Annotated in this window: 47 protein-coding genes, 4 pseudogenes and 1 other annotated feature; of the genes and pseudogenes, 8 read left to right on the top strand and 43 right to left on the bottom strand. The window is 38.6% G+C overall.

All coding sequences use genetic code 11. The features are described 5' to 3' along the window. Window positions 1–44 precede the first annotated feature (44 nt). The 4 genes from RT412_RS11005 to RT412_RS17175 form a co-directional block, all read right to left on the bottom strand. A complete protein-coding gene (locus RT412_RS11005; protein ID WP_313344686.1) occupies window positions 45–1328 on the bottom strand; it encodes a 4Fe-4S dicluster domain-containing protein in 1284 nt (427 codons plus the stop codon). Between the two features lie 154 nt (window positions 1329–1482). Then, window positions 1483–3861: a valine--tRNA ligase gene (locus RT412_RS11000; RefSeq protein WP_313344683.1), complete on the bottom strand. Its 2379-nt coding sequence runs from the start codon at window positions 3859–3861 to the stop codon at window positions 1483–1485. A gap of 58 nt (window positions 3862–3919) precedes the next feature. Then, window positions 3920–4176 (bottom strand) — a binding site (T-box leader). A gap of 232 nt (window positions 4177–4408) precedes the next feature. After that, on the bottom strand, window positions 4409–6376 hold the full coding sequence (locus RT412_RS10995) for a TetM/TetW/TetO/TetS family tetracycline resistance ribosomal protection protein (RefSeq protein WP_313344680.1): 1968 nt from the start codon (window positions 6374–6376) through the stop codon (window positions 4409–4411). Between the two features lie 59 nt (window positions 6377–6435). Continuing rightward, complete coding sequence (locus RT412_RS17175) at window positions 6436–6510, bottom strand: hypothetical protein (protein ID WP_398439352.1); 75 nt, start codon at window positions 6508–6510, stop codon at window positions 6436–6438. 118 nt (window positions 6511–6628) lie between these two features. Between RT412_RS17175 and RT412_RS10990 the strand changes: the two genes are divergently transcribed. Then, the gene (locus RT412_RS10990) at window positions 6629–7141 is read left to right on the top strand and encodes a ferritin-like domain-containing protein (protein ID WP_313344677.1); all 513 of its coding nucleotides are present in this window, start codon (window positions 6629–6631) and stop codon (window positions 7139–7141) included. Window positions 7142–7571: 430 nt separating this feature from the next. Here RT412_RS10990 and RT412_RS10985 read toward each other — a convergent pair whose 3' ends face one another. The 3 genes and pseudogenes from RT412_RS10985 to RT412_RS10975 all read right to left on the bottom strand — a co-directional run bounded on the left by RT412_RS10985 (window position 7572) and on the right by RT412_RS10975 (window position 9788). Further along, a complete protein-coding gene (locus RT412_RS10985; RefSeq protein ID WP_313344674.1) occupies window positions 7572–8654 on the bottom strand; it encodes a GGDEF domain-containing protein in 1083 nt (360 codons plus the stop codon). 118 nt (window positions 8655–8772) lie between these two features. Continuing rightward, window positions 8773–9174 (bottom strand): annotated as a pseudogene (locus RT412_RS17170) (hypothetical protein). A 47-nt stretch (window positions 9175–9221) separates the two neighbouring features. Beyond that, window positions 9222–9788, bottom strand: coding sequence for an XRE family transcriptional regulator (locus RT412_RS10975; RefSeq protein ID WP_313344671.1), 567 nt, complete (start codon window positions 9786–9788; stop codon window positions 9222–9224). Between the two features lie 335 nt (window positions 9789–10123). On the opposite strand from RT412_RS10975, the gene RT412_RS10970 reads away from it, so the two are divergent. After that, window positions 10124–10492: a LysE family transporter gene (locus RT412_RS10970; RefSeq protein ID WP_313344668.1), complete on the top strand. Its 369-nt coding sequence runs from the start codon at window positions 10124–10126 to the stop codon at window positions 10490–10492. 722 nt (window positions 10493–11214) lie between these two features. Here the strand turns inward: RT412_RS10970 and RT412_RS10965 are convergent. From RT412_RS10965 to RT412_RS10875, 19 genes are all read right to left on the bottom strand, one after another. After that, window positions 11215–13539: an ABC transporter permease gene (locus tag RT412_RS10965; protein ID WP_313344665.1), complete on the bottom strand. Its 2325-nt coding sequence runs from the start codon at window positions 13537–13539 to the stop codon at window positions 11215–11217. Continuing rightward, the gene (locus RT412_RS10960; RefSeq protein WP_313344662.1) at window positions 13536–14219 is read right to left on the bottom strand and encodes an ABC transporter ATP-binding protein; all 684 of its coding nucleotides are present in this window, start codon (window positions 14217–14219) and stop codon (window positions 13536–13538) included. The genes RT412_RS10965 and RT412_RS10960 overlap by 4 nt, the downstream gene beginning before the upstream one ends. A gap of 64 nt (window positions 14220–14283) precedes the next feature. Beyond that, entirely contained in the window at window positions 14284–15321 is a 1038-nt protein-coding gene (locus RT412_RS10955) for a HAMP domain-containing sensor histidine kinase (protein ID WP_313344659.1), read from the bottom strand. A gap of 9 nt (window positions 15322–15330) precedes the next feature. Then, entirely contained in the window at window positions 15331–16017 is a 687-nt protein-coding gene (locus tag RT412_RS10950) for a response regulator transcription factor (protein ID WP_313344656.1), read from the bottom strand. A gap of 95 nt (window positions 16018–16112) precedes the next feature. After that, on the bottom strand, window positions 16113–16802 hold the full coding sequence (locus RT412_RS10945; RefSeq protein WP_313344653.1) for an S-layer homology domain-containing protein: 690 nt from the start codon (window positions 16800–16802) through the stop codon (window positions 16113–16115). 336 nt (window positions 16803–17138) lie between these two features. Beyond that, window positions 17139–18014, bottom strand: coding sequence for a methionyl aminopeptidase (locus tag RT412_RS10940; protein ID WP_313344650.1), 876 nt, complete (start codon window positions 18012–18014; stop codon window positions 17139–17141). Between the two features lie 32 nt (window positions 18015–18046). After that, window positions 18047–18406: an AraC family transcriptional regulator gene (locus RT412_RS10935; RefSeq protein WP_313344648.1), complete on the bottom strand. Its 360-nt coding sequence runs from the start codon at window positions 18404–18406 to the stop codon at window positions 18047–18049. A gap of 236 nt (window positions 18407–18642) precedes the next feature. Next, window positions 18643–19428, bottom strand: a complete 786-nt coding sequence (gene erm, locus RT412_RS10930) for a 23S ribosomal RNA methyltransferase Erm (RefSeq protein ID WP_313344645.1) — start codon at window positions 19426–19428, stop codon at window positions 18643–18645. Window positions 19429–19823: 395 nt separating this feature from the next. Beyond that, entirely contained in the window at window positions 19824–20117 is a 294-nt protein-coding gene (locus RT412_RS10925; RefSeq protein WP_313344642.1) for a hypothetical protein, read from the bottom strand. A 5-nt stretch (window positions 20118–20122) separates the two neighbouring features. Next, window positions 20123–20350, bottom strand: a complete 228-nt coding sequence (locus RT412_RS10920) for a hypothetical protein (RefSeq protein ID WP_313344639.1) — start codon at window positions 20348–20350, stop codon at window positions 20123–20125. 86 nt (window positions 20351–20436) lie between these two features. Further along, the gene (locus tag RT412_RS10915; RefSeq protein WP_313344636.1) at window positions 20437–21024 is read right to left on the bottom strand and encodes a TetR/AcrR family transcriptional regulator; all 588 of its coding nucleotides are present in this window, start codon (window positions 21022–21024) and stop codon (window positions 20437–20439) included. Window positions 21025–21057: 33 nt separating this feature from the next. Continuing rightward, on the bottom strand, window positions 21058–21825 hold the full coding sequence (locus tag RT412_RS10910; RefSeq protein WP_313344633.1) for a flavodoxin family protein: 768 nt from the start codon (window positions 21823–21825) through the stop codon (window positions 21058–21060). Window positions 21826–22138: 313 nt separating this feature from the next. After that, entirely contained in the window at window positions 22139–26233 is a 4095-nt protein-coding gene (locus tag RT412_RS10905; protein WP_313344630.1) for a hypothetical protein, read from the bottom strand. Window positions 26234–26376: 143 nt separating this feature from the next. Then, complete coding sequence (locus RT412_RS10900; protein ID WP_313344627.1) at window positions 26377–29961, bottom strand: hypothetical protein; 3585 nt, start codon at window positions 29959–29961, stop codon at window positions 26377–26379. 974 nt (window positions 29962–30935) lie between these two features. Further along, the gene (locus tag RT412_RS10895; protein ID WP_313344624.1) at window positions 30936–32615 is read right to left on the bottom strand and encodes an FAD-dependent oxidoreductase; all 1680 of its coding nucleotides are present in this window, start codon (window positions 32613–32615) and stop codon (window positions 30936–30938) included. A 22-nt stretch (window positions 32616–32637) separates the two neighbouring features. Beyond that, window positions 32638–33828, bottom strand: a complete 1191-nt coding sequence (locus RT412_RS10890; protein ID WP_398439316.1) for a M24 family metallopeptidase — start codon at window positions 33826–33828, stop codon at window positions 32638–32640. A gap of 157 nt (window positions 33829–33985) precedes the next feature. Then, window positions 33986–35554, bottom strand: a complete 1569-nt coding sequence (locus tag RT412_RS10885; RefSeq protein WP_313344618.1) for an AbgT family transporter — start codon at window positions 35552–35554, stop codon at window positions 33986–33988. Between the two features lie 91 nt (window positions 35555–35645). Then, complete coding sequence (locus RT412_RS10880) at window positions 35646–36821, bottom strand: MalY/PatB family protein (RefSeq protein ID WP_313344615.1); 1176 nt, start codon at window positions 36819–36821, stop codon at window positions 35646–35648. A 191-nt stretch (window positions 36822–37012) separates the two neighbouring features. Continuing rightward, window positions 37013–39082 carry a sigma 54-interacting transcriptional regulator gene (locus tag RT412_RS10875; RefSeq protein ID WP_313344612.1) on the bottom strand — a complete coding sequence of 690 codons (2070 nt, stop codon included), beginning with the start codon at window positions 39080–39082 and terminating at the stop codon, window positions 37013–37015. Between the two features lie 267 nt (window positions 39083–39349). Between RT412_RS10875 and RT412_RS10870 the strand changes: the two genes are divergently transcribed. Continuing rightward, complete coding sequence (locus RT412_RS10870; protein WP_313413270.1) at window positions 39350–40525, top strand: M20 family metallopeptidase; 1176 nt, start codon at window positions 39350–39352, stop codon at window positions 40523–40525. Window positions 40526–40672: 147 nt separating this feature from the next. Here the strand turns inward: RT412_RS10870 and RT412_RS10865 are convergent, their stop codons facing one another. The 8 genes from RT412_RS10865 to RT412_RS10830 form a co-directional block, all read right to left on the bottom strand. Next, window positions 40673–40972 carry a hypothetical protein gene (locus tag RT412_RS10865; RefSeq protein ID WP_313344606.1) on the bottom strand — a complete coding sequence of 100 codons (300 nt, stop codon included), beginning with the start codon at window positions 40970–40972 and terminating at the stop codon, window positions 40673–40675. A gap of 333 nt (window positions 40973–41305) precedes the next feature. After that, window positions 41306–42319, bottom strand: a complete 1014-nt coding sequence (locus RT412_RS10860) for a PDDEXK nuclease domain-containing protein (RefSeq protein WP_313344603.1) — start codon at window positions 42317–42319, stop codon at window positions 41306–41308. Window positions 42320–42864: 545 nt separating this feature from the next. Next, window positions 42865–43683, bottom strand: coding sequence for a MerR family transcriptional regulator (locus RT412_RS10855; RefSeq protein ID WP_313344600.1), 819 nt, complete (start codon window positions 43681–43683; stop codon window positions 42865–42867). 423 nt (window positions 43684–44106) lie between these two features. After that, the gene (locus RT412_RS10850) at window positions 44107–44928 is read right to left on the bottom strand and encodes an alpha/beta hydrolase (RefSeq protein ID WP_313344597.1); all 822 of its coding nucleotides are present in this window, start codon (window positions 44926–44928) and stop codon (window positions 44107–44109) included. A gap of 20 nt (window positions 44929–44948) precedes the next feature. Next, window positions 44949–45569, bottom strand: a complete 621-nt coding sequence (locus RT412_RS10845; RefSeq protein ID WP_313344594.1) for a TetR/AcrR family transcriptional regulator — start codon at window positions 45567–45569, stop codon at window positions 44949–44951. A gap of 136 nt (window positions 45570–45705) precedes the next feature. Next, entirely contained in the window at window positions 45706–46116 is a 411-nt protein-coding gene (locus tag RT412_RS10840) for a hypothetical protein (protein ID WP_313344591.1), read from the bottom strand. 9 nt (window positions 46117–46125) lie between these two features. Continuing rightward, window positions 46126–47178, bottom strand: a complete 1053-nt coding sequence (locus RT412_RS10835) for a DUF6064 family protein (RefSeq protein WP_313344588.1) — start codon at window positions 47176–47178, stop codon at window positions 46126–46128. Window positions 47179–47231: 53 nt separating this feature from the next. Continuing rightward, window positions 47232–47678 carry a MarR family transcriptional regulator gene (locus RT412_RS10830; protein ID WP_313344585.1) on the bottom strand — a complete coding sequence of 149 codons (447 nt, stop codon included), beginning with the start codon at window positions 47676–47678 and terminating at the stop codon, window positions 47232–47234. Between the two features lie 217 nt (window positions 47679–47895). On the opposite strand from RT412_RS10830, the pseudogene RT412_RS10825 reads away from it, so the two are divergent. The 5 genes and pseudogenes from RT412_RS10825 to RT412_RS10805 form a co-directional block, all read left to right on the top strand. Next, window positions 47896–48317 (top strand): annotated as a pseudogene (locus RT412_RS10825) (VirB4-like conjugal transfer ATPase); the annotation flags it as partial. 179 nt (window positions 48318–48496) lie between these two features. Further along, window positions 48497–48856, top strand: coding sequence for a PadR family transcriptional regulator (locus RT412_RS10820; protein ID WP_313344582.1), 360 nt, complete (start codon window positions 48497–48499; stop codon window positions 48854–48856). Between the two features lie 2 nt (window positions 48857–48858). Beyond that, the gene (locus RT412_RS10815) at window positions 48859–49317 is read left to right on the top strand and encodes an HAAS signaling domain-containing protein (RefSeq protein ID WP_313344579.1); all 459 of its coding nucleotides are present in this window, start codon (window positions 48859–48861) and stop codon (window positions 49315–49317) included. A gap of 17 nt (window positions 49318–49334) precedes the next feature. Beyond that, window positions 49335–49784: a hypothetical protein gene (locus RT412_RS10810; RefSeq protein WP_313344576.1), complete on the top strand. Its 450-nt coding sequence runs from the start codon at window positions 49335–49337 to the stop codon at window positions 49782–49784. 795 nt (window positions 49785–50579) lie between these two features. Continuing rightward, on the top strand, window positions 50580–50747 hold the full coding sequence (locus RT412_RS10805) for a hypothetical protein (protein WP_313413269.1): 168 nt from the start codon (window positions 50580–50582) through the stop codon (window positions 50745–50747). Here RT412_RS10805 and RT412_RS10800 read toward each other — a convergent pair. From RT412_RS10800 to RT412_RS10760, 9 genes and pseudogenes are all read right to left on the bottom strand, one after another. Next, window positions 50701–50958: a DeoR family transcriptional regulator gene (locus tag RT412_RS10800; protein WP_313344570.1), complete on the bottom strand. Its 258-nt coding sequence runs from the start codon at window positions 50956–50958 to the stop codon at window positions 50701–50703. The genes RT412_RS10805 and RT412_RS10800 overlap by 47 nt on opposite strands. A 113-nt stretch (window positions 50959–51071) precedes the next feature. Beyond that, complete coding sequence (locus RT412_RS10795; protein WP_313344567.1) at window positions 51072–51821, bottom strand: GNAT family N-acetyltransferase; 750 nt, start codon at window positions 51819–51821, stop codon at window positions 51072–51074. Between the two features lie 153 nt (window positions 51822–51974). Then, window positions 51975–52418: an alpha/beta hydrolase gene (locus RT412_RS10790; RefSeq protein WP_313344564.1), complete on the bottom strand. Its 444-nt coding sequence runs from the start codon at window positions 52416–52418 to the stop codon at window positions 51975–51977. A gap of 34 nt (window positions 52419–52452) precedes the next feature. Beyond that, window positions 52453–53075: pseudogene (locus RT412_RS10785) on the bottom strand (sialate O-acetylesterase); the annotation flags it as partial. 232 nt (window positions 53076–53307) lie between these two features. Then, window positions 53308–53859, bottom strand: a complete 552-nt coding sequence (locus tag RT412_RS10780) for a cysteine hydrolase family protein (protein WP_313344561.1) — start codon at window positions 53857–53859, stop codon at window positions 53308–53310. 213 nt (window positions 53860–54072) lie between these two features. Beyond that, window positions 54073–54402 carry a helix-turn-helix domain-containing protein gene (locus RT412_RS10775; RefSeq protein WP_313344558.1) on the bottom strand — a complete coding sequence of 110 codons (330 nt, stop codon included), beginning with the start codon at window positions 54400–54402 and terminating at the stop codon, window positions 54073–54075. Window positions 54403–54552: 150 nt separating this feature from the next. Then, a pseudogene (locus tag RT412_RS10770) lies at window positions 54553–54673 on the bottom strand (cell filamentation protein Fic); the annotation flags it as partial. Window positions 54674–55242: 569 nt separating this feature from the next. Then, the gene (locus RT412_RS10765) at window positions 55243–56031 is read right to left on the bottom strand and encodes a GNAT family N-acetyltransferase (RefSeq protein WP_313344555.1); all 789 of its coding nucleotides are present in this window, start codon (window positions 56029–56031) and stop codon (window positions 55243–55245) included. A gap of 437 nt (window positions 56032–56468) precedes the next feature. Continuing rightward, the gene (locus RT412_RS10760) at window positions 56469–56771 is read right to left on the bottom strand and encodes a hypothetical protein (RefSeq protein WP_313344552.1); all 303 of its coding nucleotides are present in this window, start codon (window positions 56769–56771) and stop codon (window positions 56469–56471) included. Window positions 56772–57671 lie beyond the last annotated feature (900 nt).

Below are 57671 nucleotides of genomic sequence, written 5' to 3'. Positions count from 1 at the left end.
TCAAAGCTTTTTCATAGTCCACATAATCATATCTACAGACATTTTTACGAACTTTTATCACTTTTATTTGATAACAATTTATCCAAATATATGGATTTAAACTGTTTACTAGCCATCATCTGCTTTAAAGGTGGTAATTTAAGAATAACTCCAAGTACTGCCGCCATCGCACGATGATTGGCAAATGCCTGATTATCAAATATGAGATTTTGGAGGGTTCCTTTTTCGATTGCTTGTAGTACAAATCTATGGGTACTGTTCACCGGAGTAATGACTTGAACCTCTCTTCGCACTAATTCAATGGTATTTTTAGGACAACTCCGCACACATATGCCACAACCAAGGCATACCTCATTATCTACTTGAGCTACCGCCTTACCCTCTTTGTTGTTTTGCGTAGAAATTGCTAATACCGGACATACCTTTTCACATTTACCACATCCTACGCATTCTTTCGAAATCTTAGGTAAATAATTTGTAGTAGCCACCGGCTGCATCGGGCTAAATTTTCTTGCTGCTTGCAAGGCTTCACAACAACAACCGCAGCAATTGCAAATAAATGCCGGGTCTTCACGAACATTTTCACCAATCTGCACCAGATTTGCTGCATAGGAACGTTCTAATACATCCATTGCCTCTTTCTTATCAATCAGCCTCGCATGCTGTCCATTTTCTGCAAGAGAACGGGCAACATTTCCAAATGTGAGGCAAACATCCAACGGGGCATTTATTTCACATGGGTGTCCTGCATGTAACATCTTATGTCTGCAATAACAAGTTCCCAGACCTATATGAGTTGCTTCTTCAATAATATGACTTGCTCTTTCATAATCCAAAATATGAATCGTGTTATCATTAGTCAAAACCGGCTCCTGCACATAAACTCGTCCAAGATACGTCTCTGTTGCGAAAAATAAATCCTTAACAAAATCTTCTTCTACATTCATATATTGATAATACAATTCACTTAAATATTTCTGATCAATATCACCTCTTGTGCGCATCAATGCAAATTCAATAAATCCTGCCATTGGCGGCGGCATTACAAATTGGCGTACCCCTTTATAAAATGAATCCACAAGTAACGCCTTCTCACAAAGGTGCTCTAAAAAAGCTTCCGCTTTCACCTCACTGATATTCCAGATCTTTGCTGCTTTTTTTGCAGTAAATGGGCGAACCGGCAACAGCGCGACCAATTCAGCTTCTTTTTCTGTATATAGAACCTGCAAAATTTTATACAAACTGTCTGTTGGCGGAGCCCCTTGCGTAAACCAATTGATTCTTTCTTCTAAATTCTTATAGGCATCTTTGCTTGTAATATGTCCCATGGATACACCTTCCTAATGTAGTTTAGATAAACTTATAACTGTTTTATTATACCATATTTATCCACATAAGTCATCAGAAGCATTAAATTAAATCTGAGACAGCAGTATTTTTACTGCGGTCTCAGATTTAGAATACTAAAAGTTAACAGTAAAATCAATTATCTGCTGGAGTCCGGAATATTATTTTCTTTGCCCGGCAGCATGCTTTAATATCATTTATAGTTTGCTTAAACAATCCCGTAAATTTCTCATCTGTATTAATTACAATCTCTTCAATTTCCGCTTTCATCGACAGGGAATTCTCAGACTTATACTTTCTTGCTTCAGCAATAATGTCCTTAAGTCCTTCTCCAAAAAGTATACTATCATCATCAACCGCCATATCAGTTTCCCAATACAACTTGTGTATAGAAATACTGTTCTCTTTCTGTCTGAAAAATTCCTGATAAATATATTCAGTGATATGAGGAACATAAACAGCGTATAGCTTTAATATATTGAGCATGCAGTAATATAGAGCGTATTGTGCCGATTGCCGCTCTTTATATCCATGTACCTCAGGCTGATATAAACGCTCCTTAACAATTTCAAAATAATAGTCACATAAATCCTTCCAGAAAAAATCATCAATTTCATGTCTGGCCGGCCCTATTTCATACCGGTCAAGCAGCTTTCCTGCATTAATGGCGGTTTGCCTGCATCGCTCAATTATCCACTTGTCTGCAGGCATCAAATCTACATGGGCATTTACGCTGAAGTCATGTAAATGAGATATTGAAAACTTAGATGCATTCCATAGCTTTGTAATAAACCTTTTAGCTATACTTAATTCATCAGCTGAAAAAAACGTATCTGTTCCAAGTTTGGAATTCGCAGCCCAATATCTTATAGCATCTGCAGAATGGTTTTCAATAAGCAATTTGGGTGATAATTCAGAGTTGCTCTTTGATTTGCTGATTTTTTCTCCCTTTTTAGCGAGAACAAAACCGCAAACCATTATATCCCTCCAAGGAATCTCTCCCGTATGGTAAAGACTTTTAACTATTGTATAAAATGCCCATGTGCGTATAATCTCATGAGCCTGTGTTCTCAAGCTCATAGGTAAAATTCTGTCTGAAATGTCATTTTGCTCACCCCATTTTGCATTTATCTGAGGGGTAACTGATGAAGTTGCCCATGTATCAAAGACAGAGCTCTCCGGAATAAACTCGTCACACCCGCAGGAACAGGACTTGTCAGGCCTTGTTTCAAGCGGATTTACAGGCAGCATCTCCTCACCGGCAATTGCAACCTTGCCGCAATTTTTGCAATACCATATGGGAAATGGAACACCAAAGTAACGCTGACGGGATATGCACCAGTCCCACTTAAGATTTTTAACCCATAATAAATACCTGTTTTTCATATGTTCAGGATACCAATTGATTTTATCTGCTGCTTTTAAAAACACTTCCTTATCGGTAAGAATATCGATATACCACTGTTTTGACGGCAAAATCTCGATTTCCTTTCCGCAGCGTTCGTGTACCGCTACAGTATGTTTGATACTTTTTGACTCCAAAAGTAACCCTCTTCCTGAAAGAAGGTCCATAATATGTCTTCTGGCTGCCAGAACCTTCATCCCTCCAATCAAAGGAACACCTTCATCTATTGTACCGTCAGGCAAAATAACTTTCCTGTAAGGCAGTTTATAAAATTCATACCACTCTGCGTCCGTACTGTCGCCAAAGGTTGCGCACATAACAACACCTGTTCCTTTGCTGATATCAGCCTTGTCATCTGCCAATACAGGAATTTCATAGCCATATAAAGGAACTGCGGCATTTTTCCCGATATACCTTTTATATCTGTCATCCTCAGGATTTACAAACAGGCAAACACAGCCATACAACAGCTCCGGTCTTGTTGTGGCAACTGTTAATTCTTCTTCACCTACCTTGAATTTAATATAGTTGAAGTCAGTGTCCTTTTCGATAGTTTCTAATTCTGCCTGAGCTATTGAAGTTTGACATTCGGTACACCATAAAACCGGCGACTCCTTCATATACGCCTTTCCGTCTTTTAAAAGCCTGATGAAGGATTTTTGCGATATTCGCTGAACTATAGGGTTAATGGTTTCATATTGAAGTGACCAGTCAACCGAGAATCCAAGAGATTGCCATAAATCTTTAAATTCCTTTTCATATTTCGCAGAGGTTGTAACACACCTTTTAATAAATTCACTTCTTGGCAAATTTCTTGCAACAATCCCCTCATCCTTTTCAACAAGCCTTTCTGTTGGCAGACCATTGTCATCAAAGCCGAAAGGATAAAAAACATTATAACCCTGCATACGTTTGAAACGCGCTATCATTTCTGCCTGCGTATAAGAGAAAATGTGTCCTATGTGCAGGCTGCCGCTAACGGTAGGCGGTGGTGTATCAATAGAATAGATTTCTTTTTGGCTTTTAAAATCAAAGTCGTAGATAGAATTTTCTTCCCAGAAATTTTGCATTTCTTTTTCTGCTTGTTTAAAATCATAGTTTTTCTGCATGGTAATACCTCCTGAATTTTTCGAACACAAACAAAATCCGCCCTAAGCTTTTACATTTGCTTAGGGCGGATTATATGCGTCCGTGGTACCACCTAAATTCAGATATGAATCTGCGCTCTGCCAGTACGGGATAAAATACATTATCTGATACTGCTTTCCTTTTAACGGTGGAAATTTCCGTTGAAGCCTACTAAGGATATCTTTTCGGTTCACAACTCAAAGGCTACTTCCATACTTCCTTCACGAAGATTTTCACCAACCATCTTCTCTCTCTGCTTCGGGTGAGTACGTACTCCTCCTCATCAACGCCATTTTGTTCGTGTTCGTTTACATTATAATATTTTATTATATTCAATAAGTCAATACTTATATTCTTTTTTTCACCCTTTAATTACTTTTTAGGTTTAACTTTAATTTTCAACAAGCTCATACAACCTTATAGGCATCTTTGCTTGTAATATGTCCCATGGATACACCTTCCTATTAGCAATGAGAAAATTGGTACTTTTATAAACTCTATTTTAAAAACTCTGAATATGCTTTGATCTTAATTGATTGTATGCATGTACTTCTCCGCTTCATACCATGGTACAGTAAAAGAAGTTCCCTTTGCACAAAAAACAGATGTTGATGTATTCTCTGCATCTCTGTCTTTGTCATATCCTATTTTATTTATTACTTCACTTGAATTCTCACATAAGCCATATCCGGCATACATTAAGCTTATGCTTCCTGTGACCTTAGTAAATGATATTAGATCTATACTATAATCCATAAAAGACTCCACGGGTCCTCTTCCTCTTATATAAACATTTCCACAATTAAGAACAGGTGGTTCACAAGTGCCTCTTAATTTTTGTATATCAGACATAATTTTTCCCATGTAAGTTTCTTCAGCATAAATCTCAAAGCTATAAAATGGCTCTAATAAAATAGATTCTGCCTTTTCCAAGCCCTGCCTTATTGCTCTATAGGTAGCTTCTCTAAAGTCACCGCCTTCAGTATGTTTAATATGAGAACGACCATCCGTTAAAATTATTTTTATGTCCATTATTGGAGCACCGATTAACACTCCTTTATGAACTCTTTCAAATACATGATTCTCTATTGTATTTTGATAATTTATAATTAAATTGTCAACATGGCACTGGCTCTCATAAGTGATTCCACTGCCACGTACAGTTGGTTTTAGTCTTAGTTGTACCTCTGCATAATGACGAAGTGGCTCAAAATGCCCATACCCCGTTACCTCTGATAATATAGTTTCTCTATACTCAACCTGTGGTTTTTCAAAACCAACTGATATTCCAAATCTGGATTTCATAACACACTCTAATATCTCGAGCTGAATCCTTCCCATTACGCTGATTAATATATCTTCCGTTTCCTCTCTATAGGTAACTGATAACGCCGGATCTTCAGATTCTAATATTCGCAGTTTTTCCATTAATATTGTTACATCTGTTTTATCTAATATGTTTACCCTGGATTTAAGCGCTGCAGTTAAGTGAAAATCACTGACTTTCTCTATTGTTGTTTCACCTGATATTATCATCGTACCACATACAGGAGATTTAAAACCTACAACGGCAAATACATCTCCGGCTGATACTTCATTTTTATTTTCATACTTTTTACCTTTATAAACCCTTATTTCGTTTACCTTTTCCGAAGATGTGAAGTCGTCTTTTTTGAATGTAAATTCATCTTTAATGCGTAGCTTTCCAGATAAGGCTTTTATAAATGTCAGTCTTATTCCTTTATCTTCATGGCGTATCTTATAAACCTTTCCTACAAAATGATTATCTTCTTTTTCTTGATATTCTGTTTTAGACAGCTTTGAAAATACTTCTAAAAAATTGTCTATTCCAATCCCCTTTAATGCAGATCCTATCATTAAAGGAAAGCAAAGTCTCTTTTTTATAAGATTTATAACAACCTCTGATAAATCTTTTGCACTGTAATCTTCCTGTAAATAAGATACTAAAAAGGTATCGTCTCTGTCCGCTGCAAATTCAGCTGTGTATTGATTAATTATATCATCTGCAGAATTCAGATATAGTATATCACCGGTAAGCTTATTTTTAATGTCATCTATTATTACTTGCAGATTAAAACTATCTATGTCCGTTTTATTAATAAAAATAAAAGCAGGAATATTGTATGAATTCAATAAGTTAAATAATGTTGTAGTGTGAGCTTGAACACCCGAGCTCCCGCTTATTATTAAAATTGCATAATCAAGGGCAGCCATGGATCGTTCAGTCTCTGCCGAAAAATCCATATGTCCGGGTGTATCAATGATATAATAGGTATCATTATTAAATTGAAAAATGCCTTGATCAGAAAAAATTGTAATTCCCCTATTCTGTTCTATTTCATTAGTATCCATGCTTGAAGTTTTATGATCAACTCTTCCGAGATTTCGTATGCTGCCTGTATTATAAAGAAGTTGTTCTGTGAAAGTAGTCTTCCCTGCATCCACATGAGCAAAAATTCCTATTGTTTTTTTCATAATAACCCCTTTTTTCTCTGATAAATATAATTTTACATTATGTTTATAAACAATTCAATTTAATTCTGAAAATATAGTCCCCCTGCATGGTCTTCATGAGTATGTGTCATAAATACTGTTTTAATATCATCAATCTTATAACATCTTTTCTATGTTTCATGTAGTTCTTCTATTGAGCATGAACATAATTAATCATGTATGAATAGTATATTATGTACATCAACGCAAGAAGCCAAATATAGGAGGTTCTATATGAGTTACACTCATCCATATGGTCAGCCACAAGGAATCGCATATCTTAATACTAATAAATTAAGAGAGATATTAATAGCTGAAATTGATGCGATAAACGGCTATGAAGACCACATTGCAAATTCAAACATGGAAGACATCAATGCAGCTTGGGAAAGCATCATGGGAGATGAAAAAAATCACTATGGTATGATTCTTACTTTGCTTCGCAAATATGACCCTGCACAATATCAAGCATATAAAGATCATATAGGCAATAAATTAGGTCCTAAATCACCTATGCAAATATATGCACCAAATTACGAAAAGCAGATTATCTTGAATAACGTAAGAGAAGATATTAAAGGCGAATTTGAAGCTGTTCTCCTATATGAACAGCATTTAGCTACAATACCCTATTCTGATGTCAGATATGTATTGTATACAATAATTAACGATGAAAAGGGGCATGCTGAGCATTTAACACAATTGTTACTAAAATACGATACACAAAAATATAATGAGCTTGAATAAGAAAATATCAATCAGCTGTAATGATATGACGTATTGTTTCTAATGTACGCACAACAGGGAGCCTCTTTCTGCTCCCTGTTGACTTGTTACATAACTTCCGCTTCACTTTTATTTTATAGCCTATATCATATTTGCACAGTACTATAATGGCAGGTGTTATCATAGATGAAGTCCTTCAAAAACTAATCCTCGGAAATTCCGAATAGGAACCCTTCAGTACAGCCTGAATAAACACAACCCTGTCTGCATCTAAATTTGCTTATAATTATTTTACATCAAAAAATCGCTCCCATGTCTTTATGTCTTATCTATTAATTGCAGTTTGTAAGTCAAACTGTATCAGATAATCTTAATCCATTGTATACTCAGGATGATAATGTGAATTTTATACGACAAACCATGACGCATCTAACGGATCAACAGAATAACTTCATTGACCGGTCGTTTTGTCTGCTTTCCGCTGTTGCTTAAAAGCATACATCTGCTTATCAGCTTCATCTTTTACAGTATTTATACTATCACCCTTGTGGAATGGAGCATACCCAACAGAAACAAAAGGAAGTTCCTTTACTTTCTCTCGCTTTACTTCAATCCTGCTGCAGAACTCACTATTCATCATCCCTATATTGTGGGCATCCCAAAGGAGAACGCAAAATTCGTCACCACCTATACGATAGCAAAATCCATGTTTTCCATATACTTCCCATATGCACTCCGCTACACAAATCAGGCATTTATCTCCAATTAAATGGCCATAGGTGTCATTGACATGCTTGAAGTCATCAACATCAAACATAACCAATGTCATGTCTGTATTTAATACGGATGTCTTGCTGATATAGCTCTGATGGCTCAAAAGTCCGGTAAGTCCATCAACCTGGTGCCACAATTCATTGCAATAGGCATAATAGATAACAGACAGCATTGTGACACACAGCCATGTCACATGTACCGATGGATTGATAATCTGTACTGTGGTTCCAATTACCAGAAAAATCAGTAGCGCGTACAATAGCATGTGATTCCTGTTCTGATATTTCGTAGCCATTCTGAATGTTACCAGAAACAAGTATACTATGCCAATCAAGTATATGATAAGGTAGATGTTAAACAGCGGTCCCCTGGAATACACATTATTCGCATCAACGTAAAAAACCAGACCGAATGGTATAGAAACTGCCAAAAACAAATCATATGTTAAAATAGTAAAGAGCGATAGTTTGACTCTTTGTTTGAAGTTGCCAATAGATGCGCCAAACATCAGCGGAACAAGCGGGGTCAAAGCAAATCCCAGATAATTAAAAAGAATGTTCACCCATCGAAATTGTAATGCCGCTCCGTCAGCTACTACTGTGACAACCTCCGCAATGGAGATTAACCCAATAAGCATAAAGGAAATAATGAATCCGTACTTTTGCTTACCTTCCATCAATTCGTTTCGGAGTGCCATAATGCACATCAATGTCAGAATCAGTAAATCTATAATTGTTATATATAAAAAATAGTTATCCATTAGTGTTATTCCTTTGTTTTATCTTTGGCAGTCATATCCGGAATAGACAAAGACAATTGCAAACAGAATGAGCAACTCTTATCATTCACGGAGCTGCCGAGTCTGCTCATAATCTCCGTTAAAGGTTTTTGATGTCAGTCAAGGCTTTTTGAATATCCTTCATCACAAGTGATTGCATACTTTCCTTGTATCTTGTCGGGATGGTACACTGTAATGCGTTATCTATATCCTGTTTCAAATCAGGCTTGTATTTTGCAATTAAGGGCAGCACCTTGATGCACTGCCGAGCTGTAGGTTTATCGTCCACAATATACTTTAGGTATATATCAATTATTTCATCAATTGGCTCTTTTCCAAATATTAGCTTAGTGCAAAATCCTCGGGTAATCTGATTTCTTACTTCTTTTTCAGCGGCATTATAGTCAAAGGAATAAAGCACCGCCTGTCTGTTTCGCTATTTCTGATACTAAATTTTCGCACTTTGGAAAAGAGAATATTAAACAATCAGGGTATTTTTCATATATGCTATTTCCTTTCATAAAATCCGGTTTTATCGGTTGTTAGTTGTTACATGTGATATTGCTGCGGATAGTAAATAACCATACTTAATGTACATATTCCATCGCCGGTATTCTTATAACCATGCGGAATATCAGCTTTAAATCGTATTGAATTACCTGAAGTTACAATAATATTTCTGCTATTTATACTAATACTGACTTCACCTGAAAATACTGTTATAAACTCCTGAGTACCTTGTGGGTGTGCTTCCGCATTTAGATAGCCTTCTTCATCAATCTCAAGCGAATACATTTCAAACCTTCTTGTGCTGTCAAAAGGAAATATGGGATAGTTTCTAAATTTCCCGTCGTCACCCAAAAGAGGCTGTATCCCAGTTTTATCAACAAATTCAATATCAGCTTCCGGTCTGTTCATAAGTTGAGTAAAGGATATCTTAAGTCCATTTGAAATTTTCCATACTGTTGACACGGTAGGATTTACCTCTCCCCTTTCAATCTGTCCGAGCATACTTTTACTGACACCTGAAAGCTTTGCGACATTATCAAGACTTAGTTTTCTTTCTTCGCGAAGTCTTTTTAAATTTTTTCCAATAATAATATTCAATTTATTCAAATTTTTGTCCTCCGATCTATTGACGATATATCGCACGAATGATGCCATTATATTACACATATATAATATATTGGTTTATAAGTATATTATATCGCATAGATTTCAGGAGGTAAATATCTAATGCCAAATTTTTCAGCTTTTTTATCTTATGTCATTATAACAACTTTTACACCGGGCCCAAATAATATTATGTCCATGTCTAATGCAAGCCGATACGGATTTAGAAAAAGTTTACCATTCAACGTCGGTGTTTTTTCGGATTCTTTATAATAATTGCTCTGTGCAGCTTCTTCAGCATAACACTTTTTAATTTTATCCCTTCTATAAAGTCCATAATGACTTATATTGGTATTGCATATATTTTATGGCTGGCATGGAAGACTTATAAAAGCAAGCCTCATAGCATCGACAGAAATGAAAAGTATACAAACACATTTTTTACAGGATTCATTTTGCAGTTTGTTAATCTAAAGGTTATTCTTTACGGGATTACAACAATTTCAACTTTTATTATTCCTTACTATAAATCTGTGTTTATACTCACTATTTTTTCTATAATTCTTGCTTTTATAGGTTTTGTATCTACCTGCTGCTGGTCGCTCTTTGGTTCTATACTGCAAAAATTCTTTGAGAATCACAGTAAGGTTGTCAATACCGTAATGGCACTGCTGCTTGTATATTGCGCTGTTTCCTTGCTTTTTTGATTAATAGTCTTCTGTTAATTGATATAATGAAATCCACATTCATCTTATCGTGATAGATTTGATTTATTTTATATAACTCTATTCTTATTTCAGAGAAGCTTTAACAGGATGCCGTGTGCATAACAATCTTCTTTTGTGAAATGCGTCAATTTTATCCGACAAATCATTTATTAGGGAAATGCTGTGGCAAAGACATAATTGTTGCATAATATAGATTAAAGACAAGCCGTTGATAGCATATATTTTTTCAACGGAAGGGTTCAGGGTATGGAATAACTGATAATGGCATCGGAATTACAGATTAATCATGTACATATTTATCCAACCGACAAACAATCAAAGTTACACGAAAGGTAACTTTTCGCACGTGTGGAACCATGAGTGAACCTTTTTAGACAAGAAAACAAGGTTTTTAGTTGAAAATTACGGATTCTTTATTTTAATCCAATTTAGTATGTTTCGCACTATATTTGTATGAATATAAGTAATTTTCAATCACGCATTTTAAGATTTCTGTTTGTTCCTCTAAAGCTTCATATATCCCAAAACGCATAATAGACTATAGCTTTATAAAGGAGTTTTCTATGCTAAAAGAACTAAAACAAGAAGTTTTGCAAGGCAATACAACTGCCTGCCTCTTGCCCAACCATGGAGTTCTTGCCAGAGGAAAGAACTCCATGGTTGGGCTCACAAAGCCGCCGTATGTTATTTCAAAATTGCTGCTACCCTGCGTTCACAACATTAACGATACTCATTTTTTCAATTTTCTTTGTTGGTGAAATCACGGCAATAAAGGTCGTCAGTATTGCAGCCGAAATTACAACAATCAGAACCGCAAGCGGCGGCTGCCAAGGCTCTCCCCAATTCGATGTAATCAACATTCCAAAAAAGAAGCGGTGTAGAAGCAGCCCTAAAATGCCACCCGTTAGGCTGCCGGAAATGGCGTAAGCAGCAGCCTCGGCTGTTACCATTTTTTTAAGCTGTTTACCTGACATGCCTACCGCACGCATCATTCCATAATTACCTATTCTGCTTGAAACACTTGCATTTACCGTGTTGATAATGTTTATCAGAGCAACAAGTGCAATGACCATTAAAAATCCGTAGACAAATACCGCCATTGCGAAATAACCTGTGCGTACCTCGCTGTTTTGCTGCTGTAAATCCAGAAGTTTCATTTCCGGCGTAATCAGGCTTCTAACTTGCCCGGAAATGTCCTGGCTAACCTGTATATCAATAACCTTGTAGCTATCCACTCCGGTTAAGGCTGTGAAAGTGTTTTCAGAGCAAATGATAATCCATTCCCCATTAGACGAATCAATCGGTACATCGGAAACAATACCCGCAACCTGTACTTCATGCGGTTTCCCGTCGATGTTTAGTGTAATCATATCTCCAATCTGCCAGTTAAATTCCTGTGAATATCCGTAATCAACCAATACACCGCTGCCATTTTGCACATTGTCAATGCTGCCGGAAATAAGTGAATCTTTTGCCCATGCAAATTGAGGTTCATCATAGGAAACCAGTGTAGCCATATTGGTATCCTGCTTGTCATTTGCAGGAATGTCCGTGTAAAACATACGGCCATATATATTCTCAATATGCGGGAGTGCATTTATATCTTGTTTGAGCGAATGGTCGAGCAGAACGGTATCCTTATCCTGTGTTCCCTCAATGGATAAATCCGGCGCATAAGGCTTCAAGGGATTTAACGCATGGTTCATAAAGGTAATTAAGATTGTAAAACACAAAAACAAGACTATGCTGATTGCAAAAGAACCCGCAATCAATACCATGCTTTTTTTATTGGAGAAAGCGTGGCGAACACCCATTGCCGTATCCACATGGAACAGCTTTGTATTGGACGCTTTATTCACGGACTGATTATTCGTTTGATTGATATTTCCCGTTATAGCGGCCTGTGGGGATACCTTTGCGGCGCGCTTCGCGGGGGAATTGGAAGCTATCATTACTACCAAGACCCCTAATATCGTTCCGGCTGCAATCCCAAGCCAGCTTATTTGAAATGTCGGCATTGCAGGAAGATACTGCGAGTTGAGTTTGTTTAAGACGAGCATTGCCGCCCATAATACCACGCACCCGGACAACAGTCCAACGGGGATTGCTTTCGCACAATACCGCAAGCCCTCCAGCCGGATATACCGCTTTACCTGCTTTTTCGTAGCGCCAAGACAACGCAAAAGTCCAAAAAATTGTATTCTCTCCAATATGCTCATGTTGAAGCTGCTTGCAATCATAAAAATACCGGCCATAGCGACAAGAACAAACAGTATTCCGGCCGTAAGATATATTTCCTGCATAGTCGTGTCGTTTGATTGCCCCATTAACCCAAGAAGCATGACGTTTGTGGAAACCTGTTCGTCACCCACGCTATATTTTGACTTAATATCTGCAATCGCTCCATTGATGTTCACACTATCGCCGAATTGAACATAATAATATTCTTTGTATAAATCGGCGGGCAGCGCGCGCATACCCTCTGTTGATAACTGCAAACCGTGAGCGTCCGACCCTTTCAGGGTGGAATAGTCCCCAAAAGTCCCGGTAATCGTATACTGCCGCACTTGACCATCAGGAAAGGTAATTCCTATCGTATCTCCAATGGAAAGGCCGAATTGTTCAAGTCCCTGCCTGTCAAGCAAGGCCTCCTGCGCTGTAACAGGATAATTGCCCTCGGTAACGACCATGTTCATTTGCTCGGCAAGTTCTTTGCTGCTGCTCTGCACAACCAATTCTTTCCCCTGATAGGTTGTTTCATCGGCCAAGCCCAGCCAGCTTGATACGTTCACATCATCACGGCCGCTTATTTCTTCCGCTGTGCTGTCTGATATATCCGTAAATATAGCATGCCAGTTACCATATCGGCGGATAGTTTCCTCTGTTTGGGATTTCAGGCTCATATCAGCCATGCCGAAAATCGCGGTTATCAGCATGACAGACAAGGCGATACAAACCACCGTCAGCCTATTTTTCTTTTTGTGTGCTTTCACATATTCTGGAACAAGACCAAGATAACTATTCATTCAGCGTATCCTCCCAAATCGGTTAATACGCCGTCCGATACTTGCAGTACACGGTCAGCCGTGGAAGCAATACTACGATTATGCGTAATCATGATGATTGTCTGTTGGTAGCGTTTGGACGCTGTTTTCAGAAGCGAAATTACCTCGCCCGAGTTTTGACTGTCTAAATTGCCGGTTGGCTCGTCCGCAAGTATCAACATGGGGCGGGTAATCAGAGCGCGGCCAATCGCCACACGCTGTTGCTGCCCGCCAGATAACTGCCGGGGTAGGTGTCCGCGCCTGTCCTGCAAGGAAAGGACTGTCAATATTTCCTCCACATACCCCTTATCCGGCTTTTTATAGTCGAGCAGTACGGGAAAAGTAATATTCTGCTCAACATTGAGTTCGGGAATAAGGTTATATGCCTGAAAGATAAAGCCTATATTACGACGACGAAAAATAGTAAGTTTTTCATCGTTCATGCGGAATATATCCTTGCCGTCTATCAGAACATTCCCGGACGTAGGCGTATCTAACGCGCCTATCATATTTAAAAGTGTGCTTTTTCCGGAACCCGACTCACCGACAACAGCCACAAATTCCCCTTTGGGAACTGAAAAACTGACATTCTTTAATGCGTTGACTGCAGCTTCCCCTGTACCATAGGTTTTGTTAATAGCATTTACTTCTAATAAATTCATTGTATATCCTCCTCATTTGAAAGGTAGGGTAATACTCTTATCTTACTCTCACATGAATTTCCGCTTACATTTTAGTAAGGTTAAGAAAACTTAAAACAAATATGCTTCCTTTACCCAAAGCACTGTCCACTGTGATATTACCATCATGTGCTTCTACGATTGTTTTTGCAAGCGGCAGTCCAAGGCCGATACCTTGCGTATCTTTTGAAAAGCGGCTGCGGTAAAATCGTTTAAAAATATGGTGTAAATCTTCCGGGTGTATGCCGCTTCCATTGTCCTTTATGGTTATATGCGTGACGGCCAGGAGTTTCTTCCACTCAACCGTAATCTGACTTCCTGCATTCGTATGATCCAGAGCATTTTTTACAATGTTACTGATGGCTTCTGTTATCCAATCTTTGTCACAAAAAAGCTCAATATTATCTGGTCCTGACAAGGTGATGATTTTCTGTTCCTCATTGGCGCGAAATTCAAAATGCTGATAAATATTATTTATCATATTCGCTATGTTTTCAGGTGCCTTTTTTATAACAATAGCCCCTGCGTCTAACTTCGTAATTTTCAAGAGGTTTTGAACGAGTATTTCAATTCTTTCAATCTCTTTTTCTGACTTTACTGCAAATTCTTTCATAGCGGCAATATCTTCTGTTTCGTCCTGTAAAAGTCCGTTGTAGATAGTGAGGGCGGCGAGCGGTGTTTTTAGCTGATGAGAAATATCGGAAATAGTACCTTTCAAAAACTCTTTTACTTTCTGTTCTTTTACTGCATGAGCATTGAGCGCCGTAGCCAATGTGTTTACTGCATGGAAAAGCTTGTACAGGCTGCCTTCCTTGTCGCAATCAATTCGGATATCTGTATTTCCCGAAAGGTATAAATTAATTTGAGATATAGCTTCTTCCATAATCTGATTTTGCTTACGAAAATAGAGAAAGCAAACTCCTAAAATGCACAATGCAGCAAGCAAAGACAGGATTAGCATAGCAAGGTTCACTGTGCCGTAAAACAACCATACAAATAACTGTAACAAAAGGATAAAACCACCCAATATGTACGATATTGTAACAAAGAAATTTTTAATATCCTTATTGGTAAAAATCTTCACCTGCCCACCTCAATTCAATACATTCCATTTATACCCCATGCCTCTGACGGTCAGCAGCATTTGCGGGTCACCCGGATTGTTTTCTATCTTCATTCTCAGCCTGCGAATATATACCGCCAATGTATTATCGTCCACATAGTTACCCTCACCGTCCCAAAGCTTATCCAGAATTTTTTCTTTAGATAGTATGATGTTGGGATTTTGCATGAGCAGACAAAGCAATCGGTACTCGGCTGTTGTCAAATCCAAAAGTTGCCCATCTTTATAGACTTGTCCTTGCAGCAATAAAACTTTTATTCCATTGGATATTATCTCCGTATCCACCTTTCCAAAGTTCTTTACCCTCCGAAGCAAAGCGTTAATTCTCGATATGAGAACACCCAATTTAAAAGGTTTAGTGATATAATCGTCGCCGCCAATATCAAGCCCTGTAACAATATTCATTTCTTCATCTGACGCAGTCAAAAAAATAATCGGCACTTTGGATACCTGACGTACTTTTTGACAAACTTCAAAACCAGAACCATCCGGCAAAGATACGTCCAGAATCAATAAATCGTATTTACCATCTGTCCAAATGGTATTGGCTTCTTTTACAGTTCGGGCGATATTTAATTCAAAACCTTGTCTTTTTAATAAATAGGAAAGCCCATCAATTAGGCTTAAATCATCTTCGAGAAGTAATATTCTATTCATTTATTTTCTCCTTTCTCCGTCCGTCAATGCTTACTCAAGTTATAAGTCTACATTTTTTCGCTTTTTAGATTAAGAAGTTTAGCAGGTTCTTCTTATTATTGTTCAGCACCCGGTGCTCCTTCTATTTTAGGAGCTGGATGCGTCTTAATATACTCAAGTGCATTATAGATTTCTTCTGACGCATCTGCACGTGTAATTTTGCCTTTGGGGTTAAATTTGCCTTCGTCATCCAGCTTAACTACACCATATACAAGCGCACGCTGTATGGCACCGCTGTAGGTAATTGTTAGTTGATCCTCATCTGCAATCTCTGCTGGTATAAGATTGATCATTGGAAGATTAAAATGTCCTTCCATTGCTTTAATTAAGTGGTATGTAAATTCTTCGCGCGTCCATTCCTGATTTGGATCCAGATCCCTTGAAAAATCGAGTCCATTCACTGCAGCAATTATTAGTGCATTTGCATACCAGGCATTGTCGTCTGCCTTTGAAAAATAATCAGTCGCTTTTGGCTCTTTTGCGAATTTTACCAGATCAAGATTCAGTTCAAAGGCATTAACAAAAAGTTGTATGCCTTGCGGCGCTGTGATCTCAGCATTAGGAGCAAACAGGCTGTTACTGACTCCTTTTACATATCCTTTTTCCTGCAGCATAATTATTTTCTCTTTTGCAGCAGTATTCTCCAAGTCTGTAAATGGATTTACTGCCGCATAAGCTTGTGCCGCAAAAGTAAATGTTATTGCGGTAGCAACAGTAAAAGATACAATTTTGGATTTAATATTCATATTCAACACCTCGTATAAATTAATTTGTATGGAATTACACTGCCTTCTAATATGGACGTAAATTATAGCAATTAGTTCCGCGATATTTTACGTATATACAACAAAAGTTGAATGCAAAAGTAAATTCCGATTAATATTTGCTGCCTGTTTGAAGTTATTCTAATAATTCAGGCTTCGGACATATATCATCAGGTTAGATATATGTGAAACCAAGTTTTTCTAAAGCATTCATATTAAATGACTGCATGACCAGCTTCATGGATGTCAGGCCGTGAAGTTTTGGTCTTCTGTTGTGCTTTATTTTGTGTTCTTGAATATATCGCTGATTTGGTAGCGCTAATAAGCTAATATCTCATAGCCGTCATTAGTGACTAAAACCATAACTTCCCATTGGGCTGATGGCATTCCATCTGCCGTATAAATTGTCCAGCCATCATTATCATCTGCAAAAATTTCATCAGCTCCCATGTTAACCATTGGTTCAATCGTAAATACCATGCCCGGGACTAAAAGCATTTCTGTTCCTTTTTTTGAAACATAGCTTACCCACGGTTCCTCATGAAATTGCAAACCAATACCATGTCCGCCTATTTCCTGTACAACCGTATATCCATTACTCATAGCATGTTCATGTACAGCTTGCCCCATATCGCCTAAAAATCCCCACGGCTTTATTTGTGCTAATCCTAATTCAATGCATTCCTTAGCCACATCCACCAGTTTCTTTTTTTCAGGACTTACATTTCCGATACAAAACATTCTTGATGAATCCGAAAAAAATCCATTGTATATTGTAGAAACATCAATATTTATAATATCTCCGTCTTTCAGCAAAACATCGCTTGATGGTATGCCATGGCATACTTGATCATTGATTGATGTACATACGCTTTTAGGAAAACCTTCAAAATTTAGTGTTGCTGGGATTCCACCCAAAGCCACCGTTTTTTCATAAATCAAAAGATCAATTTGTTCTGTTGTCATTCCTATATGCAGCTGTTTAGATATGAAATCTAAAACTGCTATATTGATTTTTCCACTTTCTCTAAGCCCAATAATTTGTTCTTGATTTTTTATGATTTCTCTGGGCGGAATAATACAACCTTGGGTTTTGTACCATGATATCTTTTCATCAAAAGACTCATGACATTTTTTATACTTAATTCCGCTGCCACACCAACAAAAATCATTTCGTCCAATTTTTTTTAACATTAAAAACACTCCTTACATTTACTGAGGAGTGTTCAAATATCTATTTGAGCTTTATCAAATGTTAAGATTTCAGGCAACAATTTACGATATTGAAAGGGTGTATAGCCATAAACACGCACAAAAGCCCTTGTAAATGCTTCATGTGATGAAAACCCATATTGTATAGCAATGTCAATAATTCGATACTTCGTTTTCTGTAGCGCCACCGCTGCCATACTTAATTGCCGCTTCTGAATATAATCTTTGAATGAAACACCGACATATTCGTGGAACTTAGTAGAGCAATAACAAGGTGAATACCCCACAAAATCGGACATTTTTTCTAACGTTGGACATTCTTCTAAATTTTCTTCAACCCAATTTACCATATTTTCAATTGTTTTAATAGACAATCCTGTTCACTCCCTGCCGTTATATTATATCTTCTTTTATATTCGAAACTTGATTACAGTTTCAATTTTTTATCCCTGTCAAATTTTAAGAATATTATAGCTCATTGGAGAGCAAAAAGAAACAGACAAAATTTTTGCAGAAATTTGTCTGTTTCTTTTTGCTTGTGTTATTTGATCAATTTGTATGCGAATTTTATCAAAATATATATGAGCGCTTTTTGCCTTTTATCTTTAAGCTATATCCTGTGAAACTTCTTGCAGCACCGAAAAAGGCAGAGCCACTGTATATACAGAATCTGGCCGTCCTTGTGCAAAGCCGGAAGCTTTGCTTCCTTTAATGCTGTTGAAATCTGTTTTTTTGTCAGAAAGGAATTTTTCCCGAACAAGCCGTGCTTCATGGAATGCTCCGTAAATTTTTTATAGGCAATATAATCTTTTTTCTCAACATCCGGATTTTTTTTATGAGAAAGATGGAGCAGCACCGAATCCACCGAGGGTTTAGGGTGAAAGTCCTCCTTTTTGAAATAATAAATGATTTCCAAATTCCAGTTTGATTTCAGAAGCAAGGACTTGGTATTTTCCCTTGGAACGCCTATAAATCTTTTCGCCGTACCCTTTTCCATTACAAGCCATATTTCGTCAGCCGGATTTGAGGCCTCGGTCAGCTTATCTACAATCCGGGTTGTAATAGAATATGGAATGTTGGAAAAAACCTTATATTTTCCTTTCTTCGGCAGGCTGTACTCTAAAAAGTCACCGTTTATCAGCCTGATATTCTTAATATTTTTCAATTTTTCCGATGATTTTTCAAATAAATTCTTATCAATCTCGACAGAATACAAATATCCGCATTTTTCGCCCAGAACCCGGGTAAGATGGCCCTTTCCCGTTCCGATTTCAATGACAGTATCTTCGCTGTTTATATTGCTTAAATCCGTAATCTTTTCAATCAGACGCCTTTTGGTCATGAAATTTTGTGAAATCCAGTAGACTGCCTGATTTAGTTTATTATAATACGACATAAATCCTCCTACGTTTTTTATTACTTTAAATAGTTAAAGGCAATAAAAAATGCAGGCAAACAGACAGTCTCAGCCTACACATTACATGGATATCAAAAGAACTGATATGAAATACCAGCAAATTAAAAAATGAGTATCTATCCGGAAAAATGAGTACGCTAAAATTCCTGTCCATTTCAGGCCTTTCTTTTTTATTGCCGTACTTATCTTAGTCGAATAGCTGCTGACATTCTCATACCTCCAAAATTATTTGAATTAATTATAGCATCTGTAGAATAACAATGCAAATGCCAAAATTGTACAGACGGATATAGCACATATTCAGCAAGCCATTACTTAGCTTATTGAAATCAACTCAATAAGAGGTAAATATTGGCTTCATTATGCTCTTTGGACTAATTCAAAATTTTTTCTCTCACAGTTTTTATAATTGTATTAGTTAATTTTTTAATATCTTCGTTATTTATACGATAAACTGATGTATCTTTACGAGTAGGTTTCGGATCAGAAGGCAATAAATCAGCAATATGCAAATCTATGAGTGCAATAGGTTCCTTCCCTACTCTTTTTTTTAACTCACCTGCTAGTTTTTGGTTTTCACCATCGGCTCCGCCGCTTATTGAAATGAAAGCATATCTACATTGATTTGTTTTAAGGCGCTTTAAGTATGCGCGAAGTGGTGTCGCCACCTGTCCTATCCATACCGGGCAAAAAGGAGAATCAAATCATAATTCTTTAGTCTGTCGGGTGTTGGTTGTACCTGTGGTGTTCTGTTGAAAATTATATCCAGGACAATGGAACCCATAGTCCTATATTTAGGTTCTTTAATTTTTATGTGCTCCCCTGCAAATTCTTCAGCTATACTGTTGGCTAAAGCTTCGTTGTTACCGGTTAATGAGTAGGAAATAACAGCAATTTTCATGGAAAATCCTCCATTCTAAATATTTTTATTTTCATTCTTATATCTTCTGTTGATCCTGATTATATCCCATCAGATATAATGGTAGATTATTCTTTTTTAGAGCAATCCATCAAGCCTTTCATTGTAAATTCCGCTAAGTATTCTAAAACTTGTGGAAAATATTTGAACCCAATCTCTTCCTTGTGTGTTTCTACATTGACTAAAGCAGAAAAAATAGCCATAATCATCTCAGCTTCAATATCGTTTCTCACTTTCCCTTCAATCTGCCACTTCTCTACTATCTCTATAAAACTGTCATATAGAAAAGCAACACTATCAAACCCGTTTTCTTCACGGAAATCTTGTTCAATTTTATTAAAAACATCTTTGTTATACCATTCCTTTAAGATGGGATTTGAGGTCATACCCTTAATATTCAGATACATAATTTCCTTCATGACATTAATGGGGCTGGCTTCCAAATTAACGGACTCCATGATGTTCTTTTTCAGTTTCACGTTTTCTTCCAAATAAATCTCCATAAACAGTTTATCTTTTGAAGGATAATAGCTATAAAAAGTACCGGTAGCTATACCAGCCATTTTTGTTATTTCAGCAACATTTGTATCTTTAAAACCTTTGGAGCTGAACAACGCTCTTCCACATTTTAGAATATCCGCCTTTTTATTATTCATCAGTTACCTCCCTGTATTTGCAAACATCTCTTTCTATTTATGTTTAACCATCTTACGGCCGCAAAAATCAAAAAAACATCCCATAAACTTTTTTATTGGTCCTATCGAAGTATCATAATAATAATCAGACTCAAACCAACCTTTATCTCTATAATAGTAATAATCAAAGTATCTCACATCAAAGGACTGAATGCTTGTTCTCGTCATTCTGAACAACATCAGTCTAAAGAATGAAGGCGTTGCCGGTGTTGAGCGAATAAGACCTTTATAAAATTTCTCAGAGGATTTCTTGATTTCCTGTTTTAGCTTTTCCTGCTGAAGTTCAGTCATTGGTTCCAGTGTCGACACACAACTACCCTTTGTCACATAAAATCCAAAGTTCGCTCCCATTCTTTCCAGATATTTTAGAATGTCATTTCCGCCAAAAATACCCTGCGTAACAATTGCTGTAAAAGTCTTGCCAAAGAATCTTGGCCTGTGTAATATATAGGCAAACCGGTCAAAAAAGTTCTTCATACGAGCTGATACCTGAAATGCATAATTCGGAGTGGCAAAAATTACGCCGTCCGAATGTTCCATCTTCTCAAGCAGTATATTCCTATCATCTTTTAGGGGACAACATTCTTCTCCCCTATCAAAGCATAGCTTGCAGCCTTGGCAAAATTCCAGATGATACTCACTTAAGAAAACATACTCAAAATCGAATTCATCATATTGCTTAAAATTCTTTTCAAATTCCTGAATTGCCTGATAGGTTGATTTTTTGCGTGCGCTTCCTATAAAAGCAGTTATTTTTTTCATTTAAGGTATCACCTCACAATTATAGAGTATCCACATTACAATATGAATGAATAATTTTTTATTCATTCATATTGTAACATGGATATATATTGCAGTCAATACTTAATATATGTTTAGTTCTACTATGTTTAGTTCCACTATGTTTAAGTATAATTTCTTCTTCACCTAAAGGACTGCAATATGATTTCAGCTAATTATAGATTCTTGAGAATTCAGTCTAATACAACCCGAGAGGAACTTTTTAAAGAAATTTCTCACGGGTTGTAAAATTATGGGCACTCCCCCCGGCAGGTTATCCCGCTAAGCTTTTCGCCTATTCAGTTTGTTGCCCGGTAAGATCATCTACGTCTGGGGCATCCATATTCTCATCCGGGTAATCCATATCCTCGTTCAGCTCACCCGCATCCTCATTCAGCTCATCCATATCCTCGATGGTACGGACGATGTAACAAGCGCGGATTTGGTCATTGCCCTTGGTGTCTACATATACTTCGTAGCAATCTACAACATATGTGCCTGCCGCGTTGTCATTGATAGAGAACATTTCTACAAAAATAATATTTGAACCATCCGAATACAGTTCTGTAACGGTAATGGTCAAATTGTTTGTGTTGCCAATGAGTTTCTCAATGGAAGCAGTTGCGGATGTAGTTTTGTACTGTGCCGTTACCGCCAGGTCTTCGCTTACTTCGGAGAAATCAACATTCCAGCCGATGAAGAACCAGCCTTCTCTTACCGGGTCATCCGGGGATATGGCGGCTTCACTATGAATTACTTTCTGCTCATTCAGCACGGTGCCGTCCCAATCCATGAAGGTTACGCTGTGTATAGGCAACAGCTCTATACTCAGGCTGGATTGATTTCCGGTAGGAATGGTGATGGTTTTACTTACAAAGCCATCTTTCCAGAAGGTCATTTGTTTGGCACCGTTCAAACAGAGGTAGGTGAATTCTCCGGACTCACTTGAGGTTTGGATGCCACCCATTCCATTACTGTTGACATACTGGATTCTTACATCATCCACTGGTTCGCCGGTAGCGGCGTTGATAACCGTACCTGATACGGTATTGCCGCTGCCCGCTGCGACTAAGTCCAGGGTATTGGAGGTAAAGGCATTACGTAAGAACACCCTGGTGGTATCTACCGAGAATGGCCTGGTGCAAGCGCTTATATATCCTGGTCTGCTCACCTCGATGTAATACTGGCCCGGCGCCACATTGCGGATTAGGTCATCGCCGTTGGCAGTGCCTACGCTATTAACCGGGCTGCCAATAGCGTTACCGTCCATGTCTCTCAGCTGGTAGACATGCTCAGTGCTTTTCGTTGCGGTACGGAGATGGACGTCCTGAGTCGTGGTAAGGGTGACGTTCCTGTTGCTTACATTGCCATTGAGCATGAAATTATATCCGCCGCCAACACCATATGTGGCACTGTTGCCTGGGTATACACGATCGCTTGGGTCAATCCCGTACAGCATGCCCAAGTTTAGCTTAAGATTGTCTAAGTGTAATTGGGTGCCGTAGCCATCTGCTTTAACAGCCACCGCGGCGAACGGTTTATCCATACTATCCGTACTGGCCTGGACCGAATAGGTGCCGTCGGCGTTCGTGATAGCTGGCCCGCCCAAGATTCTGTAAGCATTGCCGATGCTCACAATATACACTTCCGCACCGGCCAGCGGTACCGCGCCGGAGCCATCGGAATTAGCACTGCCATAGATGGTGCCGCTAACCGTAAAGGTTTCTCGATCCAGCTTCAGTTTCTCAACAGTGGTATTGGTGGAGACATCGAAAACAGCCGTGCTGCCTTCAACATATTTAGGTTTGTTGGCCCTTAGATAATAGCCGCTGCCCGCAGGCACGCCTTTTATGCTATAGTTGCCGTTCCAATCGGATTTTGTGCTGGCAATCATGATGCCGGCGCTGTTATACAGATCAACCACCGATTCCACACCTATAAAGGTACCGGACACAGGACCGGGGGTGCCACATGTAATTTTGCCACTTAATGTATATGTATGTACAGGCCCCACCGTGACCTTACCGCCGGTGCTCTTGATATCATTGGAGGAGAGGTTATTGCTGTTGTTAGTGTGGAAGGCGGCAAAAGTACCGTCGCCAACTGTACCCACTCCATCGAAGCCGGGATCGCCCGCTACGAGCGTACGGCCGCCGTAGTCGATCAGTTTGACGTCCGCAATAGTACCCTTTATCGTATATTCGCCTGACGCTGCCCCCTCTTTGGTCTTGAATTGCAGACTGAGTATACTATCCTTGTCAACCATTTTGCTGCCGGTGCCCGTAACAACGAGTTTGCCGCCGGCCGCATCAGTAGTATCCACATTGTAGGTGAAGGGAGCGGTACCTGCCGACACATACTCTAAGTTGTCGGCGTCAAATTCAACGCTCATGGTAAAGCCGGATATGCCGCCCGGCACGGCCAGAGGAGTTCCGACACGCGTGGCATTTTCTGGCGTACCTGTGGAGTCATTTCTGGTAGGTCCGCCCAGAGTGGTGAGGTTAAAATCCACATCAAAGCTTTGATTGGCCGTCACAAAATTATCGGAGGCATTCAGCATACCCAGATAAACATGCTTCGCGGCGCTGGTGCCTGCAGGTAAGCCCGTATAAGTGACCGTTACGTTGTCGTAAAAATCATTAGAGGAATTGACCGTAACGGTCAGGCCGATATTGACATCCGTCCAGGAGGCGGTGCCTCCCACGCGCAGGCCATTGTTGCCAGTCATCACTTTAAAGCCGCCCGCGCCATGGCCGGTTTCCCATGTGGGGTTGGCGATATAGCTGACCACCATGCCCTGGCTACTGGCAGCCAATCCTGTATCCTGACCTTTAGGCATACCGTCGGCGCCCAGCGTCTTACGACATTCCAGCGCATAGAAGGTGGGGAAGGATTTGATAGCATTAGTTTCACCGCCCAACCAGGGATTGGTGAACCAGTCGTACCAGTTATAATTTGTTTTATAGGGATTCCAGCCGTTGTTCCAGTTGATGCCAAAGGTGTCGCGGGTACGGAATTCCTTGGGTATCAGCACCATTCTGGTCTCAATGTTAGGGTCATCGATATAGCTGCCGCCATCGCCCGGATAGCTGCCCAGAGCGCGGATGTTGAAGGTCTTGGTCTCACCTGGCAGAATCGTTATAATCTCATCGTCATCGATCCAGCCCATACGGTATTTACGCCAGGCAGGCAGGTCAGGCGAATTCGTGGTCATGCTGCTCATAACGCCCCAGTTGCCAGCACCGCTGCTGGTGCTTTCGCCATTGTTTGTACCCATCCAGCCATAGCTATAGTCGTCAAACAAGCCCATACCGTGGCCAAACTCATGCGCCGTGGTACGGACGGCCGTCCTGGGGGCGCTGGCGGTATAGTTACCGTTCGCGCCTTGGCCCCAAAGACCTTTGACGCCGAAGACGCCTGAGCCGACCACACGGCCGCCCTTGGTCTTCACGCCCGGCTCGTGCCGGAATTGACTGTCGCGCTGCAGCATCGCCTGGTCTTGATATGAAAAAGATGTCTCCATGCCGCCGCCGCCCTGTAAACCGGCGCGGTGACCGAAGGCAGTCATAGGCAGGATAGTGTAAATAAAGTCAATATCCTCGATGTCCAGATCGGATATGTCACGATAGGCCGCGTCGATGCCCGCCTGATGTATCCTGCCGAACTGGCGGTAATCCTCGCAGTCGGCGGGTCCCTGCAAAGTGTATTCCAACATCGGCCCGTCAATATGGAACCAGGGCCACTTATCGTTTTCCGGATCAAGACCCTGCTCAACCGCCAACCGCTCGTTGAGGCATTCTACCTCTACTTTACATCTCCCCATGGACATCGCTTCCACCAGCTCAACCAGCCCTTTGTATTGATTGGAGCCGGTACCGTTCCAAGTGAATTTGTTGTTGAACATTAAGCCATCGGATCCGTAGAAGATGCTGGTATAATAAATGTCCGGGTCGCTTAAGTCATAAACCGAGTTGTTACTGGTAAACACGTTTCTATGAATACCGTAGGGGACGTATACATCCCCGGGCAGATCGTTAAAGTCCGCGGCGATTACGTAAATCTTAATCGTATCCTTATTCACGGGGGCAAACATAGTGCCGCCGCCTGCGAAAAACGGGTCTATCACACCATTGGTCATGACCTCGTTTTTGCCGAACTCCCGAACGGTGACGGCGTTTTCGGTGCAGTATTCCTCAGCGTGAGGCGCATCAACAACGAACTGGCGGGCTATATCGCCGTCTGCCTTGGCGGCAAATAAGTCCGGGAATTTTTCCAGATTATCCTGTAAGCTTTGATTTCCCCCCTGAACGGCAGGTAGGGCAAACGAGGTCTGGAATGTTCCAATAATCATTATAAAAACTAATAATAATGATATTATTTTTTTATACATGTCTTATTCCTCCTAAAAATTAGGTTCATTACGTTAATTTGATGGATTTTAAAAAATCATATCCATTTCTTTATCTTTTTTGACGAGAGTACCACGTTTTGCACTCTCGTCAGATTGAGATTTCGGATAAGGTCGCGTACTCTTTACTCGACAATATAGCAGTCGCGGATCTGAGTGTTACCCTTTGTATTTACATATACTAAATAATCGCCTACTTCGTATGTTCCTTCCGTATTGTCATTAATTGAGAAGGTTTCTGTGTAAACATTTACCATACCATAAGACAATTCTTCTCTAACCGTAATCGTCAGTTCGTTTTTGTTGCCTTCAACCTTTTTAACGATAGCGGCAGGAGTCAATTCGATGCCAACCGGCCTCAAGCTTACTTCTACTTCAGCGTCCATTTCCACCGGCCACTCAAGGCGCAGTCTCACTGTGGCAACACCGGATGCGATTTCTTCGAAGGACCAGAAGGTGAAATATGTCAGCTGGTCGTCTACATAAATTTCGAAGCTGGTCGGCGCGTTGTCCATAGTGATCGGGGTGTCGTAACCGGTAAACTCGAATTCTACCAGGTTAGCACGCACTCCACCGTCAAGGGTGACATTGCTGATCTCGCCTTCCACCGGCGTTACAAGAGCGATAAGCTCGTCAGATCTTTGCGGCCTTTGTACGCCTCCCTGTCTGAAGAACGGATGCTCCTGGCTCTCCGTTGGGGAAGGATCCGCCGGGTTATATGGATGCTGCACAAAGTCGAATATATAACCTGGAGTAGCGGGGTCTTTGACATATTCAAGTCCCCATACGTTCGGGGTATTCCAGGATATCCAGTTGACCAGCGGGTTGTGATATCCGGTATAAGGGTTATCGCGTGCGATTTCGTGGATTGATGAACCCCAGGCGATAAGGTTGTCCTCGTCGCGGCCGTTAGACTTCCAATCCGCAAATTCAGGATATGTTTCTGCCAGAAGCTCCCAGTCCTCAGGTATTACTCTGTAGTCCGGGTCGCCTACGCGAGGCTCTCCGTTTTCGTCGTAATACCACATTCCCAGGTCGCCGTTAAAGAAGCCCCTCTTGAATACTTCAAAATCGTACGGATCATAGCGGAAGAACTCTTCGCGGCTGTTGATCGGCGTCCAGGTGCCGTCATGCACGCCCATGTATTGTTCGCGCATAGCGCCGCCCCAATAGGTAGTACCGGTGGAATACATTTCGGTGCGGGCACCGAGGTAAGCACTGGCGTTGAACTGGTCAAAGTATCTTCTTCCGTTGTTCGCGTGAATCGCGCTGGCATGCGCACTGGCGATGTCCCGGTTGATGTAGTTCGCGTAGCCGCCGGTACCGGTATAACTGTCCCAACCGTGTCCACCTTCATGCAATACGAGGTTTTCGTTTTTGTATCTTGAAAGCATTGTGTCTTTCTTTATGAGCACTTCGTCAGACTGGAAGATATTGCCGCCCCAACCTTCAACGTAAAGGCTCTGATGGAAGCTGCTGTTAATTTGGTTTCTGTGGCTTGGCTGCATTGCCGGATGGTGGCCGTATTGCTCGCCCGCCACAATCTGCATTCCTCCGCCAGCGCGTACCGAGCCATCAATTATTTTTTGTCCGGTGTTACTGTAAGTGATCGGGGTTTTATTCGGCGTGCTGTACGTAGGCTGATGGAACTGGTCTAACTCGCCGCCCATCATGTCGTACGTAACTGTTTCGTTATTTAACATTACGGATTCATACATATGACCGGCGGCCATCATGGTATCCAGCGTCACGACGGAATCGGCGTAGATGTAGAATCCGGTGAGTGCGGTACGGTAAACGCTGCCTACCCAAGGATTGAATTCCGCTTGAACTCTCGGTTTTCCGAGGCTGTTGCCTGCCCAGTCCCTGACGTCGGCGCTGCCTGTGAAGGCTACCTCAACTTTGCCGTTAAGGCCAGCGCCGCGAGTGATAGCGTCTTCTAAGCTAACATATTCGCCTCTTTCAAGCGCGTTTGCCCCGGGCGCCTGGCTATTGGAAATCCAGCCGCCAGCGTCCACTTTGCGTTCGTCAATGTCTCCCTGCGTAAAGCCGGAGAAAGATCTGCCGTATGGCAGGCCATTGTCCAAACGGTTATTGCTGCCGGTTGTCGTCAGGGTAATGGTATCCCACGCGTAACCGCCTATACTGCCTGGGGTGATTTCCCTGCCGTCTATGTAGATGCGCCAGTTGCTCGCAGTTACCGCGTTTCTTATGGTGCTTACCGGGCGGTTAAACTTAACTTCAAGCTGGTTGTTAGAAATAACGTGAGCGTGCTCGATTTTCAGCGGCTCATACTCATGGACGCCGCTGTTTTCGTCGGCATAGTAGTTATCAGGCTGACTGCGCCAGAACCAAGGATGCCTGGTCTTCATGGTGTCGTCCGTGAAACTGCCTGTCTGGCCAGAAGGTCCGGAGAAATAGAGGAATCTGCCGTGTACACCGCACATTACGCGGTATAAAGCGTGGTCATACTCATATAATTCTGCTCGGGTATTTACCGGGAATCTGTCATATTTAAACTCGTCGGATTCGTCAATAAGCTCATGATGAACCATCGCTCCATATATGTAATAATTCGCCAGTCTTTCTTCTTTCGACAGGGTCATATCCATCATAATGGTATCAGGCCACAAGCCTTTCTCCACCGCTTCGTCATAAGCTCTTTCAAGCCAGATGTCGTAACGGTACTCGTCCCATTCGTCAAACTGACCAATCGGGAAAAGCTTGCTGCCCTGCAGTACCCCGAATTCATAGTACAGACGGAAGAAATCCTCGCCGAAATCGAAATAGTCTCTTCTCGGACGGGCTGGAAGCTCGCCTGACACTGCGACTTTATTGCCTTCGGTGTCGATAACGCTGTCATGCCGCATTACTTCGTCGGCGGTAGTTACGATAATAGGCTTATCCATGCTGCCAGATATGCCGACGCGGGTATAAGTGTCGTCGGTTTCGCCGTATTTATAAAGCTCGCGGTAAGCGGGCGCTTCATAAACGGATTGGGTTCCTCCGAGCACATGGAACTGCATTCCGGCTAAATTGGCCGGTATGTTCAGATATTCGGAGCGGCCGACAAAGCTGTTGGTGCCTTCACTCATCTGCTTTGTTACATAGTCAGTATTATATTGCTGATTGGTGTCCGAAAAGCTGTTACTGGTGGAATTGCCTGCGCCGGCGGCTCCCCAGGTATACAACATGCTCATATAGCCCTGGTTAACTTCCTCGTAGAACGCCTTCCAATTAGCGGTTTTTGTTACTTCGTTCACTACGACCGTTACTCTCGCTGCTGCAACGGGACCCAAATCTTTTTGCGTATCCGGGAAACGCGCGTTTGTACGTCTCTGTTCGCGCGGACGTCCGACTTCAAGCGCCTCATTCAGGCGGACGTTGACAACACCGCCGCGGTCACCGTATGGGCCGAAATCGAAATAGGAAAGATATTCCCATTCGACGGGGGCGCCGTCAACTTTAATAGTAAAAATATCTTGCGCATCGGCATTGTTTAACACTTCTTCATTGAATTCAATTTCGATTTCATTACCTGTGATCAAAAAGACGTTACCAAGATTGCCAGTGATGGCGCTGGAGGTGGTTGAAGTGGTTTCTGCAACAGAATCGACGTCTTCCGCAAACACCGTGGCATCATAAGCCGCAGAGGAAAAAAGCAGTACCATACCAAAAAGCACCAGAAATAGTAAAGATGTTTTTTTCAATATTATCACTCCTTTTAATAAAATATGAGCCATGATCAATAACTGCACATATAAATATGCAGGGTTGGAGGCATGACCGACCTCTTTGTCACTACAAATTTATAGCAACAATCAGCCTCGTTTGATATAATTAAGTTGTGAAAATTAATAAACCTAAGGAGAGCTGATTATTATCTATCGTCCACCCGGTGTTTCTTACCCACATAGTTAACGTATTCATTTAAATTAACAAAGTGTTAAGTAATTCTATACTCTTTAATATAAATGCAAATACGATACCATATTTTTCAAAAAATGTCATAATTTCTGTATGCTCTATTTTTAAGACCTGATTATAAAAATATTTTGTACCGAAGCATTTAAAGTAAATATTCCTAAAAATACTAAGCTTATAACTGTAAGAAAATCGGGCACTATATGTCAAAATAATTGTCACTTGTCATGTAAATCGGCATATGCTTGATGATATATGTACTAAAAATTCAAATTACATAAGGTAATAAAACTACAGTAAATAAATTCATCAATTTATGAAATTTAATATAATGCTAAGCTCCATATTTAGGTAAAACATCATACAAAAAAGGAAACGATTTCCGTTTCCTTTTTATTAAATGTACTACTCATGATTAGAAGCCTCAAACTTTATTTAAATATCTCCATCTTGTTCCTCCTTTTAAATCGAAAACATTTTATATCTTGTATAGGTATGACATATAGTTGAGTTTACACTTTTGGGGTCAAAAAATAAACTGCTGCAAATGTAGCTTTATGTAGCTTGTTTTTCTGATTTATGTTTTTATTTATTATAGCATAATTAAATCACATTTAAAAATTTTTTCAAAAAAACAAAACCGCCCCTGCGAACCATTTTACCTTATGGTCCGGGGGCGGATTATCCATTAGCAGCAGGTGATATTATAAGCTATCTATCAAACACCATAATTGAAATAACTCAATAATAGTTATTCACCTTATTTGCCGCACGGGAGGCATTTGCGGAAAGTTATTCCTTCCTGATTTGCATCAGATTCTGCAGACTTGTAAAGCCGGTAACCTCCGCTTAGATTAAGAGTGTCATACCCATTTTGCTCCAAAATTCTTTGGGCAATATATCCTCTTAATCCAATCTGACAAATTATATAAATTTTTTTGGTTTTATCAAGTTTGGGAAAGTGCTCCCTTAGATTATCAAGCGGAATATGAATTGAATTTTCAATGTGTCCATCATTAAATTCCTCATCGCTACGAACATCCAGAACAATTGCATTTTGGGGAATCAATGGAACTTCTTCTATGTGAAAAGGCTTCATATTGCCTTCAAGAACATTGCTTGCAACATACCCGGCCATGTTTACTGGATCCTTGGCTGAAGAAAACGGAGGTGCATATGCAAGCTCCATCTCCTGAAGTTCATATACGGTCAATCCGAATCTTACTGCGTTGGCAAGAGTATCTATACGTTTATCAACACCGTCATATCCTACTATCTGAGCACCCAAGATTTTTCCGTTATCAGGAGAAAAGAGCAGTTTTATTGACATCATCTCGCTACGAGGATAATATGTTGCATGAGAAGCAGAATAGGTGAATACTTTCTTGTAAGGAATATCGTTACGAAGCAGGGATTCCTCCTTTTCGCCGGTAACTGCAACAGTCATTTCGAACAATTTCATGATGGATGTACCTTGACTGCCTTTGTATGTTCTTCCTTTTCCGCAAATATTATCTGCTACAATTCTTCCTTGTTTGTTTGCAGGGGAGGCTAAGGGAATTATAACCTGTTTACCGCTGATTACATTTCTTACTCCTACGGCATCACCCAGAGCAAAAATATCCGGTATCGAGGTTTGCATATACTCATCTACAATTATTTCTCCGCGTTGCCCCAATTGAATGCCGCTGCTTTTTAAAAACTCGGTATCAGGAGCAACGCCGATACTCATAATGACCATGTCGGCCGGAATTTCTTCACTGTTGTGAAGAATTACAGATGAATCCGTAAATTCGGATCCCATACTGTTTAGATAGAGATTGATTCCCTTGGCGCGGATATAGTTGTGGACGTCATGTGAGATATCCATATCTATAGGTGCCATTACGTGAGAAGCAGCTTCTATTACACTTACATCTAAGCCTATCTTACATAAATTTTCTGCCATCTCCATTCCGATAAAGCCACCGCCGATTATCGCACAGGATTTTGGATGTCTTTTATTTATAAAACCTTTGATAGCGTAGGTATCAGGAATATTTCTTAACGTAAATACATGTTCCAGTCTTGCTCCTTTCAGTGGCGGAACAATGGGTTTAGCACCGGGAGAGAGTACTAATTTGTCGTAACTCTCAGCGTATGTTTCACCGGTTGATTGATTTTTAACCAGAATCTTTTTTAAGTTAGAGTCTACGGATATGACTTCACTGTTTATACGAACATCTATATTAAACCTCTTGTTGAATTTTTCAGGTGTTTGGAGAATAAGGTCTTCCTTTTCGATAATGGTATCACCTATATAATAAGGTAATCCACAGTTGGCAAATGATATATATCCACCTTTTTCGAATAAAATTATATTGCTTTTTTCATCATTTCTTCTTAAGCGTGCAGCAGTGCTTGCTCCGCCTGCCACGCCTCCGACAATCAATATTTTCATAGTTGTATTCCTTTGATTTATGTTATTTTAGATAGTGAGGAGTTCTGTAAGTCAGTACTTCGCACCCCTCCGGAGTAATTAAAATCATATCCTCAATGTTGAATCCACCTTTGTTTCTAATATAACAGGGAACCTCCACACAGAGAATCATTCCTGCTTCCAAAGGGCGGGTTTCGGTTGCGTTAATAAAAGGGGCTTCCGCAGTTTGAGGTCCCATGCTGATGCTGTGACCCAGATGCCCTCTGCGGTAGCAGCTGTATGCCTCTTTAACATAGTTAAAACCTATATTGAACAGCTCGTTAATGGGGAGCCCCGGTCTCGCTGCTTCAATCATCCTTCGCTGACCTTCATAAAGCCTGTCTTTAAGATTGAAAAGGGCTGGATGTCCGTTGCCAATGATCCACGTTCTTGATGTATCGGTGGTATAAAAATCAAATTCAGCATTTACACCTCCGTCGAACTTGAAGGTATCGCCATCCTCAATGACTCTGTCACACGGAAGGCAAAGCCTTGAACTGTCTATTCCTGTATTGAATGTACTCCATGAGCTTGGTGTACAAATGCCGGAATCTATTACATGCTTGCGAAATTCATGCGCCACCTTTTTCTCGGAAACTCCGATGTTCACAAACCGGCTGGCATGACTTAAAGCCTCATCCTGAACTTGTGTCAATGTGCGAAATAATTCAATTTCTTCAGAAGTTTTAACGCTTCTGGATAAAATAAACAGATCGGAAATATTAACAAAATCTATCTCCGGAAAATTTTCCTTTAAAATACTATAATAGTTAAATGGCAGAAAATCCAGTTCTATTCCAACCTTCTTGTTTCCAAGTTCCAATTCTTTTACCGTTTTCACCAAGACATCCATGCAACTTTCAAAAGAACCGGGAAGTTTATTTTCAACAGCTGAGAGAATTTCATCCCACTCTCGTACACCAACCCAGGTATCATATTTTCTTACCACAAAATCAGGCATTTTTTCCTTCAATGAAGGCACTTCAAAGTCCATGGCGATTACATGGCTTTTTTCAGACTCATGAGCTGTTATAACTGTACAGGAAAACATTGGTTGCCGTGAAACAGTGTGCTGATGACTGGCGAAGCCTGTAATGTAGTGAAAATTCTCCGGGGAGGATACAATAGCTCCATCAATTCCGTTTTTTCGTAATAAATTCTTAATTTTATATTGTTTAGATTGCAAGAAAAACATCTCCTTATTATTTTATGATTTAAGAGAGCACATTCATAGATATGCCCTCTTAAAATAATTATATCAATACGGACTGTTTGTTAGTAGACCGCTTCGTTTCAGGCAGTCATTAGATAAATATACTAAGAAACCTTTCGAGAATAAATTATTTTCTAAATTATCCTAAATTATAGAGAAGCGGCGCACCAGGTCCGAGAGGCAGCCCCAGCAGATACCATACAACAAATAACGCAATCCAACCTATGAGGAAAAAAAACGAGTACGGAAGCATAGTTGAGATTACACTGCCGATTCCGGCTTTCTTATCATATTTTTGAAAAAATGCTACTGTCAATACGAAGAAAGGCATCAAAGGAGCAATGATATTTGTACTCGAATCACCTATTCTATAGGCAATTTGTGTAAGTTCGGGAGATAATCCTAAACGCATGAACATAGGTACAAATATCGGAGCCATTATTGCCCACTTTGCAGAATCTACCGCAATGAAGATATTTATAAATGCTGTAAGGATTATGAAGCAGATAATTAACGGCAGACCGACAAAGCCGACAGATTCCAAAAAGTTTGCTCCGGATACGGATATGATAGTACCTAAATTTGAGTAATTGAAAAATGCTGTAAATTGTGCCGCAAAGAAAATAAGAACCATAAAGCTTGAAAGTCCTGAAATAGCTTTGTTCATCAATGCAATAACATCCTTGTCGCTTTTAATAACCTTTGCACCGATACCGTAGAAGATGCCGGGAATAAGGAACAAAAGCATCATGAAAAAAATAATACCGTTCATAAATGGAGATTTAAGAATGCTGCCGGATTCAGGATTTCTCAAAATACTATTTGTTGGTAAAACTAAAATCAGCATTATAATAATATAAACAAGTGCAGAAATTCCTGCAAACCTTATACCTCTTTTTTCATCAATAGAAATATCCTTAACTGTTTCATTACCTTCAAAATCAAATGGTGATAGTCTGGGTTCAATAAGTTTTTCAGTTACCAGTGTGCCGATTACAGTAATCAAAAATGTAGAAACAAACAGGAAGTACCAGTTGGCAACGGGCATAACAGTATAATTAGGATCAATCATCTGGGCTGCCTGAGTTGACATACCGGCAAACATAGGATCATTGGTTCCTATCAGCAGGTTTGCGCTCCAACCTCCGGAAACACCTGCAAAAGCAGCAGCAAGACCTGCTATTGGGTGCCTTTTAAAAGCCATGAATAAAATTGCACCTAATGGAACCAGGACAACATATCCTGTTGAAGATGCAATGTTAGACATAATACCAAGGAATACAACCACAGCTGTAACTGCTCTTTTTGGGGTCACAGCCGCAACTTTTTTTAGTATTGTAGCCATAAATCCGGTACCATCAGCTACGCCGACACCAAGTATGATGGTAAATACCACACCAAGAGCAAAAAAGTTTGTAAAATTGCTCACTACAGTTGTTACCATATGCTGGATGCTGCCCGGAGAAAGAAGGTTAACTGCAGCCACTGTAATTTCTTCGATTTTTCCTGTTTGAGAGTTATATCCTTCATAAGTGACAGAGACTCCTGCTTTTGCACATATAAACGATGCCAGGACAGTAATAATTGCCAGAATGATAAATAGAGTTGCCGGATCCGGCAGAGCATTACCAACCCGTTCTACTCTGTCCAGTGCACGGACGATAAAGCCTTTTTTTTCGATTTCATTTGATTCCTTTAACTTAGCCATTATTTATTCCTCCTATTGTAATATGGCGCATAAAGCTATGCGAATTAATGAATTTATATCAAAACCCACATAAGGGTTTGTATACGAAGTACTATTTTAACCGTCTATCTACAGCCAACTTCAGATTTTCCATGGCCTGTTCCAGAGTTCCGCGCGGGCATGCGACATTCAATCTCATAAAGCCGGAATTTGCTCCGAAGGATCTGCCGTCGTTCAATCCGAGATGAGCTTCATTTACAATAAATCTAACAAGCTCATCACCTTCTAAGTTTAAGTCGCGGCAATCCAGCCACATAAGATAAGTACTCTCAGGCAAACGGGTTTTTATTTGTGGAATATTTTTTTCACAGTATTCTTTTACATATATCATGTTACCTTCGATGTGAGTCAGAAGCTGATTAAGCCATTCTTCACCGTAATTATAGGCAGTTTCCACTGCAACGAGGCTGAAGCAATTGTTTCTGGTTATGTCCATTCGTTGCCAAAAGTCTTCAAACTTATCTTTCACCTCTTTATTTGGGAAAACAGTGCTGGATGCCTGTAATCCGGCGAGATTAAAAGTCTTTGTTGCAGATACACAGGTGATGGTGATATCGGAAAATTCCTTTGATATGGAAGCAAATGGTATATGTTTATTTCCCCACAGCATTAGATCTGAATGGATTTCATCCGAAATAACCATGACATTATATTTCAGGCATAGTTCTCCCATTTTTACAAGCTCTTCTCTGGTCCATACACGTCCCACCGGATTGTGCGGATTACAGAGAATGAATAGTTTCGGATCCTCCTTGAGTTTTTCTTCGAAATCTTCAAAGTCAACGGTAAAAAAATGGTTTTCTTCCTTAAGTTCACTGGTAAGAGAAATTCGTCCCCAATTTTCTACTGCATCAAAGAATTCAGAGTACACCGGCTTTAAAAACAGAACTTTGTCATTTTCATTACTAAACTCTTTGACAGCAGTACATAATGCAGGGACAACTCCCAGATTAAAACCCACTAAATCCTTGTTAATTTTCCAGTTGTTGCGTCTTTCCTGCCAGTTGCATACTGCGTCAAAATAAGAATCAGGACGGGAAGTATATCCAAATATACCCTGTTCAGCTCTTTTCTGTATGGCTTCGATAACCGGCTGAGCGGCCTTGAGGTCCATATCTGCAATCCAAAGAGGAATCAAATCATCTCTTCCGAATTTTTTTTTCAGCTCATCATATTTTACTGAAAAATTTTTGCTGCGGTCAACCGGTTCATTAAAGTTATAATTCATTTTCAAGTACATCCTTTCAGTTAATGTTTATTCATATTTTATAAATGCAAAAAGGATGCCAAATATAAAATAAGCGAAGAAAACAATGTTCTCCGCTTAAAAGCATAAACATGCTGAATTAATTATCAATAAAATATAAGTTGTACTATTTAAAATGTTTAAATATATAAAACTTTAACCATTTCAACCATTTATCTAAACTCATAAAGGAATCTAATCCCTTTTTCAGTAATCTTGGTGCCACTGCGTCCTTTAGAAACTTTTACAAGTTTAAAGTTGTCCATTTGCAGAAGTATTCCTCTCACTTCCTGTTCGGTAAGGAAAATACCTTGTCTTTCGGCTTGCTTTGAAATAGCTTTACGTCCGATTGAACTGCTTCTTTTTGTTGCATCATAAAGCTGTGTTAAAATAAATTTATAATCCTCTTCATGACTGCCCAGACTCTTTATGATAAATTGAAATTGTGCCTTTTCTTTTTCATCAGATTTACTTTTGCCAATAGATAAATCATTGTTTTTTAATTCCGGAGGAAGATCTTCGTATTCAATAAATGGAATATCCATATAAGTTAAATACTCTACATAATTACGCAGCTCTCGGACATTTCCACTCCAATTGTGTTGTGCAAAAGCTTTTTCTGCTTCTTTTGAAAGAATAAATTTTCCACTTAACTCCGATTTTATTTTATTAAATAACAAAAAAATATCATCGCCGCGGTCCCTGAGAGGAGGAAGCTTTATTGGAAGCGTATTGAGCCTGTAATATAAATCTTTGCGAAAACTGCCGTTTTCCACAAGTGTCACAAGGTTTTCATTGGTTGCAGCAATAATTCGCACATCTACACTGATAATTTTGCTGCCTCCTACACGCAAAACTTCTTTCTCCTGAATAACCCGAAGGAGTTTTACCTGCAGATTTGCACTCATTCCTTCTATCTCATCAAGAAACAATGTTCCCTTGTGAGCAAATTCAAAAAGTCCGAGTTTTCCGCCTTTCTTTGCACCGGTAAAAGCCCCTTCATCGTAGCCGAACAGTTCACTTTCCAACAGATTGTCCGGAATTGCGGCACAGTTAATTGCAACAAATGGGTAATCACGTCTGGGTGAATGATTGTGAATGGCGTGAGCAAAAAGCTCCTTGCCTGTACCGCTTTCCCCTGTAATTAAAATTGAGCCATTAGTTGTTGACATCTTTTTGGATATATCAACGGCTTTTTTCATAGATTGACTGCATCCTACGATATCACTGAATACATACTTTGCCTTGTGTCCTCTGTTCAAAAGCTGAATTCTCAGCTTGTGCTGCTTGTATTCCTCATCGGTAAAACGTTTTAACAAGGCGAAAGCACCAATGTATTTGCCTCCTCGTATGACTGGTGTTACCGTCAGGCTAATATCTGTATCCATTATCTTAATAAGACGTGATTTAATTTCATACAGGTTTTTTCTGCACTCTTCAAATGGAATGAAAGGAAGGACCTCCTTTGCATGCTTATCCAGAACAAGATTCTTTTTCATTCCGAGAATTTCTTCAACTTTTGGATTATAAGCGAATACACGGTCTTCTTCATTGATAGCTATTATTCCTTCATCAAGGATTGATATTAAAATTTCAAACTGGCTTTCCAGTTTAATGGAGCGGCTATACAGAAGGTTGAAATTATAGCTGTTGTCTGCAATTGAATTAAAATAATCATAAAACTTTGTCTGTTCCAAAAGATATTCCAGATTCAGTTTTAGAGCAATTTCTACGACCGTTGCGGCATCCAGTACTCTTGCGCCGATATCCATAACATTGGTGACAAAAGCAGGCACATATCTTCGTTCTCCGGGAGTAATTGCAAAATCAAGTTTGGGAATTTCTTTCATACCCGGATACACAGGTATAAACTCAATATTATTTACGCCTAATTGGTTCAGGCGTGTTACACCTTCAATGGCCATTTTACTGCTTAAATTTACAAACATTGCCTGAGTTCCTTTTGGAAGTGTTAAAAGTTTATTTAAATTCTGCCTGGTAAAAGTAAGCCGGATTTCAACTGTGCTTCCGTCCAATGGTATATATTTATTGATATCTTCATTGCTTTCAAAGGCATCTGTAGAAACTATGTATAATTCTGACTTGCGGATGGAGCGGGCAGAACCATCCTGAATGTTGTAAGTATCTATTTTAATAATGTCACCAAACAAATATCTTAATTGTAATGCATAAGGATATACTGCCTGAGAATCCAAAGTTATAAGGGCAATACGTTTTTGCATGAAAATACTCCTTTCAACTATGTGGTATTGGGTAGATTTACTATTATTATTCGTGCTGTAATCAATAGCGTCAAGTGTAAGTAAGTGTAATATATGGTAATTTGTGTAAATATACATGAATGCAGTGACAATACAGTTCTCATCTGACAACTTAAATAGCTATAATAAAACACAAATTATTGGCATTATTTTTGCTATTAATATTATATAGATGGGTATTTCATCTAATATCATATAAAATATAATAGTATGAAAGGTTGTGTAAATATGCCAAACTTCTTAGAACATGCAAACAAAATAAAAAGTGAGCTGATTGCCGATCGCAGGTTCCTGCATATGATACCTGAAATCGGGAATGATTTACCGCAGACCACAAGTTTTGTGATGCAGAAGTTAGCTGAAATTGGACTTGAACCGAAAGAAATATGTAAAAGTGGAGTTACAGCAACCATAGGAGGGAAAAATAAAGGAAAAGTTTTTTTGCTGCGTGCGGATATGGATGCATTGCCGATGAAAGAGGACAGCGGACTTGAGTTTTCTTCAACCAACAGTTACGCTCATACTTGCGGGCACGATATCCATACGGCCATGCTTTTAGGAGCAGCAAAAATCCTTAAACATTATGAAGATGAGCTTAAAGGTACTGTAAAATTGATGTTTCAGCCAAGTGAAGAAAATATGGAGGGAGCCTCGGCAATGGTAAAGGCAGGCATTCTGGAAAATCCCAAGGTGGATGCTGCCATGGCATTGCATGTGTTTCCCGGTGATATGCATGTGGGAATGATGTACTGGGGAGCAGGTCCTGTTTTGGCCTCATCCGACTTGTTCCGCATTACTGTTAGCGGTAAGGGGGGCCATGGCGCAATCCCTCAGAATACAGTTGATCCTATCAATGCTGCTGCCCACGTTCATATTGCCCTGCAAGAGATTCTTGCCCGTGAAATTAATCCGCAGGAGCCGGTGGTAATTACTGTAGGATCATTTAATAGCGGAAATGCCTTTAATATCATCCCGGAAGCAGCCGTTATGACAGGGAGCATTCGTGCTTTCTCCAAGGAAGTTCGGGAACTTGCAAAAAAACGCCTGACAGAAATTGCCGTGCATACCGCGCAAGCTTTTCGTGCTGAATGCAGAGTAGAATATATCAGCGGTATTGCATCCACAGTTAATGATGAACATCTTGCAATAGAGTTGAAAGAATATATAAGCGAAATTTCAAATCAGCTTATTCCTTTTCCAAAACAAATGGGATCCGAGGATTTTGCGGTTATTGCAGATTCTGTTCCTTCTGTATTTTTCGGAATCGGTGCAGGAGGTAATGATCCACAGTACCATAGCGGTAGTTCTCATAATCCTAAGGTTGTATTTAACGAAGAAGTTCTCTCTCTGGGTGCGGCAGTACTTTCTTGTAGTGCATATCGTTGGTTGAAAAATAACCAGTAAAAGATTTCACTCAAGTCGTACCGGCCTTTTATGCTTAACAACTTCTCCTGTACATGAGATAAGACCATCGGCACTCCCGCATCGGTGCATAAATCTCTTTTTGAACTTTTAGTGGTACACTCCTGTTTGCCACTTTGTACCTCCTTATTATTTTACATTAACTCTATAGACAAATACTTGATTATCGATATATAATCTAAGCATAGTAGTACCTTTTTTCTTTCCCAAAATAGAGTTTTCATTAATAGTAGCAATGTCTGTATCTTCGATAGATGCCATAACATAATTAAATGAAAATATCCAATCTGTCAAACTTTCACTGAAAAATGTTTGATTCCTAAAATCTTCTTCAGTAAGTATAAAGGATAAATTTTCATTTTCTCCTGATTCATTTTTCAGTTCATACTCGATCTCACTTTTATTAAAGAATCTATATATTGTGGTCAAAGTCTACTTTTTGCCCTCAAAACCACAAGATGTCATCATTATCACAATCTCAACGTGCCTTGTTGCTGTAATCCTGATGACCGTTGAACCTGATACTCCCTTGGTGGCAGGGTATATTTCTAAAAATTGCCACTGAATTTAATCCTTTTTTAAAACCACTTAACATTACTAAGTAAGTATGATTCTCACTTTATGATCTTTATACATTGCTGCAGTATTAATTTCAATTTGAATTATAATAGGATTGTACGCAATATAATCTTCAAATTGCATCTCACTTGAAAAATTTATTCGGCACAATTAAGGTACGCTATTTAATAACCATTATGTTCCTCAGTCATTCCATCTCCTCACAATCTTCTCAACCTCGGCAATTAACTTCTCCTTATCCGGAATATAATAGGTATATTTTGAAGCAAATATATTATTTGATAGACCTCCAAGTGCATATTCAACAGTCAATGCATCTTTATCAGTACACAAAATAATTCCAATTGGTTTATTATCATCTTCATCATTTACTTCATTTTCATAATAATTCAAGTACATATTCAACTGTCCCGCTGCTTCCGGCATAAGCTTTGTTGTTTTTAGCTCAATCAGTACATACGATCTCAATGGCTTATTATAAAATACCATATCAACATAATAATGTGTATTATTTATAGTTACTCGTTGTTGCGTACCAACAAACATAAATCCTCGCCCCAATTCAAGTAAAAACTTTTCAATCTGTTCTGTAAGTGCTTTTTCTAAATCATTTTCCATAACAGGCTTATTCTCCGGCAATCCCAAAAACTCAAATACGTATGGATCTTTAATCATATCAGATGGTTTCGCTAACTCAATGCCCTTAACCGCTAAGTTTAATACCTCTTGTTTATTAATATCACCTTTTGAAAGCAATAACCTTTCATATAAAGAAGTATTTATTTGCCTTTTCAATTCTCTCACTGACCAGTTTGAGTTTATTGCTTCTTTTTCATAAAAACTGCGTCTATCTTTGTCCGAAATGCTTAATAACTCGCAATAATGAGACCAATTCAATTTGCCAGACAGTGTCTGGTAAATGTCATAGTTTAAATAAAATGCCCTCATATTTTGCAGATTTGATCTGGAAAACCCTTTTCCAAACTCTTTTGTCAGTTCTTTAGACAAATGCTTTAATGTTTGTTCTCCATATTCAGCCCTAATACTATCATTTTGTTCGTAACGGACAATAATTTCTCCTATTTTCCAATAGGAAGTTATCAATTCACTATTCACAGCCTTTACTACGTTACTTCTTGCAATATCAAGTATGCTCTTAATTTCATTTATAAGTGGATTCATTGCATTATTCGACATATGAATATCCTACCTTTCAATCTTTTTATATTCCAGAAATCTCAAGCAGAATTATACTATACTTTTATTCCGCCTATCACCACATCGCTCCAATTTCCACTATTTTACCATAAACATAACAAAAAAGATAGAAAAATGCTAAGTATATTGAGCATTTTCAATCCTTTAAATTCACTCATTTCTATCTTCAAAGGTTCTACTATAAAATTCTTTCAAGGTGTAGTCATTCTTATTTCATTCCAAACATGTATTTTAGACATTTTTTGTCCTAAAAACACAATGTATTGTTGTCAAACTCTATTTTTCCCTCAAAACTACAATTCTGCATCAGAACCACGCATTCAACATGCCTTGAGAATACAATAAAGATATTGTGCAGACCTATGGATTCCTTGGTAGAATCTTTTATATAAAGAGAATAGTATAATAATAAGCAACCAATTTTATAACCATTAATCCAATACTGATAACCAAAGTTTTTCCATCATCCCCGTTTCGTAAAAATGCCGCCTACATTTTCAGCAGACGGCATCTTCACAATTACATTATTTCTTTTTAACGGGATAGCAAACCTCGGTTACATATTCATCCGGATTTTGTGTTTCATGAGGGCTAACATGATAAATATTGAATGCCAATCCTGTAAAGATATATCCGTTATCCTGTACCCAGTTGGCAACTGCCTCATTTACTTCGCTTGTTTTTTCGTACCCACCTTTGAAAGTTGCAGAAGCAATTTCTACAGCAGGTTCTGTCTTAAACACGACACTTTCTGTGTTAGAATATCTGCCTTTAACAGATTTCTGAACCTCAACGTCCACATCTGACTCCTTGTACTCTCCATCATGGAAGATAGCCATGGTGTAACAGGGATCACTATCCTGCATTTTAAGCATTGCAGTTTCCTGCATTAAGATACCCCATAACATCCCCTCTTGCTCATAAGAAGGAATTGTTTTTCTTACGCTTGCAACATATCGCTCGGGTAAAGTTTTTAAAGATACATTATAATTCATAGCAGTTTCGTCCTTTCTCAGTCTTTCAATTGCTGTGTTAAGGAGAAGTAAACGACGGTTTGTTTCTTCAGCTTCTGCTAAAACTTCTCTCTGTTTTATCGCCAAGAATTCAGCCAGTGCCTGGGGGTTATCATAGCTTTTCAGAATTTCTCCAATTGTAGAAAGACTAAACCCCATATCCTTTAAAGATGTAATCCTACCTGCTGTTGGTAGTTGGTCTTCACCATAGTGGCGGTATCCAGTGAAGCTATCAGTTGCCTTTGGGATAAGCAAACCTATTTCATCATAATGCCGCAGCATTCGTATACTAATCCTTGATAGTTTTGAAAAATCACCTATTCTTAACATTTTTATTTCCTCACACATATGTGTATTTTTGAGCTCATCTTTATTTTAGAGTATACCATAATGTGAGAGTCAATAGGTAATTTCAATTTTTCCATCTTGTAGAATATATTGTTAAGGAGATACTACAAATTCTTTTTTATCTTACCAATTTCTATGGACATGTTCCCACAAATTGAAAGCCATTGAATGTCATCTATACACTCAATGGCTTAAACTATTGATATTACTAAGTTCTATTGTTTTTTTAGCTTAACTACTGTCTCAACGTGCCTTGAACGGTCAAAAAAGATGCCGCTTGAGCCTGGCGGAGCCTTGGAGGCAAGTCGGCCTTTATCTTAGAATCTTCTTTCATTCTTTTTCCAGACATCTGATTGTGGGCGTATCTCCGTTTGAAAATATGCCCGCCAAGTGGAAATACATACACTATTGTACGTTATTTTGTAAAAAATCCAAGAGAATTCTATTAAAAGCTACGGGGTTATCCATTTGGGCAGTATGACCTGCATCAGGTATTATCTCATAGCGGCAATTTGATTCCCGGGCAGCCCAAAGTGGTGACTGACGGGGAAAAACCCGGCCATTGGCACGGTCAGAATCTCCATGTGTCAATAAAAACGGCACAGGAATCACGTAGTCGGGTCCAAATCCGGAATCAAGCCACAAGGCTGCAATACCCGCCATGGTAATAGCAGTAAAATCTTCCTTTGAAATGTGTTTCATTGCCTGGGCACCATAGGTTTTCACCGAATCCAAAAGGGCCAAATCTGTTAGTGTCCGTTTCTGGAATGTTTCAAGCGGCATACGGCTCAGCATTCCCGGCATAATGCGATACATCATGCGATTGAACGCTGTGGATTTCCTGGCTATATTTGTACAGCCAATTATTATCAAGGCATTAATACGCTTTGGATAACGGCGGACAAATTCCTGTACAACATATCCACCGAAGGAATGCCCCAACAGTATAACCTTCTCTGCGCCCAGTTCATCTATAATTGCCAACAGATCATCTGCCAGTATGCCTACCGTTATCTCTGGCCCAATCGGAGTCGAACAGCCGTGTCCGCGCAGATCCCACGTTACGACCCGGTAACCCGCCTCAACCAAAGGTGTAATCTGGGCATCGAAAGAGTGATGATCGAGTGTTGCACCATGAGAGAATACTATAATTGGGCCGTTCTCCGGGCCGGTAATCCAATAGTGCAGGTTCGATCCTAATCTTGATATAATTCTATTCTCAGTCATTTTTCAACACCTCCTAAGTGCTAATAAAGTTTTATAGGGGCTTTCAGTCCTAATGTCCGGCTTATCATGGTCTGAACGGAACTGACATACCTTTTGTGCTTTTCTGCATCGCTTAAATATTCAAGATATGGTGCACTTTGCATAACGCTGTTTATAATACGGGTTAGTATATCTGCCGTTTCTTCAGGAAATTGAACATCAAAAATGCCTTCGTTCACACCTTGCCGGATAATTTGTGCAAGCGGCGTCACCAGCTTGCGTGATACCGTAACATAATAAATATATTGTGAGACATCCGTTTGCATCAGCACTCCCAGTAGCTTTGCATATTCCGCCTTACTGCTTTGGAATTTGGATTTCTCAGAAAGGAACAAGTTTAACTTATCTAATGCGCCAAGTTTCTCTTCATCGACCACCTTTTGCAATATAGCCAGTACTTCATCAATCATATTGTTTATACTCTCAGAAAGCACTTCATCCTTTGATTTGAAATAGTGATAAAATCCTCCCTTAGAAATGCCGCTGGCCCGTAGTATATCATCCAGGCTGGTTTTCTGGTATCCCTTCTCCATGAACAGCTTTTCTGCAATGCTGAGCAGTTCTCTCTTTTTATCGTCATGCTTGTCTGCCGATCTTGCCAATTACAATCCCTCCTTCCGACAACAGATCATATATATCAATTAATAAACCGACGTCGGTATAATTATTATACGACTTTGTGTTATTTGATGTCAACATTTATTTATTATTTTTTCAGTAATTAATTCCTTAGTATGTTTATACCTCCATTTCGACTTTTTTTCCTGCAAATTTACCCGGTGTTACGTGATAGATTTCTTCAATCTTATAGACTGTAAATGTAATTTCTACGCTGTTTATCCCTTTATTTTCCAAAGAATTTTTATAACTACTTAATATATCTTCATATTCTTTTAGATGTTCTGCTATCTTAGTTCCCTTTACTTGGTATCCTTTAATTTTATCCCACATCGTTATTGCAATCTTTTTATTTGACGCTACATCAAATCCTTTTAAATATTTTGGTTCTACACCTATCATAAGCAGATCTTTGTGTACTATATGAAACTTAATACTAACTATCTCAGGATAGTTTTCTTCTCCTAAAAGGGCTGCAAAACACTTATTACATGAATTCATATAATTGACTATTTCTGTTTTATCGTTCATCATTTTCTCCTACATCTCCTCAATATTAAATCTTTGCACTTTCATTAGTACAATGCCTTTGCAATTGATTTTAATATTCTTATTCTTTATGTTTTTCTTTGCATATTTTTTTGCTCCTCGAACTGCCATTGCATATAAAAACCCAGAAGTTTTGTAGACACATTTACCACTCATTTTATAAATTCTTCCATTATCCATAATTGATAGGGTTGCATATGGATTATTCAATACATTCCTCTTCGTTTTATCCATGAACTGGTCACTAATCAATACTTTACCAGCAGCAACTACATGTTTTGAATGAATAGGTACAATATTCACAACACCTTCATTTGATGCTGTGGCTAGTACAGCATCTTTTTTAATTTCAAAAATCTCTTTATGTGCTTTTAGATTTATATCATTTTGCAATGTCACAGATATATCTTTTTTTGTGATCATATCCTTTATAAAAAAAACCAAGCCGATTAAACCTATAACAAACATAATTCCATCCTCATACACTTGGTATTTCGGTATTTGTACAAGTGGTGGAAATGGCACTGCCCATACTAATAGTAAAAAAAATAAAAGTTTGTTATTTCGCTTTTTTCCCGTAATAAAAAGTAGTAACACATATGCAGTTGTAGGACAAGGCAGTGTTCCCGGCATAATCCAGTAACGCATTTCTTTTCCAAGTAATCCGCCGACAAATGGATAAACTAACATAATAATAATGCCAAAGATAAAGAATACTCGCTTCCATCCATCTTGTGGAAATTGAAATTGTAATTTGTTTAGTTTCAGATCTAACCCCACTAGAAAAGCAATGAATAAAAACAAGATTCCTTGACTGACTCTGAGCCCTAACGGAAAGCCTTCGCTTAAGAAAAAGAATCTTATACCTATGAATCCGTTCATTACCATTAAGCAAGTCTTTATCATGATGTTAGCTTTCTTCTCTGCACCAAACATAAGATATGCAGTAATACATATAATAACAATTAAACCAATCCATTGTAATGGAAAAATGCTTTCGTTATAAGTGGTGATAACCTCCCACCATTCGTTTTTGGGTAACATATAATCCTCCTTTTTAGTATACTTGGTATACTATTTATTGTTTTTTTGCCGGCTTAATTGCCGGCACTTAATATTGCATTCAATTCTGTTAAAAATCCCTCCAATACTCGGAATTCTTTTTCCTCCATGGCATCCATGATTTCATAAATTTTTCCAAAACGCTTTTGTTCAAAGGTCTCATGCATTTTATATGCTATATTTCCCTTCTTAGTTAAACCATAGATAACTTCTTTTTTATTATCCGGTAGCTGAGTCTTATATATCAAGTCTTTTGCTAAAAGCTTCTTGACAAATTTTTGCACTCCGCCTTTTGTTATGTCCATAATCCCTGCGAGCTCTGTCATATTTGATCCCGGATTTTCACCTATTGCCACAATGGTATGGATTTCAGAGCCATATAACAAATCTCCGGTTCCAAAATCTTTAGGCGTTTTTTCAATTTCCTCAAACAATTTCATGGATGAAAAGTATAGTTTAATAATGTTCTCATAGTTTTTCATGTAATCACCTAAACAAATTGTATGCCAGGTATATTATTTTGTCAAGTATTTTAATTCATTGTTTACTCATAATAAATTTATGTAGGATTATTAATAAAATTACACAATCTGGTTATTTCTTGTTCTTTTGTGATGTCGCAAATGATTATTAACGTAATATACCCCATATAAGGAGATTGGTAATCTATTTAGAGATTATTAGTAAGTGATTTGCTCAACCCTCCTGATTGTGAACACGGCTCCCACCCGTCCGCAATTGGAAAACGACATTTTCACCGTGGCGGGTATCGTGCAGAAATATAACTGCGCATTGAAGCGGCTGGATTTTCAGCAGGAACAGGGGTATATGTCGAGCCTCATTCTTGGCAGCAACGCCATTGAGATACAGCGCGGCATGACCACCAGCAGCACCGCGATATTTGTTCCCTTTATGACACAGGAGCTTCGTATGGGAGTCCCGGCGATCTATTATGGGCAGAACGCAAGAAGCTCAAAAACCCTAACGGCCTGTTTCTCGGCGTACCGGGCAGCGGCAAGAGCTTTGCCGCGAAACGGGAGCTTGTCAACGTGTTCCTTGCTACGGAGGACAAAATTATCGTAGTTGACCCGATGGGCGAATGCGCAGGGTGCATAAGGAAGCAGAAATTAGAAATCAAACAATAATGTGATAGACAGCCGACAGATAAGTAATGTAGTAAGCAAAGCAAGAAAATCGCCGTACCCGTCACCTATATTGACAAAATCAGAAAATGGGATTATACTATGTATAGCTACTTAGTAAAACTATGTATCTCCGCATAGGAAAAGGAGAAGTGATTATGGCGGATAGCAAGTATATTCAGCAATTCAAAAAGGGTTCATTTGAAATGATACTCCTGTGTCTGATTGCTAAAAAGGAAACTTACGGATATGAAATTATTACGGAATTAAATGAAACAGGCGGTAAAATATTTGGTTATGCCAAAGAGGGAACGATTTATCCAATGCTATACCGTCTACAAGATGCTGGTTTAATCCAATGTCGGATAACTTCATCGCAAGCAAATGGTGGTTCAAAAAAATACTATTCCTTAACCGTTAAAGGACAAGAGACCTTGAAAGAACTGATTTCATTTTGGCGCAGTTATACGGTATGCGTCGATAGTTTTATTGACATAGTAAAAGATTTGGAGGCTTGAATATGAGAGAGGAATATATAAAAAAGGTTAAAAAGGAATTGTCTGTTTCCCGCAATCAAAAACGTGAAATTATCCGCGATTTAAACGAAGCGTTTGATTCCGCGAAAGAACATGGAGAAACCGAAAAACAAGTAATTGACAGATTGGGGACACCAAAAGATTTTGCGGAAAGCATGGAAGAAACCGTTGGTTTCAATCGGGCGCAGTATAAGAAAAGAAGAAAAAAGTTATTAGCGGTTTATTGCTCATGCGGCATTGCATTATTGTGTTTGATTACTGCTCTGGTAGCCAAACATTCTGCTCTCCCCGATAACGTAACCGGTCAGGCGGATGCAATGACACAAATTACGGTTAATGGCTTTTGGCCTTTTGATATTTGGAGTGCCATGCTCATCATTGGACTGGCGTTTGCCATTACTGCGGTAGTCCTTATCGTTGGTCTTGTCCGCAAGAAAAAATAAAGCTTGGAGAAAAACAAATGAAGAAAGTCTGTGGAATATTTCTTATCATAATGCTTGTTGCTTTTATGACTGCTTGCGGTAACACCTCTATATCTGAAAATGAAGATACCGTTGATAGTTCCGGGAATGCTTTGCCTGAAAATTTCGTTATGCTGGATGCCGAAGAATGGCCCGACAATGAATATACTGCCAACATACCGCAACCGGAATCAGGTACATTATTGCGCGGGTGGATTGACCTAGATAAAGAATATTGTCATCTTGAATTATTCGATATGACACAATCTGATTCGGAGCAATATGTGAAAACCTTGAAAGAATCTGGATTTTCGGAAGTTGACAAGGTCTCGGAAGAAATCAATGACGATTACATTTCGGTAGGTACTTTACTGACAAAGGATAGCACTACCATCAGTATTTCGTATATTGATGATTTGTTTGGTATGTACATCAAAAACGAACAGTAGCAGTTAAAATATAACTTCAAATGGCTAATCCAAAAAGCCGCCTAACGGAAATAAAAAAAACCGTTGTTTCGGCGGCTGGTTCGTCATGCTTCAAGTAAGATAATAGCCAAACGGCGGCTTTGGAACGGGAGGTCTTTCATGTATCCGAAGTCGCTTTTCTGTACTCATAAGGGGCCGCCACCTTACAGTGACGGCTTGGCATAGCTGATGTTCTAAGGCTATATAATTTCAAAAATATATATCAAAAAATGGGCGGCTTCTGCGCCCATTTTTCATACGACACCGTTCGAGGTTTTCCTCGGATAGGTGTCTTTTTGTTTGCTGACCTTACGAACAAACCCTGCAACTTCGGACCAAATTGGTCCGAAGTTGCAGGGTTTGGGGAGGCTCCCCAACAAGCAATTTTGTGTAGGCTCGTCCTACGCAAAATATGCGCCTGTGGCCACAGGCGCCCTGCTTGCCGTTTTGCGGAAAGCCCGGAGATGCCGCAAAAACGGTTGCCTTGATATTGTTCGGCTAACCGTATATAATGCTCTTGTATCAGTACAAAAAGGGGGGCGAGTATGAATTATATTTCCGTTCAAGAAGCCGCAAAGAAATGAGGCATTTCAGAGCGTCGCGTACAAAAACTCTGCGAGGAAAATCGTATCCCCGACATAGTGCGTTTTAGCCGTATGTGGCTTATACCCAAAGACACGGAAAAGCCCATTGATGGACGAAGAAAAAAAGGAATTTCATAGATTTCATAAAGGCTCAACATTGATATATTATAATCCATTAACGGAGGTGACTACTATGGCAACTATAATGGTTGTTGAAGATAACAAAGGAACTAATAAGGCAATTTGTGAATATATGAAAACAGCCGGACACGTTCTTATTCCAGTATATGACGGAGCAGAAGCCCTGAAAGTGTTTAGAGAAGAAAAATTAGATTTATCTGAAAATTTCTGGCTCTATTAAAACCAACCAAGATTTGAAGAATGTCATCTTCGATTTCTCTCATTTCAAAAGGCAAAGTTTTTTTCTTCTTTTTCTTTTGACTAAGTGCATCTATATCTCTGTATATGGTCCGCTCACTCACCTCAAAATAGTTAGCCAGTTCATTTACAGTCATTTTTCTCCGTATTCTTAACAAATGGACGATTCCATTCTGTCTCTCTGTTTTTTTCATAAAAATACTCTTAACTTCGTTTTATTTAAACTTTATATAATATGGATAACAAGCATTCGATCTGCTGTTTAAGTACAATCCTAATAATCAACTAAAAAGCCGAAATTATATTTTCATTTTTTGAGTATTCTCTTTAAGTAGGCGGCATCTAACAAATTCACTGTCTCAAAATTTCCTTTATAAAACACACCCCAGTTATTGAAAACGCAAGGCAATTCCTTTGCTTTTTGTAGCGTATCCACTTGAATTAAAGATACAGGAACATCGTTCATTTCACAATACTGTTTTATCATCTCAATGTTTTGATAGACATATGGGCATTGCATATCATAATAAATGGTTAGCTCTTTGCTTTCAATTTCTTGGTTTTTAACATTTTGTGCGAACTTTGGCATTGTTCCATCAAAAGAAAGTGCAAGCAATTCATATCCATTATCGGTAGTATCAACAACCTCAAAGCCGAACTTCTTCACAAATGATTGGTCAGAAAGCCAAGATTTTTGTTTTTTTGCTCCGAGCATACAAATGCCGGATTTACCCTTTTCTCTGGCATCAGCCAAACAATACTCCACCAGCAATTTCCCATACCCTTTTCCTTTGTGACTTCCAGAAACCCATAAGCAATACACATAATAATAGTTGTCACCAATTATGGGAACCCAGGCAGTTTCAAGAGGAGCATATTCAATAAAAACCGTAGCTCTTGCATTTAACTTTCTAAAGACATGACCTTCATTTAGTCGCTCTGAAAGCCATTGTCGCTTTGCGTCAATACCTTGATGGGGCTTTTTACTGCGTATAATACAGCATAAATGCTCATTAACAAGGTTTTCTGTTGTCAAGTTTACAAAATCAGTATTCATGTGTACCCTCGCTTCAAATCTATACTTGTGTTCTTGTTTTTTCGCCTTAATTTGCCAAATGCGTACAAGTTATTAATTACCATTTTCAAGCCAATTTTTTGCTTATTTCTCGCTTCAAAACCACAACATCTTGTGGTTTATCCCTAATTTTTCTTATCCAAACCACAACGTGTCATCAGAATACAGAAATGGAACTTTAATTTTATATGTAGCATCCTCGTGTAAGCATTTTGTAACCTCAATTAGTATATCAATCAAAGCTTCCTTTCCAACCTTAAAAAAGCATTCTGCAACGTATTTTTTTACTTCCTGTCTTAGACCGCATGCATCTGCACTCTGTTTGATCAGTGTCTTCCATGGATAAAGCGTAAACATTGATTTAGTAAAAGAGAGCATTAGGTTTTCTGTTCGGCTCAATTTTGCCGTATTGTTCGTACAATCTATCAATACAAGGCCAAAAACTTTTTTCGGATAATAGTATGCAATATCCTGAGCAAGATTACCACCCATGGATTGCCCGATAAACACTGCTTTGGGGATTTTTTCTGTTTCCATTATTTTAAGCAAATCATCCATCAGCTGCTTCATTGAAAACATCCCTGTATTAGAAACAGATTTTTCGTGTGAACGGGCCAAATATTCTCTGGGACATAGCATTGATATGGATACCGTCTGGGTTAGATGTAAGTCCTTTAGCAGTAACATAATAGCAATTTTCGTTACCCTGTGCATATTTTTGAAGTTCTTCGTTAATGAGTTGATATTCCACACACCCTGCACCAAATGCCACCTTACCCAAATAATCGCCCAAACCACCTATAATAAATGGAATATTAGGTACAGATAATTCCTTCTTATTTCATTAAAGATTCTTAATATTTTTTCATAGTATTCTTTGTATTTTCCATCTTGGCTATCACTTTCCCCCTGATACCATAGTATTCCTACCAATTCGCTATCTTCCATTGCAAATTTAGCTTCATTTATTGCATGACGAAATAATGTTCCATCTATCGACCACTCATCAATAGGGCTACCACCTTCTGCACATGGAATGAGACCGATTTTTTCTCCCTCATTATCTTTACACCAAGCCTCTGCAAATGATGCCGCAAGTCCTACGCCCGCAACTGGTCTATCAAAATGAATTGGTTCAGTCATCATTTGCCATCTGCCATTTCGCAACATCATAATTCTTTCATTATAAATCGGAGGCACTTCATGTGTAAATCCACGACCTGCCTTTTCTCCTATCTCCTAAATATTTATATCAATAAATTCCTGTTTATCATTATCTTATATCAATAATCTTTATTTCATAATATTTTACGTATATGCATTAATTCATATCATATCGTTGTACTTGTAACTTTCTATCTATGTTTTAAATGCTCCATTCGGTCTCTGTCATTGCTAACAAGGAAGCAACCTTCATGAAGCTGAGATACTAAATCATTAACCTTATTTTGATAATTACTATTAGTCTTCATTTAATTTTCCTCAAGTATTCTGTAGAACTCATAACATCTGAAAAACCGCGACTCAGTGCAGCCATAAAAGTGGATTGAACTATATTTGCAGCTATAGCTTCGCCGCTGAAAACCAGGTCTTTCGTTGCACAGCAATCATAAAGAAGTATATTGGAATATCCTAAATCATAAGCTGCTCTAACTGTTGTATCTACGCAATGCTGCGTCATCATACCTACAATCACTAATTCTTCAATTTTCTGTAATCGTAAAAACTGATGTAGTTCCGTATCTCTGAAACTATTCGGAGTGTGTTTGATAATAACCGTTTCTCCTTCAATTGGCTCAATTGCTTTATAAATCTCTGAACCGAGTGTTTTAGGCTTAAAAAATGTAGCACTCTCTTTCATGTTAATATGCTTAATGAATACAACTAAATCTTCTTCTGCTCTAAACTTGCCCAGCACACCCTGAATGTTTTTCGCTGCCATGTTAGCATTAGATAACGGATAAGCCCCATTATCAAAATAATCATTCTGAACATCAATAATTAGTAATGCCTTTTTCATAACTGTCCTCCTTTAATTAAGCATCTATATTGAACGTAATAGAGAATTTACATCGACAGATAATACTTATATATTCACGTTCAATATGCAAGTTTCGTGCTTGATTACATTGCTTATGTTGAAAGAACATTAGCACGAAACATATAGTATGTATCACAAATAAATTATAGCAAGTATTCATTCATTTTTGAATTACCTACTTTTTTGTTAGTATCAAATTCCATTTTCGTTCATGTACTCTTTTCCTATAGATTGCAATATATTGATAGCTTCAATAATTCTTTGTCCTCTTTCCGCTGTAAGACTATATTCAACTTTTAACGGGTAACCTTCATATTTTATTTTATTAACTACCTGAAACTCAATTAAATCAGCTAAATCTTGTATCAGCATTTTCTGATTAATCCCTACAATACACTTTTCAAGTTCAGTTAAAGATTTAGGTCCGTGTTTTAGTTGATATAATATGATCGTCTTCCATTTTCCTCTAAGAAAATCATGTACTATTTCAAGTGGACATGTGTATCGTTGTCGAATTTTCATAAATAAACCTCCTCTTGATTATCCTTTACCGACCAGAGGGGTGCCACCTTTAGCAAAGATAAACATTGCCAGTATTTTAGAGACGTCGAATTCGATACCTTTAAATAAACTTTTCATCATCTATTCTATTAATCAATTTATCAAAATCTGATTTTCGTCTTCATATCTCATTTCAAATCTTTTTAGAATCATCGCCCGTTGCAGTAATAAAAGTCAAATATTCAGCAGCAGAACTACGAATTGTAACATCATCTTTCTTTTTCTTTGCCATATCCTGTTAACTCCCTATATCTTATTTATGTATTTATGGAAGCGAGTGTCCATCGAATATATGTTCTCACCTTATTGTACTACAATTTGTAAATTTTTGCAAGAAAAATAAAGTAAGTGCTTACAATGATTGCTACCAAGCCCCCCATAACGGACTTTCACCGTCTATCTGTCCCCCATGTTGGGCGCACAAGAAAAAGAGCGCAAAAGCAAATCGCTCTTACGCTCATAATTTATTATTTATTTTCAATTATTACTGTTCTTGATGTTACGGACTACAACCTCTGTATGTGTTGATGCTGCAATTCGGATTCCCACAAACCATAATTAGGCCTTGGCGTACGCGTTATCGCTCCTACTAAGCTTACCAGTGCAAATTTTAATTTTCCGAAGGTAATGATTTTTCTGCATTTTATCGTATTTAATCAAAAAGCGATTTATGACTTCTAACAGAAGAGCGAAATCTATAATTCGTGATTAAATAGCAAAAATTATTATAATAATTATAAAACACTTACCTACTCCTTATTCATTATTTAGCTCTTATAGACAAATACAAACCTATTCGCACTATTTTATATCTTTCTTCATTAAAAACAATTCTGTTTCCGTACCTGCTTCCTCAAATCCCAGTTGCAGATATATATTATGCTCTTCTCCTGTATCCGTAACAATGTAAACCTGCTGCTTCTTCTCCTCTTTTATGGCTTTATAAAGCAGTTTCTTTAACATATTTGTTCCGAATCCCTTCCCCTGATATTCGTTTAATATTGTAACTTCTTCTAATTTTACAATTTGATCCTTCTCATACCAATCACAAAAACCGATTGGAGTCTCTTCGTCATAACAGATATAAAAATCCATCAATCCCTTTTCATAGAGTTCCTTTTTCTGGTTCGCTTTCTTGCTGGATAACTCGATGTACATTCTTTGCGCCGCATAAGTGATGGCACAATCTACCCCTGCTTTTATTTCTTCTGATGTAACTGCCTTTTTAATCCTGCAGCTGTCATCTCCATGCCAATCCCCCGTGGAATGTTCATCCGCTGTCATATAGTAAAGATCGTCCACATCAAACCCTAAATCATTCATGGCATCATAAAATCCTTTCGAAGCCTCAATTCCATGGTGGATTACAACTTTTAGATGTTCTTTGTCTGACTGCGCCAACGCTTTTATTTGTTCGCGAATAAATTCAATTGTTTCTGTCTCATTTCTTATGTTTTCTAACAAAATAAAATTATGGTCATACAATTCTGGCACAATCTGATTGCTAAAATAACTGATATCTTGCACTGTTTTTTTCTGGCAGAATAATTCCATATAACTATCCTCTACCGCTCTTAATTCATTTATCATAAAATATTTCTCCTTTTAAAAGCTCTAAGCTGTTTTATTTCAGTTACACATGTTTATTATAAAGGTATAATCATCAATATGTTCTGTATTGCTTATTACAAGAACATTTTATCATAACTTTAACAGCAAAATATATTAATTCTATTTTTTTATTCGACACATTTCGCGTACCTTGTGGCGGTGATTCTGATGACCATTGGGTCTGGTACTCCCTTGGCGATATAGTATATCATCTTAGCAGTAACGTCACGCTTTTGGTATAAAGGCATACTTTCAATAATTTCGGGATTTATATTACCCCTTAGTGACTTATGTTCTTCACTGCGGTTTAATCTACTTTGTTTCTTGTGACTTCTTCATTATAAAAGACACTTTCACAAATCGCTTTACCTAAAATATTTGAACTCATTTTTCATCTATAGTTGTATCATTATTTTTTACAAAAAATATGGGTCAAAATCGTGCATTTTTTGCTCCGACTTTTGACCCTTTTTCACCCCAAACCACAACATGTTGTGGTCAAACTCTACTTTTTTACCTTTTTGCAAAACACTCATTTTCCTTAACCACCTAACTAAACACAATGGGGAAATCAGTTGTATAATTTTTTTGTGCTGTTCCTCAGGATATATTTTGATTTTATCTCCGTTAATAAATACATCGTATAATCCATTCATTCTCTCGTTTTCATTGAAGTATAAAAAATTGGGGTTATTATTCCTGAAAAATGCTGATTCCATGCTGATTTTGCCGCATGGCATCTTTTACTACATAGAATTCTGGTACGAGTGTTCATCACGGCAACTCGGGAACGCGCATAGAAAAATATTTAAGCCATTACCATGAATATATCCCATTTGCCTTGACATCATCATACCAAAAATATAGTACTCCATTTTCTTTCTTCATCCTAATACCGCTAAATGTTCCAACCGCATTTTCGGAGTTATAAAATTCATCCGTCATATCAGGAACATAAAAAGGCACATCAGGGAACAAATAATAATTTCGCTCATCGCATCAATAATCTCCCAAATCATTCCTTACCCTCCACTTGTGATAATTTTGCCGGGATAATTGGGGACTAACATTTTTTGTCAACTTTGACATACCCTCTAACTTCCCATTATTGCTATAATGTTTTTACTTTTCTTTTTCTTCACCAATCAATTTCATTTCTATATCTTCTAAAACATTTATCTGATTCTTCTATATCATACATTTTTTTACATTATTCTACCATAAATATAACAAAAAAGATAGAAAAATCCTAAATGTATTGAGTATTTTTCTATCCTTAAATTTCACTTCTTTCAATCTATAAATTATGCTTCAAAACTGCAATTTTTCCATAATATCATAATGTCATCTATATTTTCTCCAAAAAATCAAGGCAAAAAAACGGTGTTTTTTGTCTATTTTTTCGCCTGTTTTTTGCCCTCAAACCACAATATATTGTGGTCAAACCTTATTTTTAACCCTCAAAACCACAAGACGTCATCATTATCACAGTCTCAACGTGCCTTGAGTGTGCAATAATGATGACCAAAGCATCTGGTACCCCCTTGGTGTCAAGGTATATTTTCAACCTTATACCAAATGTAATTGACTTAAATCTCCATAAAGCGTGTACTTTGTAG

The sequence above is a fragment of the Sedimentibacter sp. genome, from assembly GCF_032080165.1.
Taxonomy (GTDB): Bacteria; Bacillota; Clostridia; order Tissierellales; family Sedimentibacteraceae; genus Sedimentibacter.
The sequence above is the reverse complement of the archived record's forward strand: the minus strand, read 5'-3'. Positions and strand labels throughout refer to the sequence as shown.

Bases quoted from the DNA above. Each gene is read 5' to 3' on its own strand.
- RT412_RS11005 (WP_313344686.1), bottom strand. From the start codon at position 1,328: ATGGGACATATTACAAGCAAAGATGCCTATAAGAATTTAGAAGAAAGA.
- RT412_RS11000 (WP_313344683.1), bottom strand. From the start codon at position 3,861: ATGCAGAAAAACTATGATTTTAAACAAGCAGAAAAAGAAATGCAAAAT.
- RT412_RS10995 (WP_313344680.1), bottom strand. From the start codon at position 6,376: ATGAAAAAAACAATAGGAATTTTTGCTCATGTGGATGCAGGGAAGACT.
- RT412_RS10990 (WP_313344677.1), top strand. From the start codon at position 6,629: ATGAGTTACACTCATCCATATGGTCAGCCACAAGGAATCGCATATCTT.
- RT412_RS10985 (WP_313344674.1), bottom strand. From the start codon at position 8,654: ATGGATAACTATTTTTTATATATAACAATTATAGATTTACTGATTCTG.
- RT412_RS10970 (WP_313344668.1), top strand. From the start codon at position 10,124: ATGACTTATATTGGTATTGCATATATTTTATGGCTGGCATGGAAGACT.
- RT412_RS10965 (WP_313344665.1), bottom strand. From the start codon at position 13,539: ATGAATAGTTATCTTGGTCTTGTTCCAGAATATGTGAAAGCACACAAA.
- RT412_RS10960 (WP_313344662.1), bottom strand. From the start codon at position 14,219: ATGAATTTATTAGAAGTAAATGCTATTAACAAAACCTATGGTACAGGG.
- RT412_RS10950 (WP_313344656.1), bottom strand. From the start codon at position 16,017: ATGAATAGAATATTACTTCTCGAAGATGATTTAAGCCTAATTGATGGG.
- RT412_RS10945 (WP_313344653.1), bottom strand. From the start codon at position 16,802: ATGAATATTAAATCCAAAATTGTATCTTTTACTGTTGCTACCGCAATA.
- RT412_RS10940 (WP_313344650.1), bottom strand. From the start codon at position 18,014: ATGTTAAAAAAAATTGGACGAAATGATTTTTGTTGGTGTGGCAGCGGA.
- erm (WP_313344645.1), bottom strand. From the start codon at position 19,428: ATGTCGTATTATAATAAACTAAATCAGGCAGTCTACTGGATTTCACAA.
- RT412_RS10920 (WP_313344639.1), bottom strand. From the start codon at position 20,350: ATGAAAATTGCTGTTATTTCCTACTCATTAACCGGTAACAACGAAGCT.
- RT412_RS10915 (WP_313344636.1), bottom strand. From the start codon at position 21,024: ATGAATAATAAAAAGGCGGATATTCTAAAATGTGGAAGAGCGTTGTTC.
- RT412_RS10910 (WP_313344633.1), bottom strand. From the start codon at position 21,825: ATGAAAAAAATAACTGCTTTTATAGGAAGCGCACGCAAAAAATCAACC.
- RT412_RS10905 (WP_313344630.1), bottom strand. From the start codon at position 26,233: ATGTATAAAAAAATAATATCATTATTATTAGTTTTTATAATGATTATT.
- RT412_RS10895 (WP_313344624.1), bottom strand. From the start codon at position 32,615: ATGAAAATATTGATTGTCGGAGGCGTGGCAGGCGGAGCAAGCACTGCT.
- RT412_RS10890 (WP_398439316.1), bottom strand. From the start codon at position 33,828: ATGTTTTTCTTGCAATCTAAACAATATAAAATTAAGAATTTATTACGA.
- RT412_RS10885 (WP_313344618.1), bottom strand. From the start codon at position 35,554: ATGGCTAAGTTAAAGGAATCAAATGAAATCGAAAAAAAAGGCTTTATC.
- RT412_RS10880 (WP_313344615.1), bottom strand. From the start codon at position 36,821: ATGAATTATAACTTTAATGAACCGGTTGACCGCAGCAAAAATTTTTCA.
- RT412_RS10875 (WP_313344612.1), bottom strand. From the start codon at position 39,082: ATGCAAAAACGTATTGCCCTTATAACTTTGGATTCTCAGGCAGTATAT.
- RT412_RS10870 (WP_313413270.1), top strand. From the start codon at position 39,350: ATGCCAAACTTCTTAGAACATGCAAACAAAATAAAAAGTGAGCTGATT.
- RT412_RS10860 (WP_313344603.1), bottom strand. From the start codon at position 42,319: ATGTCGAATAATGCAATGAATCCACTTATAAATGAAATTAAGAGCATA.
- RT412_RS10855 (WP_313344600.1), bottom strand. From the start codon at position 43,683: ATGTTAAGAATAGGTGATTTTTCAAAACTATCAAGGATTAGTATACGA.
- RT412_RS10850 (WP_313344597.1), bottom strand. From the start codon at position 44,928: ATGACTGAGAATAGAATTATATCAAGATTAGGATCGAACCTGCACTAT.
- RT412_RS10840 (WP_313344591.1), bottom strand. From the start codon at position 46,116: ATGAACGATAAAACAGAAATAGTCAATTATATGAATTCATGTAATAAG.
- RT412_RS10835 (WP_313344588.1), bottom strand. From the start codon at position 47,178: ATGTTACCCAAAAACGAATGGTGGGAGGTTATCACCACTTATAACGAA.
- RT412_RS10830 (WP_313344585.1), bottom strand. From the start codon at position 47,678: ATGAAAAACTATGAGAACATTATTAAACTATACTTTTCATCCATGAAA.
- RT412_RS10820 (WP_313344582.1), top strand. From the start codon at position 48,497: ATGGCGGATAGCAAGTATATTCAGCAATTCAAAAAGGGTTCATTTGAA.
- RT412_RS10815 (WP_313344579.1), top strand. From the start codon at position 48,859: ATGAGAGAGGAATATATAAAAAAGGTTAAAAAGGAATTGTCTGTTTCC.
- RT412_RS10810 (WP_313344576.1), top strand. From the start codon at position 49,335: ATGAAGAAAGTCTGTGGAATATTTCTTATCATAATGCTTGTTGCTTTT.
- RT412_RS10805 (WP_313413269.1), top strand. From the start codon at position 50,580: ATGGCAACTATAATGGTTGTTGAAGATAACAAAGGAACTAATAAGGCA.
- RT412_RS10800 (WP_313344570.1), bottom strand. From the start codon at position 50,958: ATGAAAAAAACAGAGAGACAGAATGGAATCGTCCATTTGTTAAGAATA.
- RT412_RS10795 (WP_313344567.1), bottom strand. From the start codon at position 51,821: ATGAATACTGATTTTGTAAACTTGACAACAGAAAACCTTGTTAATGAG.
- RT412_RS10790 (WP_313344564.1), bottom strand. From the start codon at position 52,418: ATGTTTTCAATGAAGCAGCTGATGGATGATTTGCTTAAAATAATGGAA.
- RT412_RS10780 (WP_313344561.1), bottom strand. From the start codon at position 53,859: ATGAAAAAGGCATTACTAATTATTGATGTTCAGAATGATTATTTTGAT.
- RT412_RS10775 (WP_313344558.1), bottom strand. From the start codon at position 54,402: ATGAAAATTCGACAACGATACACATGTCCACTTGAAATAGTACATGAT.
- RT412_RS10765 (WP_313344555.1), bottom strand. From the start codon at position 56,031: ATGATAAATGAATTAAGAGCGGTAGAGGATAGTTATATGGAATTATTC.
- RT412_RS10760 (WP_313344552.1), bottom strand. From the start codon at position 56,771: ATGGAATCAGCATTTTTCAGGAATAATAACCCCAATTTTTTATACTTC.